This is a genomic window from Thermobifida fusca NBRC 14071 = JCM 3263 (genome assembly GCF_001592045.1).
Lineage (GTDB): Bacteria > Actinomycetota > Actinomycetes > Streptosporangiales > Streptosporangiaceae > Thermobifida > Thermobifida fusca.
Window position 1 is genome coordinate 57,672 of the sequence record NZ_BCWB01000038.1, and the last position, 57,671, is coordinate 115,342.

Below are 57,671 nucleotides of genomic sequence, written 5' to 3' on the forward strand. Positions count from 1 at the left end.
CCTCTACGCTTTCGACGTCCTTGCCCTCGCCGACTTCGAGGATCTCGTAGTCATCCGTGATAATAATTTCCTGCTCGAAGACGGTGTGATTGGACTCTTGAGCAGACGCAGGACTAGCAGTCAGAGCAATCAGGGAGACCGCTGCTACCACTGTTCCTGCGGCTTTGGCAACGAAGGATTTCTCAGAGATTCTTCTTGCCACCAGTGTTCCTATCCGTTTCTTTTTATATATGCAAAACAACTAAGAGGTGATCGCTGATTCGATGTCTCTAAGGAAACAGCCGATGTGTCGGATCAGCTCTCCTAAAAGAGGAAGGAAGTGCCGTTGGAAACCAGGATGGTACTTCCTGGCCAGAGGAGAGTATGGCAAGACAAGAAACGAAAATCCTTATTTTGACCACATTAGGTCTTTTGTTTGTTGTGAGGGCCCGGCAGGGTTGGCAGTTGGGGCTGGTCTTTGTCCAGCTCAGAAACCGAGCGCGGAGGTTCCCGCAACAGCTGCACGAGAGTTACCGCGTGAGAATCCGCCTCTGGTGAGCAACACGCCACAGCGGTATTCGTGGTATAAGGGTGCCCGTTCGCTTTCCACCGGGAGCTTTGAGGAGCAGCAGACGGATTTCTTATGTGAGAACACGGGGCAGGACTCTCATAAATCACGACTGGAAGCATGAAGAAGCGCACCAGGAGGACCCGATAAGGTGCGCTGTTTCCTTCCAGCGTTGACTGCACCCCGCTGGACCATCTGAGGAGACGATGGACCGGCTTCACATCTCCACTTACCTCCGCACTCCTCGGGGGCGCTTCATTGACGTCTTCTCCATGGAAGCCGAGCGGCAGCCGACCAAGGCCTACCTGGAGGGGGCGATTGAGCTGGTGCTCTCCGGGAAGGCGGTGCTCAACCAGAGCCTCTGGGACGATGTCGAGTTCCTTTGGTGGGGCCTGGTCGACATGGTGGTCGAGTTCCGCAAAACGGGAGAGGCGAGCATGGACTTTCCCGACCAGCCGCTCACCGCCACGCTGACCCGGCGGGAAAGAGAGTGGCTCAGGTTTGAGGTGCGGAACTGGCAGGGCGAGCTAGTAACCGCTTCCTCGGTCCAGGAAACGGCGCTATTTGCGCTGCTCAAGCGGGAGGGGCCGAAAACTTTGGCGCGGCTTGCGGAGTTGAATCCCGCTAACGCTGCGTCCCATGAGCGGGCGCTGGCCGCGCTGAGCAGGTGACCTGCCCAGTGTGGCTGTTCCAGCCTTTGGGGACATCGGGCAGCCCTGTGCCGGACAGGGGTTCGTGCTGCACGGTGGGAACAGCACTACGTCCTGCACTCAGTGGCGGGGAGGGGAGCCGTCACGCCGGTGAGCAGCGCAGCCGAGCAGCACTGTTGCGTCAACCAACGCGAGCGTGAGCCGGGTCGTAAGGAAAGCGCCCGCGGAGGACTGCTGCACAGCCAGGCCTTGCCCGAGTGGCCACGGCGGGTGCCCGCCCGTCTTGCCCGACCGTGCCGGAACGGCTTCAAGCGTGCCCGGGAACTCCACACGTCGCCGGGCGGGGAGCCCTTGGACAGGGGTGTGCCCCCGCCATTGTGTGGCGAGGGCACTTCGCACCACTGGTGGTGGCTGGGAGCTCCCGCCGCTGAGATGGGGCAGGGACGTGAGGGGCACCTCGAGCAGCGGGAGCGTGGGAGGGGAGGCCGCCCTGGAGGGGAGGAAACCCCAGGGCGACCTCACCGTGTGGCTGGTCAGTGGGAGACCGCTTTTTCCGCTCCGGCACCGGTGAGGGACCGGACCTCCATCTCGGCGTGCTTCTTGGCGTCGTGCTCGCTGGAGAGCACGGTGCCGAGCCAGCCGAGGAAGAAGGACAGCGGAATGGAGATGATGCCGGGGTTGGACAGCGGGAAGAACGCGAAGTCCAAGTCCGGGAACATCGCTTTCTCCGAACCGGACACGGCCGGGGAGAACACGATCAGCGTGATCGTGGTGATCAGACCGCCGTAGATGCTCCACAGCGCGCCCTGGGTGTTGAACCGCTTCCAGAACAGCGTGTAGAGGATCGTCGGCAGGTTCGCCGAGGCGGCCACAGCGAAGGCCAGCGCGACGAGGAACGCCACGTTCTGCTCCTTGGCGAAGATACCGCCGACGATGGCCACCGCACCGATCACCAGGGAGGTGATTCGGGCCACGCGGACCTCGCTGCCGGGGGCGGTCTTGCCCTTCTTGATCACGTTGGAGTAGATGTCGTGGGCGAACGAGGCCGACGCGGTGATGGTGAGGCCCGCGACCACAGCGAGGATGGTGGCGAAGGCGACTGCGGCGATGAAGCCGAGCAGGACCGGGCCGCCCAGGGCCAGGGCGAGCAGCGGGGCCGCCGAGTTCACGCCGCCGGGGGCCGAGGAAATGTCCTCAGCACCCACCATGGCGCCGGCCGCGTAGCCGAGCACCAGGGTGAACAGGTAGAACAGGCCGATCAGGCCGATGGCCCACACCACCGAGCGGCGAGCTTCCTTGGCGGTGGGGACCGTGTAGAACCGCATCAGCACGTGGGGCAGGCCGGCGGTGCCGAGCACGAGCGCGAGTCCCAGCGACAGGAAGTCGAGCTTGGTGAGCGCGTTGATACCGTACTGGGCGCCGGGGGCGAGCAGCGCTTCACCCTTGCCGCCTTCCATGGACACGGCGTCGGCGAGCACGGCCGAGAAGTTGAAGCCGTACATGCCGAGGACCCACAGGGTCATGCCGCCGGCACCGGCGATGAGCAGGGCGGCTTTGATGATCTGGACCCAGGTGGTGCCGCGCATGCCGCCGATGAGCACGTAGAGGATCATTACAACGCCGACGGTGGCGATGATGGCGTTCTGCGCGGCTTCACCTTCGATACCGAGCAGCAGGTTGACGAGGCCGCCCGCTCCGGCCATTTGGGCCAGCAGGTAGAAGAAGGACACCGCCAGGGTGGAGAGGGCTGCGGCGGCGCGGATGGGCCGCTGCCGCATGCGGAAGGCCAGCACGTCGCCCATGGTGAATTTGGCGGTGTTCCGCATCAGTTCGGCGACGAGCAGCAGCGCTACGAGCCAGGCGACGAGGAATCCGATCGAGTACAGGAATCCGTCGTAGCCGTTGACGGCGATGGCACCGCAGATGCCGAGGAAGGACGCGGCGGACAGGTAGTCGCCGGCGATCGCGAGGCCGTTTTGAGCGCCGCTGAAGGACCGGCCGGCCGCGTAGTAGTCGGCCGCGGTTTTGGAGTTGCGGCTCGCCCGGAACACGATCACCAGGGTGACCAGGACGAACGCGACGAAGACGCTGAAGTTGAGTGCGGGGTTGACGGAGTCGAGGACGTGCGCAAGGTGCATGTCGGTCACTTGTCTTCACCTTCGATGTCGTGGCGGATCTTGTCCGCGATGGGGTCGAGGCGGTTGCCGGCGTAGCGCACGTACAGGCCGGTGATGATGAAGGTCGACACGAACTGGAGCAGGCCGAAGACGAGGCCGACGTTGATGTTGCCGACGAGCTTGATCGCCATGAAGTCGGAGGCGTAGGCGGCGACCAGTACGTAGAGCAGGTACCAGGAGATGAAGAAGGCGGTCATGGGGAACACGAAGACGCGCAGGCGGCGCCGCAGTTCCCCGAATTCAGGGCTTGCCTGTACCGACTCCCAGGCGGGTTCTGTGCCCTGGTGGGTGAGCTTTCCGGACTCGGTTTGGGTCACGGTGGGACCTCCCCAGCAATCGGGATGTGCGGGAGAACACATGTGGCTTGCGCCACAGTAAGTGGGCTGGGGTGGGAGCGATAAGACCCGCAAGATCGAATGACGAGTGTTGCGACGAGTGTTGCGACCAGCGGTCGATGAACGGCATATGAGCGTTCGAGGACCGTCGACCGGGGTGGAGGGCGGCCGAGGGCAGGCGTGGGGCAGGCCGAAAGTCCTCTGGAGGGGTGCGGCCTCCGGTGCTAGGCGGAGGAACGCTTGCCGGCTAGCGGCCTAGCGGGTGTCGCGGGGCGGTTCGTCCAGGTGGAGGCGGAGCATCGCGGTGCGCGACCACGGGGGAGCTTGGCCGCGCAGGGAGACCACCACCATGGTGGCGAAGGCGAGCGGCACGGTCCACGGCGCGGGCTGGGTGATGAGGATCGCCTGCCAGCCTGCGAGCGGGGGGCCGAACAGGGCCACTGCGATCGCACCTAGGGTACTGAACAGGCCGACGAGGACGCCGCTGACGGCTCCCGCTTTCGTCAACCGCGGCCACCAGATCCCCAGGACGAGCAGGGGGCAGAACGTGGACGCGGCCACGGTAAACCCCCAGGTGACGAGCATGCCCGCGGCGAGAGGTGCGGCGGGGAGCGCGAGGAGCACCATGACGGCTGCGGCGAGCAGCACGGTGATCCGCAGGCGGCGCAGTCCGCCGGGCAGCAGGTCGTAGGAGATCGCCCCGGAGATGACGAGCAGCAAGCCCACCGAGGTGGCGAGGAACGCGGCGAACGCGCCCACCGACAGGAGGGTGGTCATGAGGGTGCCTACCCAGTCGTCGGAGACGCGGGACGGGAGGGCGACGACTACGGTGTCGGTGACTCCGGACAGGTAGAGCTCGGGCACGAGTACGCGGCCGAGCGCCCCGTAGATGCCGGGGAACAGGTAGAAGATGCCGAGCAGTGCCACGGTGAACGCGGCGGTGCGGCGCGCGGAGCGTCCGTCAGGGCTGGTGTGGAATCGCATGAGCACGTGCGGGAGGCCCATGGTGCCGAGGGCGGTGGCGGTGAGCACGGCGAGGGTGGCGAGCAGCGGGTGCCCGTAGTCGCTCAGGTTGAGCAGGGGCCGGTGCCATTGTTCGCCGCCGGGGATGCCGCCGCCGTTCACGGTGGGCACGGGGGTGTCTTTGGGGAAGACGAGGGTCTGGTTGGCGTCGACGCGTACTTCACCGGGGCCGAGCACGGTTTCGGTGCCGTCGGGGGTGCGCACGGTGACCGGTTCGGGGAAGGTGAGGGTGGCGTCCACCTGGAATTCGACCGCGGTGTCTTTGGGGAAGTGGGTGAATTCCACGGGGTGGACGGCTTCGTGGCGGACGTGGGGGCCGACGATGACGAGCAGCCACAGCGCGGGGACGATGAACAGCAGGAGCTTGACGAGGAACTGGAAGGCTTGCACGTAGGTGGCGGCGCGCATGCCGCCGAGGGCGAGGGTGGCGCTGACGACGACGCCTGCGATGACGACCCCCACCCAGTAGGGCAGGTCGCTGACCACGCTGAGCACGAGTCCGGCGGTGCGGAGCTGCGGCACGAGGTAGAGGGCGCCGATGACGAGCACGACGACTGCGCTGAGGCGGCGCAGGCCGGGGGAGGCGAGTCGTGCTTCGGCGAAGTCGGGCACGGTGAGCGCGCCGGAGCGGCGCATGGGTGCGGCGACGAGGATGAGCATTGCGATGTATCCGGCGGTGAATCCGACGGGATACCACAGCGCACCCACCCCGTCGCGGACGACGAGCCCGGCGACGCCGAGGAAGGAGGCCGCGGACAGGTATTCCCCGGAGACTGCGGCGGAGTTGAGCAGCGGGGAGACGCGGCGGGACGCTACGAGGAAGTCGGAGGTGGTGCGCATGGCAGCCACCCCGTGCAGTCCGATCAGTAGCGTGACCACCATGACGGTGGCCACCGCGACGAGTGTGGCCATCAGCGCCGCTCGATCCGTTCTGCTTGACGCAACTGCCAGAAGGACAGTGCGGTCAGGGCCGGGTAGGGCAGGACCGCCAGCATCAGCCAGGACACGGGGATGGTCCACGGACGGATGGTGTCGAGGGCTGGCCAGACGGCGAGGACGAGGGGCAGGCCGACGAGGGTGACGACGCCCAGGATGAGGGCGAGGAGTCCTTGGCGGCGTTGGGCGAGGTAGAGGGCGGCCGCACGTTCCGCCTCGTCGGCGTCGAGGCGGGGGACCCGCCACCGGCCGCGGGCTCTGCCGCGCAGGTGGGCGAGCCGGGTTTGCGGGCTGGTGACTGCTACGCGTTTGGGTCGGTGAGGCATCACGCCCCCCGGGTGGGGTCGTCGAACATGCCGGTTTGGGCTGCGTGCAGTAGTTGTTCACGCAGTTCACGGGCGTGGCGGCGGCTGACGGGGACGTCGCCGAGGTCGGTGTGGGCGAGCAGGCCGCCGCTGGAGTCGCTGCGTAGTTCGCGGATGGCGCTCAACGCGACCAGGTAGCCGCGGTGGACGCGCAGGAAGCCGGAATCTGCCCAGTATTCCTCGAGCCGGGAGATCGGCATGCGCACCAGGTGGACGCCTTCCGGGGTGTGGAGGCGCACGTAGTCGCCGTTGGCTTCGACGAATCGGACGTCGCTGCGGCGCACGTACCGGGTGCGGCCTGCGGTTTCGACGGGGAGGACCGCCATCGCGTCGGGGCGGCGCACCCGGTGCGGGGTGACGGGGGCGGTGCCGGCGGACAGCATGCGGACGACTTTGGTCAACGCCATGGCGAGCCGTTCGGCGCGGACGGGTTTGAGCAGGTAGTCGACGGCGCCGATGCCGTAGGCGGTGACAGCGTGTTCTTCGTGTGCGGTGACGAACACGATGACGGGAGGGTCGCTGAGTTTGGACAGGAGGTTGGCGAGTTCGACCCCGTCGAGTCCCGGCATGGAGATGTCCAGGAAGACCGCGTCGAACCGGTCCGCTTGGATGTTGCGGAGTGCGCTGATCGGGTCGTCGGCGGCGACCACCTCACCGACCTCGGGTGCCGCGCGGAGCAGGCGGCACAGTTCGGTCAGTGCTAGGGGAACGTCGTCGACCGCAAGTACGCGTAGGCCGCGGGGGGAAGGCAGCATCACGGCATCACTCCTGGCTGGAATCGGGGGACGCGGACAATCACGCGGGTGCCTGCGTCCACTGCGGTCTCTACGACAAGCCCGTACCAGGGACCGTAGACGTGACGGAGTCGACGGTCTACGTTGGCGAGTCCTACGCTGTCGGATCCGCCCCGGCCCGCGAGGATTTCCCGGGCGCGTTCAGGGTCCATGCCTACGCCGTCGTCTTCGATGCTGATGACGCAGTCGTTCCCTTCGGCTTCCCCGGTGACTTGGATGAGTCCGGCGCCGGCCCGGGGTTCGATGCCGTGGCGTACGGCGTTTTCGACGAGCGGCTGCAGGACCAGGTAGGGGATGGCCACGCCGAGGACTTCGGGGGCGACGCGGACTTGGACGCGCAGCCGGTCGCCGAGGACGGCTCGTTGCAGGGCCAGGTAGGTCTCGATGGCGTGGAATTCGTCGGAGACGGTGGTGTAGTCGCCGCGTCGGGCCAGGCTGTAGCGGGTGTAGTCGGCGAAGTCGAGCATGAGTTCGCTGGCCTGGTCCGGGTCGGATCGCATGAGGGAGGCGATCACGGTGAGCGCGTTGTAGACGAAGTGCGGGGAGATTTCGGCGCGGAGGGCGCGGAGTTCCGCTTGTTCGGCGCGGTCCGCGGAGGCTTCGAGGCGGCCGCGTTCCACGGCGTCGGCGACCCAGGAGGCGGCTTCGCGGAGGGCGGAGCGGCGGATGGGGCCTGCGACGACGAGGACGCCGGCGACGCCGTCGCCAGCGTAGATGGGGGTGGCGGTGAGGGGCGGGAGGTCTTTCGCGGTTTCGCCGCGCAGCACGTGGTCGACGAGGGTGGCGACCGCGTCGGAGTCGGGGGAGTGTCCTGACCACACGAGGTTTCCGGACAGGTCGGCGAGGCCGAGGCCGGGGGTGTTGAGGAGCCGCCGTAGGCGCCGTGCGGCGCGTCGCGCCCCGGGGCCGGAAAGCCCGTCTTTCAGGTCGTTCATGATGGCGCGGGCGACGCGCAGCGTGGGGAGGAGATCGTGGCGTGGGCGGGGCCGCCATAGCCTGGATGGTTTGCGGCGAGGCGGTGTATCGGTCGGGTGGTGGGACGGCCTCAACATGGATGGGACTGACCACTCCCGTGAGGTTGGATACGTGAAGGTAAATACTAGTTTGTGACCTGCCGCACGTGGAGCCCTCAGCGACCGTTCGTCTCATTTCCGAGGCATTCCGTCGCGAGAAGCCGACACTTCGCCGCTTTAACGGTTTCCTATGGCACAGCTCACGTTCTACGGTTGGGTGGCAGTAGCGGGAATCACACCTGTCAGGAGTTGACATGGGCGACGAAGTGCTGGCGAACCTGATGCAGCAGAGCCAGGTCTTCCCTCCCGACGAAGCGTTCGTGGCACAGGCTAACGCCACCGCGGACCTCTACGGTGAAGCGGAAGCTGACCGGGAGGCGTTTTGGGAGAAGCAGGCCGAGCGGCTGCACTGGGAGACCAGGTGGAACCAGGTGTTGGACTGGTCCAATGCACCGTTCGCCAAGTGGTTTGTGGGTGGCAGGCTCAACGTCGCCTACAACTGTGTGGACCGGCATGTAGAGAACGGTTACGGCGATCAAGTCGCCATCCACTGGGTGGGTGAGCCCGGAGACACCCGCGACATCACCTACGCCCAGTTGAAGGACGAGGTGTGCAAGGCCGCCAACGCGCTGTCTTCTTTGGGGCTGAAGCCAGGCGACCGGGTCGCTATCCAGATGCCGATGATCCCCGAGGCGATCGTGTCCATGCTGGCCTGTGCCCGCCTGGGCCTGGTGCACAGCGTGGTCTTCGGGGGTTTTTCGCCTTCCGCGCTGCGTTCCCGGGTGGAGGACGCTGACGCCAAGGTGGTCATCACTACTGACGGCCAGTACCGGCGCGGCAAGGCCCTGCCGATGAAGGCCAACGTGGACGAAGGCATCGAGGGGATCGACGCGGTCCAGAACGTCATCGTGGTCCGCCGCACCGGCATGGACGTTCCGTGGACCGAGGGCCGCGACCTGTGGTGGCACGACCTGGTCGACTCCCAGTCGGCCGAGCACACCCCTGAGGCGTTCGACTCCGAACACCCCCTGTTCATCCTCTACACGTCGGGCACCACGGGGAAGCCGAAGGGCATCCTGCACACCACTGGCGGTTATCTGACCCAGGCGGCGTACACCCACCACGTGGTGTTCGACCACAAGCCGGGCAAGGACGTCTACTGGTGCACCGCCGACATCGGCTGGATCACCGGGCACAGCTACATCGTTTATGGGCCGCTCGCGAACCGCGCCACCCAGGTCGTCTACGAAGGCACCCCGAACACCCCGCACGAGGGGCGCCACTGGGAGATCGTGCAGGAGTACAAGGTCACGATCTACTACACGGCTCCCACGCTGATCCGCACGTTCATGAAGTGGGGGGAGGAGATCCCCGCCCGCTACGACCTGTCGTCGCTGCGGCTGCTGGGCAGTGTCGGCGAGCCGATCAACCCCGAGGCGTGGCTGTGGTACCGCAAGCACATCGGCGGTGACAAGACCCCGATCGTTGACACCTGGTGGCAGACCGAGACCGGCGCGATCATGATTTCGCCGCTGCCTGGCGCGTTGAGCCTCAAGCCGGGGTCGGCGCTGCGGGCGCTGCCGGGGGTGAGCGCGAAGGTGGTCGACGAGAAGGGCAACGAGGTTTCGCACGGTTCGGGCGGCTACCTGGTGCTGGACAAGCCGTGGCCGTCGATGCTCCGCGGGATCTGGGGCGACGAGAAGCGCTACCGCGAAACCTACTGGGCGCGGTTCGCGGACAAGGGCTTCTACTTCGCCGGGGACGGCGCCAAGTACGACGACGACGGCGACATTTGGCTGCTGGGCCGGGTCGACGATGTCATGAACGTCTCCGGGCACCGGATTTCCACCACTGAGGTGGAGTCGGCTCTGGTGGCGCACCCGACGGTGGCGGAGGCCGCTGTGGTGGGTGCGTCCGACCCGACGACGGGCCAGGCGATCGTGGCGTTTGTGATCCCGCGCGCCGGGGTGGCCCAGGACGAGGCGAGCGGCGAGGAGGCCATCAAGACGCTGCGGGAGCACGTGGCGAAGGAGATCGGTCCGATCGCTAAGCCGCGGCAGATCATCGTGGTGCCGGAGCTCCCCAAGACCCGCTCCGGCAAGATCATGCGCCGCCTGCTGCGTGACGTGGCGGAGAACCGGGAGATCGGTGACGTGACCACGCTCGCCGACTCGTCGGTGATGGACCTCATCGCGAAGGGGCTGCGCAGCGGCAAAGACGACTGATCTGCACTGACTGTTCTCGTGGGGCGTGCCGAGCAGGGGCCGGCGCGCCCCACGACTTGTCTCTGCTTTTTGCCGCGGAGCGCAGCAGAGGCGGGGCGCGACCGGTGCTGTGGTCCAGGGTGTGGCTTGTCCTGTCCGTGGGCGGGGGCTGTCTGTCCTCCGGGCTTTGGCCTGCCGGGGTTTCAGGGAGAGGTCAGGGAGAGACCAGGGAATTTCCCCATGGGATAACAGGCTTGGGGCGGGCAGTCTGAAGATATGAGCGAGTACACGACGAAGAAGACCCTGCGACGGAGTAAGAGCAACCGGATACTCACCGGCGTGTGCGGCGGTATCGGTGAGTTCCTCAACGTGGACGCCAACCTCATCCGGCTGGCTTTCGCTGTTTTCACCCTGCTGGGCGGCAGCGGCGTGTTGCTGTACCTCATCGCCTGGCTGGTGATCCCGGAGGAGGACGCGGGCGCTTCCGTGCTGGAGCACATCATCCGCACGTTCCAGGGCAAGGAATCCAAGCTGTGAAGTGGACGCTACGCGCACTGTCCGGGCGGGCCGCTCCGCTGCCCCGGGATTTCTTCTCCCGGAAGGGGGAGGCAGCGGAGACGGCCTCGGACCGGCGGTCGGAACGGGATGTGCGGGACACGCGCGCGGAGCGCCCGCAGGAACGCCGGTGAGCTAGTCGGCGCCGTGCATCATGTCCACGGCGCCGGCAGACAGTCGGGACCAGGGGAAGGCCAGCGCGACTGCGCCGAGTGTGCCGATCAGTCCGGCGAGGGTGACGACGAGGTGGGTTCCGACGTGTTCCACGAGGAAGCTCGCCACTGCGATGCCGATGCCTTGGGCTACTTGGAGGCCGGCGGCGACGAGCCCGAACGCCACCCCGCGTCCGGTGGAGGGCGCACACAGCACGAATGTGGCGTTCGCCACGAACTGGTAGGAAGCCGCCATCCCGGAGACGACGAGAAGCAGCACCATCGCCCACAGCGGTGGTTTGAGGATCCACACGGTCAACGGGAGCGAGGCGAGGATCGCTAGGAGCCCCAGCAGGTGGGTGCGCAGCGGCGGGGGGACGAGCCGGGTGAGCGGGAAACCGCCGATGATCGCGCCGATCGCCGGGGACGCCATGATCATTCCCGCGGTTGCGGGGCCGCCCCCGATTTCTGCGGCCATGGGGGTGGCCACGCCGTAGGGGACGATGTAGCAGCCGGCAAGCCAGGCGAGGAGCGCCAGGGTGCGCAGCCTCGGGTCGGTGAAGACCAGACGGGGGCCTTGCCGGGTGATCTGCCAGAGGGTGGGGCGTTCCGCGTCCTGGGATTCGGGTGCGGGCCGCGGCCGCACGCCGAGCGTGACGATGGTCGCGGACAGCAGGAAGGTGAGCCCGTTGCAGAACACGGTGGGGCGCACGTCGAGCAGGGAGATGACGAGCCCGCCCACGGCAAGCCCGACCAGGGAGCCTACCTGGGATGTGATGTTGATGAGGGTGGATCCGGCGACGAAACGCTCCCCTTGGGTGATCTGCGTGAGGAGCGCAGCGCGGGCCGCGCCGAAGGGGATGGTCGGCATCACCGAGCAGAACAGCAGCAGCCAGATGACGGGGAGCGGCAGCCCGGGAATGCTCATGGCGATGACCAGGACGGCGCGCACGACGTCGCTGACGATCATGACGCGACGGCGGGGGAACAGATCGGCGAGCCCGGACAGGAGGGGGCCTGCCACGAGCGGCGGCAGGAAGGTCAACGCCAGGGTGAGCCCGGTGACCAGGGCGGAGTCGGTGCGCTGGTAGACGAGGACGGCGACCGCGATGTTCAGCAGGTAGTTGCTGGTCATGGAGAGGGCGTGGGAGAGCCACAGGGCGCGGAATTCGCCGTTGCGGAGCACGTCGCGGTAGCCGCTGCGCCAGTCGGTGCGGGGAGGTTCTGGGGCCGCGGGGGGATCGGCGTGGGTGGGCGTGTCAATGGTGGGCAACTGTTCGTGGCGCCCGTCGCTCTGTCGTGGAATGCCGTGGCTGAAGCCGCCTGACCGCGGATTGTGCACTCTTGATTGCCCCCACGTTCAATCACTTTGCGTCGTTGCCTGTTGACATAGCGTCTCTAGAGGGGGCGAGATTGGCAAGCGGTTTGGGGGAATCGCCGGTTCTTGTTTGCGGGCGTCCGCTGCCGGGGTAGGGAGCGTGCGGCGGGGCAGTCCAGTGCCAGGTCAGGTCCAGCCGAGTTCGTGGAGGCGCTCGTCGTCGATTCCGAAGTGGTGGGCGATTTCGTGGATCACGGTGATGCGGACTTCTTCGACGACGTCTTCTTCGGTTTCGCAGATCGCGAGGATTTCCCGCCAGTAGATGAAGATCTGGTCTGGCAGCACTCCGCCGTAGCTGTCGCCCCGTTCGGTGAGCGGCACTCCTTCGTACAGGCCAAGCAGCCCGGGTTCCGGGGGGTCTTCGGCCAGGGTGATGACCACGTTGTCCATGTACGCGGTCAGTTCGGGTGGAATGGAGTCGAGGGCGTCGGCGACGAGCTCTTCGAAGCGGCGGCGGGAGGTTTCGATCACGTCTCGTATTGTGCGCCACGAGGGTAAGGGGAGCGAAAGAGCCCGGGGCAGCGACGTCCGGGAGCACTGGTGACCTGGGGAGGCGACGCTGTGGAGTGGCGAGCGGTCCTGGCCCGGATAGGGCTGGCCTTCCATCCGCGGACGTGGCGCAGGGCTGCGGGGTGGCTGCGGCACCGCCACGCGGTCCGTGTGTGGCGCGTCGGGGCGGTGGTGGCCGCAGGGATCGCCGGGGGATGGGCCGGGCTGGCAGTGGGCGGTCAGGTGCTGACTCCGATCGGCCCTGCCGACGTCGTCTTGGCGGTGGGCCCGTCGTGGCGCGGGGAGACTGTGATCAATATCGCCCCGTTGGGCAAGCTGGCGTTCGACACGCATGCTGCGCCGCTGCGGTTTGAGGCGACGATCGCGGAGATCCGGTTGACCGCGGCCGAGGAGATGGTGCAGAACCCGGAGTCGATCCACCGGCTCGGCGCGAGCATTGTCGCGGACGTGAAGCAGGGCGCGGTCATGTTGGCGTGGCGGGCCGTGCTGGCCTCGGTGGGTACGGCGGCCCTGGTGTGCCTGCTGCTGTTCCGTAGTTGGGTGCGGGCCCTGGTGGGCGCGCTCACCGCCTTGGTGATGCTCGCCACCGCTGGCGGTGTGACGTATTTCACTTTCAATCCGGGGGCGATTGCGGAGCCCCGCTACACCGGTCTGCTCGCCGGCGCCCCCCAGGTGGTGGGCAGCGTGGAGGACGTGATCAACCACTTCTCCGAATACCAGGCGCAGTTGGCTGGCCTGGTGGGCAACGTCTCCCAGCTGTACCAGGTCACTTCGACCCTGCCCGTCTACGAGGAGGACGCCGCTACGATCCGGGTGCTGCACGTGTCGGACCTGCACCTCAACCCGGCCGCGTGGGAGGTCATCAACTCGCTGGTGGAACAGTTCCAGGTGGCCGTGGTGGTGGACTCCGGGGACATCAGCGACCGGGGCAGCGCCGCCGAGGACGTGTTCATGGACCAGATCGCGGACCTGGACGTGCCCTACGTGTGGGTGCGCGGCAACCACGATTCGATGGGCACCCAGCGCGCGGTCGCCGCCCAGCCCAACGCGATCGTGCTCGACGACGACATTGTCGAAGTGGCAGGGCTGCGGTTCTACGGGGCGGGAGACCCCCGGTTCACCGCAGACAAGGCGTTGGACAATCCCACGGACGCAGAGGTCGCCGCGATCGGCGCCCGTCAGGCGCGCAGTATTGCGGACGCGGATCCTCCGGTGGACGTGGCGGTGCTGCACGACCCGCTGCAAGGGGAGGCGTTCAGCGGGGTGGTGCCGCTCGTACTGTGCGGGCACGGCCATGAACGCTGGACCGAGATACGGGAGAGCGGGACCCGGATTTTCGCGCAGGGGTCCACGGGCGGCGCCGGGCTGCGTGGGCTGGAGCACGACGAGCCCACCCCGTACCAGGCGTCGGTGCTGTATTTCGACGCGGAGACCAAGCGGTTGCAGGCGTGGGACGACATCACGCTGGGCGGGCTGGGACTGACGTCGGTGCAGATCGAACGGCACATCGAAAGCGACCCAGACCGGGAGATCACCCCGGTGGAGACGGTTGCGCCGTCGCTGGACACGACCCCGCCTACGCTTCTCCCGCCGGAATCGCCTAACCTAGAGTTGTCTCCTCCCGCTTCCGCGGTACCACGGTGACGTGTTGGGGAAACACTTTGGCACTTGGTCCCAATGTCCCCTATGCTTAAGCCGTCCCCGACGGAAGGACGGGGGAAATGACGACTCGGTCGTCGTCGAGGCCCCCATCGTCTAGTGGCCTAGGACGCCGCCCTTTCAAGGCGGTAACGCGGGTTCGAATCCCGTTGGGGGTACTGGTGGTCTGAAACACTGCCAGAGTCTGGCAGAATAAAGACCGCGCGGAGGACGCGACGAACCTGATAGAATCAGGTAAGAAGCGGACAAAGCAAAAACAAAAAATAATTAAATATCGGGGTCCTGTGGAGCAGTTTGGAGTGCTCGCCACCCTGTCAAGGTGGAGGCCGCGGGTTCAAATCCCGTCAGGACCGCTCACTTCGCAGTACAGTATGTGGCTGGGGCCAGGTAGCTCAGTTGGCAGAGCGTCCGCCTGAAAAGTGGAAGGTCGGCGGTTCGATTCCGCCCCTGGCCACTCACTGCATCGGAGAAAAGCCCGGAACTTTTGTCCCGGGCTTTTTGGTAGTTGTGCCACCGTATTTTTCTTTTGGCGGTTTTTAGCGGACGCGCCGTCGGCTTCACCACGACGGTAGAAATCCGGTTCTGCTCTGCCACGGCAGGTTTCAGCGGACACGGTGCGACAGGATTCCGTGAAGGGCTGACAGAGCCGTGCCGCCGTCCATCCCCAGGGCGGCACGAAGCGCGCCGCAGGGCGGCAGGAAATTCTCCGACTGGGGACTCTCTCGACGCCGCCCTAGCGGGTGCGCTTGGTGGCCCTCCAGCCGAGCAGCGCCCCCACGAGAGCGCCGACAGCGAATCCGAGGAGGATGCTGAGGACGACACCCATCGCGGAGCCGCCGCTGAAGAGAAGTCCGAGCGACAGCACGCAGGCCGCGCCGGCAGCGACCCCCAGGATCACGGCAAGGGTCTGTGTGTTTTTGAGTTTCTGGTTGACCATGGTTGGCCTCCGCGGAGAAAGGATTCTCTGCTTTGACGGAGACGGTGGGCCACTGGTTCTTGCTGTGCAGCCCGAATCTCCGCAAACCGCGGGGCGACAAGGCCGCGCTCGGCGGCCGGAAGCCACGACGAGGGCAGGGCACGAGGCCCCGGCGCGCTCTTTCCTCGCTGAGAGGGCGGCTTACCCGCCTAGGGAAAGGCGTCGCGTGGGGAAGGCAGGGCCTCCGCCGCAGGGAACAGGAGACGGGGTGCGCCCGAGGGGAAGGTGCGACCAGGGCGCACCGGGAGGACACGCGCGGGTCGCTGCGACGCTGGGATGGGGGTCCTGCACGGGTGACGTGGTGGGGAACGTCAATCAGTCTTGACGGGTCCGCTTGGCGTCTCTCCGGTCGAGGAGGAGCCCCACAATGAAGCCGATGAGGCATCCGAGAGGAATCGTGATGAGGGTTCCTGCTCCGAAGTAGTCGCCGAGGAACAGCAGCCCGACAGGAAGACTGAAAGCGCCGCCGATCGCAGCCCCTAAGCCCAGGCCTAGAGCCCATTTGTTGCGGGTTTTCTCAGCCATGACGAGCCTCCACGGGTTCTGACCGTTTCTTGCACCGTGGTTTATTGCCGTGAGAAGCGGCGCACAACCGGTTCCTTCCCTTCGTTCTTGCCGACATGAACATCAGCAAAGGACCGGACCAGAACCCTCAGGGCAGGAACCGCGCCAAGGGCGGGCGTGGAGGCTTCCCCGCGCTCGCCTGCCGGGAGTGACATGGGGCACGAGGCATCGAACCGCGGGAGGCACGCGCAGCCCCGGTTTCCCCGGTGAACGAGCGGGTCTCACGTGTCGGTGCGGCGTCTGCCGTACAGCAGGCCGACAAGGAGCCCGGCCGCGGAGCCGACGACGAAGCCGATACCGATACCCAGCGGGATCGCATCGAACACCAAGCCGACCACGCTGCCGAGCGCAATCCCCATACCGGCTCCGATGCCTAGGCCGAGTGGAATCGATTGTCGCAACTCCATCGTGTTTCTCCCTCCCGCAGCCCCTCCCCCTACCCCTCCGATGCCCGGGTATCGCGGAGAGTTCAGGCTCAACCGCGGAAAGCGGTGGAGAGGGATGTCACGTCTCTCAGGAAGGCGAGTGTCACCCGGTGGTGGCGGTCTGGACGTGGCGCAGGCGGGCTGCCGGACCTCGGCACCACCGGGGCGAGGCCCTCCGCCGCCAGAGCCGGGGCAGGCGAGGAGCGCCGCCTCACCCGCCTCGACCAGGTCTTTTCGGATGAGCCCTCCCATAGTGGAATACCCCTGGGGGGTATATTGGTTGAGGGTAAGGGAGTGTCGGCAACATCGGAGAAACCGGCCATGAGCGTGGTGCGCAGACTCGGAATCTACGGTTTGGTGCTCGTCGCCGTATTCGGGATCGCCTACGGGGTGGGCACGCTCACCCACGCGAACGCGGCGGAAAGCACGCCCGTGGCCGTGCAAGAGCAGGGGGACTGATGGGTGAGGAAGCCACACGGCGCCGCGACGCCGAACGGGTTGAACTCCTCATCGGCGGCATGACCTGCGCGTCGTGCGCCAACCGAGTGGAACGCAAACTCAACAAGCTCGCCGGGGTGCGGGCCAGCGTCAACTACGCCACTGAGAAAGCGTCAGTGGAGTTCGACAGCGGCGTCACCATCGACGACCTGATCACCACGGTCGAGAAAGCAGGCTACACGGCGGCCCTCCCTGCCCCGCCCCGCGCCGCCCAGGACACGGAAGACCAGGCCGCTGACCCGGTGGCAGCGCTGCGCACACGGCTGCTGGTCAGCGCGGTGCTGTCGATTCCGGTCATCGCCATGGCGATGATCCCGGCCCTGCAGTTCACCTACTGGCAGTGGGCGTCCCTCGTCCTGGCCGTTCCGGTGGTGGTGTGGGGTGCGCTGCCCTTCCACATCGCCGCGGTCAAAAACCTGAGGCTGGGGGAGGCCACCATGGACACGCTGGTGTCCATGGGCACGCTGGCGGCTTTCGCCTGGTCGCTGTATGCGCTGTTCTTCGGGGAAGCGGGCATGCCCGGCATGACGCACCCGTTCGAGTTCACCATCAGCCGCACCGACGGTTCTGCCGCCATCTACTTGGAGGTCGCGGCCGGGGTCACCACGTTCATCCTCGCCGGACGCTACTTCGAAGCTCGGGCTAAGCGGCGGGCCGGGGCCGCGCTGCGCGCCCTCCTGGAATTGGGCGCGAAAGAGGTCACGGTGGTGCGCGGCGGCCGGGAGACGCGGATCCCCGTGGAGCAGCTCGCCGTCGGTGACCGGTTCGTGGTGCGTCCCGGGGAGAAGATCGCCACGGACGGGGTTGTGGAGGAGGGCGCCTCCGCCGTGGACGCGAGCATGCTCACCGGTGAGTCCGTGCCCGTCGAAGTCGGGGTCGGCGACGCGGTGGTCGGCGCCACGGTCAACGTCGGCGGCCGGCTCGTGGTGCGCGCAACCCGCGTGGGCGCGGACACCCAGCTCGCGCAGATGGCGAAGCTGGCGGAGGAGGCGCAGAGCGGCAAGGCCGAGGTGCAGCGGCTCGCCGACCGGATTTCCGGGGTGTTCGTGCCCGTGGTGATCGCGCTCGCGGTGGCCACGCTCGGGTTCTGGCTGGGGGCGGGCGGCCCGGTGGAGGCCGCGTTTACCGCTGCTGTCGCGGTGCTCATCATCGCCTGCCCGTGCGCGCTGGGCTTGGCCACTCCCACGGCGCTCCTGGTGGGCACGGGCCGTGGAGCCCAGCTCGGCATCCTCATCAAAGGCCCTGAAGTGTTGGAGAACACGCGCCGCGTGGACACGGTGGTGCTCGACAAGACCGGCACGGTCACCATGGGCACGATGGCGCTCGTCGACGTGGCCGCTGCCGACGGGGAGGACGCCGACGAGGTGCTGCGGCTAGCCGGGGCTGTGGAGCACGCCTCCGAGCACCCTATTGCGCGGGCGATCGCCCGGAGCGCCGCCGACCGGGTCGGGAATGTGCCGCCGGTGACTGATTTCGCTGCCACCGCAGGGCTGGGGGTGCGGGGGGTAGTGGACGGCCGCACGGTCCTCGTGGGGAAGGCCGCCCTGCTCGCCCAGGAAGGCGTGGCCGTGCCGGAGGCGGTGGCGCGGAAGGCCGCACAGGCGGAAGCCGCAGGCCACACCGCGGTCCTGGCCGCCTGGGACGGGAAGGCTCGCGGGGTGCTTGTCGTCGCCGACACGGTGAAGCCCACGAGCGCCGAGGCCGTGGCCCAGTTGCGGCAGCTGGGGCTCACCCCGATTCTGCTCACCGGCGACAACGCGGCCGTGGCCCGCACGGTCGCCGAACAGGTCGGTATTGACGAGGTCATCGCCGAAGTGCTGCCCGCCGACAAGGTGGACGTGGTCAAACGGCTGCAGGACGAAGGCCGCGTGGTGGCGATGGTCGGTGACGGGGTGAACGATGCGGCCGCACTCGCCCAAGCCGATTTGGGGCTGGCGATGGGCACTGGCACGGATGCGGCGATCGAGGCCGCGGACCTCACCCTGGTCCGCGGGGATCTGCGGGTCGCCGCGGACGCGATCCGGCTGTCCCGCCGCACCCTGGCCACGATCAAAGGCAACCTGTTCTGGGCGTTCGCCTACAACGTGGCGGCGCTGCCGCTGGCCGCTGCCGGGCTGCTCAACCCGATGATTGCGGGCGCGGCCATGGCGTTCTCCAGCGTCTTCGTGGTCAGCAACAGTCTGCGGCTGCGGGGCTTCCGCCCCCATGCCGCGCCGTGAGCGCGCCACACGCTGCCGTCTGGGCGGTGCGGGCTGCTGCCCGCGCCGCCCAACTGCTGTTGGGGGCCGTGTGCCCGCCCTCGTCCCGCCCCGGGTCAGGGCGTGGCGGTATGGCTGGTGATCCACTCTTGCACGGCGTGAGCGGTCTCCTCCACCGAGGCGTCGGTGGTGTCGAGCAGGGTCATCGGCGGGGTCATGGTCGCCGCGTTCTCCCGGATCCACGCCGCGTATTCCAGCATTTCCGCGATCCGCGGCTCGTCCCATTCCCGCCACGCCGGGCGGGCCCGCAGCCGGGCAGCGAGCACTTCGGGATCGCACATGAGGGACAGGTAGTGGATTTCGGAGAACAGGGCACGCTCCGGCAGCGGTTCGAACTCCGGGGGCACGACCGTGCCGCACAGCACGACGGGGCGGCCGTTCTGGTGGATCATGGCGGCCATACGCAGCCACGTGGACCGGAACAGCCGGTGGTGGTGGGACGGGTCGCGGAGCCCGTCCACCCACAGCACGTCCTGTTCCACCACCACGTAGCGGTCGGACAGCCGTTCGGTGAGCAGCCGCCCCACCGTGGATTTTCCTGTGCCACTGGGCCCAGTCACCGCGAACAGGGGGAGGCGTCGGAACGGCCGCCGGTGCCCGCACTCGACACAGTGGAGCACCGGCGGGTCTGCTTCCACGACGGGAGTGTCCGTGTACGCGTCGCAGCGCGCACAGATGAGGAGGTTCACGGCTGCGGCCTAGTCGAACAACTCCTCGAGGAAGCTTTTCCGGCGACGCTTGTAGCCATAGGGGCGTGGGGAGTCGGCGTAGTACGGTCGGGGAGAGTCGGGATAGTAGGGGCGCGGCGAGTCCGCATAGCCGTAGGAGTCTGGTCGGGCGTGGTACATGGGTGGTGGCGGTGCCCCGTGCGGTGGAGGCGGCGGGGGCGGGGCCGCGTAGTGACGCTGCTCAGCCGCCACGATTTGCTCCAACTCTCCGGCGTCGAGGAAGATGCCTCTGCACCGTTCACACTGGTCGATGTGGACACCCATACGGTCGAAGGTGCGCATACGGCCTTGGCACTTAGGACAAATCACAGTGCCATCGTATTCGGGGAAGGGTTGCCAGTGTCCCTAGCCGACGAGACACGCGCGGGCCGCCATTGGCCGTGTCGTTTTTCTCCCTAAAAGACCGCAGGTCATTCCGGGTTTCCGAAGGATTTGGACAGACAAGGCGACAGTCCCGCCTGTGGAAGGGGTTCACAAAGGGCTGAGCCTTCTAAAATTCCGGTTGGGGCGCCGCACCGGTAGGCCGCGCCAGCATCAGACCGAGGAAGCCGCCGATGAGCAATGATTCCCCCCAACTCCCCGATTTCCTCCTCGCTGGTCGGTATCGGCTGCACAGACTCATCGGCGCAGGAGGGATGGGACGTGTCTGGGAGGGTGTCGACGAACTCCTTGATCGGCCGGTAGCCATCAAGGAGTTGACGATCAATGAGCATCTGCCGCCGCAGGAGATCGAGATTCTGCGGGCCCGGATGCTGCGGGAGGCGCGTAGCGCCGCTCAGCTCAGCCACCCGTCGATCATCACCGTGTTCGACGTGGTGGAAAAGGACGGTTTTCCGTGGATTGTGATGGAGCTCGTCCACGGCAAGTCCTTGAGCGAGATCATCAAACAGGAGGGGGCGATCAGCCCGGAGCGGGCCGCTAATCTCGGGCTTCAGGTGGCTGCGGCGCTGTCTGTGGCGCACCAGCGCGGGATCGTGCACCGCGACATCAAACCGGGGAACGTGCTTGTGGCCCGGGGGGACCGGGCGGTGCTCACCGACTTCGGTATCGCCTATTTGGAGGGCAGCAGCCGGCTGACTCGGACGGGGAGCCTGCTGGGGTCGCCCAGTTATCTCGCGCCGGAGCAGGCGCGGGGCGAGCCTGCGAGCCCGGCAGCGGACATGTGGGCGCTGGGCACCACGTTGTATGCGGCGCTGCACGGGGCCCCGCCGTTCCAGCGCGCCACGCCGATGGCCACGCTCACCGCGGTGGTGGTGGACGAGGTGCCTCCGCCGGTGAAGGCGGGGCCGTTGCGGCCGCTGCTGGAACAGTTGCTCAACAAGGACCCGCAGAAGCGTCCCACGGTGCACGAGGTCGTGGAGGAGCTGCAGCGGGTGGTGATGAGCTTCCCGCCGCAGAGCAGTTCCGCGTCGTCCACGGGGACGCACACGCTGCAGGAGGAGGCCAGCCCGGCCCCTGCCGAGGTGAGCGTGGCGAAGCCGGCTGCGGACACGAGTGCGCTGCCGCTGTCCTCGCCTGCGGAGCCGGGGAAGCGGAACAGCACGCTGGCGACCGTCGGCCTGGTGGCGTTGGCGCTGTGCGTGGTGGTGGCGGTGATCACCGCCGTGGTGCTGTTCGTCCCTGCGGGCGGGAACAGTCGGGCGGACGGGGAGCAGCCGGCCGCGGAAACCTCGCAGAGCAGCGAGGAGACGGGGCAGGCGGAAGAGCCGGAGCCCACAACCTCCGCGGAGGCCGCCGAGCAGGGCGTCGGAGAAGACGACGAGGACAGCGAGGAGGAAGCGGAGGACGACGACTATTCGGGGCCTCCGCTGGTCCGGCACGAGGATCCCACTGGGTTCTCGTTGGACGTGCCGGAAGGATGGTCGGTGGACCGGCGGGGAAGCAGCGTGTTCTTCCGCAACCCCGAGGGCGGCTATCTGCAGGTGGACCAGACGGATTCGCCGAATCCCGACGCGAAAAAAGACTGGGAGGCCCAAGAGCGGGGCGCGGCTGGACGCTTTTCGAACTACTCCCTGATTGACATCAGATATTCCGACCACCCGTCGATGGAGCGTTATGTGACGGCGTCGGATTGGGAGTTCACCTTCACGATCAACGGCCAGCGGATGCACGCGGTGAACCGGGGATTCCACACCGAGAAGAAGGGGTATGCGCTGTTCTTGGTGTATCCGGCGGACGGCTGGGAGGAGACGGGGGCGCCGCTGCTGGACCGGATGTCGGAGAGTTTCGAGCCTGCCGCGTAGTCGGGGAGTGGAGACACCCGTGAGACGGGTGTGAGAAATGTCCCCAGGCGGGGAAAGAAGAGGAAAAGAAGTGGGGGTCGGGGCGCCCGCACGCACCCCGACCCCAGGTGGCTCAAGTCTCCAGGCGAGCTCTCTTCAGGTGGCGAAGAGCCAGGGCGCCCGCACGCACCCCAACCCTTCCAGGGCTGGCTCAAGCCTTGGAGACGAGCCCTTCGGTGGTAGAGACCCAGGCGCCCGCACGCACCTCGGTCTCTCTGGGAGTGGCTCGAGTGGGGTGAGCCATCATCCAGTGAGGATCCGGTGACCGGTTCGGCCCTCCCGGGTAGGGCCGCCGGTCTGGGGGCTCACAGATCTCTTGCCGGGGGGAGGAACGGTGGCCACCCTGAGGATGGGAGGAGTGGAGGAAGGCAGCCACCGCCCAACAAGGGATCTTCTCCTGACCTTTTGGGAGCGCTCCCAAGCGGTCGATACCTATTATTTGTGGCACTCTTCATAGATGTCAATGGGTTCGGGGCAGGAAAGTTCATTCGTCTCGTTCTGGGGCTAAGAACAGGAAAAACGCTAATTGGACGTTCGCTGATGAAGATCTAAAAACCGGAAAAACTTCGCACTGTCGGTGGTGGTGTCCACGCCAGGAAACCCGCCCCGGCGCCACCCGGCTAAAAAACCATCCCGCGCCTCCCCGCGATGACGGCCCCCGGCCCCGCTGACCACGCCACGGCGGGGTAGACGTGGACCCATGACCACCGTCGCATCCCACGAACACACCCCGCTCGCCCGGACCCTCGCCGTAGCCATCCGCGGCGACGTCGACTTCTCCCCCCTCGCCCGGGCGCTCTACTCCGCTGACGCCTCCATCTACCGCCGCATCCCCCTCGGCGTCGTCTACCCCCGCCACACCGACGACATCGCCGCCACCGTCGAAATCTGCCGGGAAGCCGGAGTCGGCATCACCATGCGCGGCGGCGGCACCTCCTGCGGGGGACAAGCCCTCGGAACCGGCGTGGTCGTGGACACCTCCCGCTACTTCAACCGCATCCTCAGCGTGGACCCGGAAGCCCGCCGCGCCGTCGTCGAACCCGGGGTCGTCCTCGACACACTGCGCACCGCCGTCGCCCAGCACGGGCTCACCTTCGGCCCTGACCCCTCCACCCACAACCGGTGCACCCTCGGCGGCATGATCGGCAACAACGCCTGCGGCTCCCATTCAGTCGCCTGGGGCACCACCGCCGACAACATCACCGCCCTGCACGTGGTCACCGCGGACGGCCGCCACCGCACCGTCACCGCCACCCAGATCACCACCCCCGACGGGCTGCCCGACCACGCCCTCATGGACGGCTTGGACGCGGTCGCCGCTCACGCCCTCGCCCCCATCCGCACCGAACTCGGCCGCTACCGCAGACAAGTCTCCGGATACCCCCTGCAGCACCTGCTTCCGGAACGCCGCGACTACGCCAAAAGCCTCGTCGGCACCGAAGGCGGCTGCGCCATCACCACCTCAGCCACCCTCACCCTCGTGCCCGCCCCCAAAGCACGCGTCCTGCTCCTCGTTGGCTGCGCCGACCGCTACGCCGCCGCGGAAATCGCCCACGAATTCCTCGCCTACCGTCCGCTCACCGTGGAAGGCATGGACACCGAACTGCTCGGCCCGCGGGTAGCCGACCTGCCCGAAGGCGGCGCGTGGCTGTACGTGGAATTCGGTGGAGACACACCCGCCGAAGCCGAAGCCGCAGCCCGCCGCGCGGAACGCGCCTTCGCCGCCCACGTCCGCTCCACCCTCGTCGTCACCGACCCCGCGGACCGGGTCCGGCTGTGGCGGATCCGCGAAGACGCCGCTGGACTCGCCACCCGCCCGCCCAGCGGCGACGAAGCCTGGCCCGGCTGGGAGGACGCCTCCGTGCCCGCGGAAAACCTCGCCGCCTACCTCCGCGACTTCGACGCGCTCTGCCGCGACGAAGGACTGTCCGGCCCCGTCTACGGCCACTTTGGCGAAGGATGCCTGCACGTGCGGCTCAACGCCGACCTGACCAGCCCGGAAGGCGTGGCCCGCTACCGCCGGTTCGTTGAAGCCGCCTGCGACATCGTGGTCCGGCACGGCGGCGTGCCGTCTGGGGAGCACGGCGACGGGCAAGCCCGCTCCGAACTGCTCTCCCGCGTCTACTCGCCCGCCCTACTCAACGCGTTCGCCGACACCAAACACGTGTGGGACCCGCACAACCTGCTCAACCCGGGCGCGGTCGTGCGGCCCCGCCCGCTCGACGCCGACGTGCGGCCGCTCGCCATGGCCGCCCCGGTCCGCCCCGTCCTGCGGCTCGCCGAGGACCGCGACGACTTTGCGCGCGCCGTGCGCCGCTGCGTGGGCGTAGGCAAGTGCCGCGCCCACGCCGGGGCGATGTGCCCCAGCTACCAGGTGACCCGCGAGGAAAAAGACTCCACCCGCGGCCGGGCCCGCGTCCTCGGCGAGATGCTCGCCGGGGAAGTGGTCACCGCCGGCTGGCGGTCCCCCGAAGTGCGCGAAGCCCTCGAACTGTGCCTGTCCTGCAAGGCGTGCGCTCGAGAATGCCCGGTCGGAGTGGACGTAGCCGCCTACAAGTCGGAGTTCCTCTACCACCACTACCGGCACCGGATCCGGCCGCGCGCCCACTACACGCTGGGCTGGCTGCCCGTGTGGCTGAAACCCGCCGGCGTGATGCCGGGCCTGGTCAACACGGTGGCCCGCTCCCCGCTCGCCGGGCTCCTCAAACGCGTCGCGGGAATCGACCGGAGACGCGATCTGCCCGTGTTCGCCACCCGCCGCCAACGTCGCGCCTCCGCCGCGGATCGGACCCCGCTGCGCCGCGGGTTCACCACAGACCAGCCGCGCGCCGTGCTGTGGACCGACAGTTTCACCCTCGCGTTCTTCCCGCAGGTGCTCGCGGACGGCCGCGCCGTGCTGCGGGACGCGGGCTGGGAAGTCGTGGACAGCCCGGCCCGGCTGTGCTGCGGGTTGACGTGGACGTCGACCGGACAACTCGGGGTGGCGCGGAGAGTAGCGGAGCGCACGGTGCGCGCCCTGCTGCCCGCGGTGCGCGCGGGCGCGGTCATCGTGGGCCTGGAACCCAGTTGCACCGAACAGTTGCGCCGCGAACTGCCGCGCCTGCTCGGTACCGACGAGGCCGCTGAAGTCGCTGGCGCGGTCCGCACGCTCGCCCAGGCGCTCACCGAGTTCACCCCCGACTGGGAGCCGCCCCGCATCACCAGCCGGGTGATCGCTCAAGTGCACTGCCACCAGCACGCCGGATCCGGCTGGCACGCGGAACGAGCCCTGCTGGAACGGGCCGGAGCCACAGTGGAGGTGCCGCAGAACTCGTGTTGCGGCCTGGCCGGTGATTTCGGGTTCGTGGACGGCCACTACGAAGTGTCGCTGGCATGCGCGGAACAAGGACTGCTGCCCGCGGTGCGCGCCGCAGGAGCCGGGGACACGGTTCTCACCGAAGGGTTCAGCTGCCGACTGCAAGTCACCCAAGCCCACCCGGAGGCCCGGCCCGTCCACCTGGCGACCCTGCTCCGTAACGGCCGCGGCAGCCAAGCCACGGCCGGGCAGTGACCTGTCGGTGTTCCGGCTTCAGCGGAACACCGCTGCCCGGGCCAGGTCCATGGAATGCTCCCCCAGCCTGGAACCAGGGCGGGGAAACGCAGCGGCCCGCCGGGGATGCCCCGGCGGGCCGCCCCAACCTTTAACTACCTGCCAGTAACTCGTCACTGGACTGACCAGGGCGTGTCACGCACCAGGGTGTGCCGCAGTGGATTGCTATTTCTGGCTCTGGCGGCGCAGTTGGCGCGCCCGCACGAACGCTTTCAGCGCCTTGATGATGCGCCCGGATCCCAACAGAGTCAGCCCCATCCCGGCCCATGCTTCCGCTTCACCCTTGGTGTCTCCGATCTGCTGGAACAGTTCTTGGGCGCGGGTGACAGCCTTGAGGGCTTCTTCAGGCCGATTCGCTTGGCCGAGCGCTGCGGCAAGACCACTCCAGGCCTGCGCTTCACTCTGGATGTCCCCGGCCTGCTGGAACAGTTCTTGGGCGCGGGTGAAAGCCTCGGCAGCGTCCTCACCCCGACCCGCACCAATCAGCGCTGTGCCGAGGCCAGCACACGCTTCCGCTTCACCACGGGCGTCCGTGGTTTGGCGGAACAGCGTGCGGGCGCGAGTGAGCGTGTCGACGGCTTCCGTAAACTCACCTGAAGCAAGCTGGGACATGCCAAGGGCAGCCAGCTCCGGTGCTCCAAGGGCGGCGCCTTCTTCCTGCCCTAGCAAGTCACGGACATGGTCGGCGGCCTTGACGGCTTCTTCCGTCTGTCCTGTTTTCCGCAGTGCCTCCGCGAGGCCAGCCCATGCCTGTGCTTCGCCTTGGGTGTCCTCGGTGCGCTGGAACAGCTCTCGAGCGTGGGTGAAAGCGTCGATAGCCTCCTTCGGCCGGTTCGCTTGGTTGAGCGCTGTGCCGAGGAGCACCCATGTCTGTGCCTCGGCGTGTGCGTCCCCGGTGCGCTGAAACAGCTCTTGGGCGCGGGTGAGCGACTTGATGGCGTGCTCAAACCGGCTCATACCGAGCAGGGTGAGGCCACGGCAGGACAATACTTGCGCTTCCCCGTAAGGGTCTGCGGTCTGCTCGAGCAGAGCATGGGCGCGGTCTAAAGCGTCGAGGGCTTCCTTAAAGCGGCCCATACTCTGGAGCGCGAGACCGACACCGGTGAGCGCCGGCACCCCGCTGCGAGGATCTGTGATACGCCCCAGCAGGTTGGAGGCGTTCGTGAACGCCTCAAGAGCGTCGTCGAGCTGACGCGCTTGCTGCCGTGCTCCACCAAGCCCGGTCAACGCTTCCACTTCGCCAAGGGTGTTCCCGGTTTGGCGGAACAGGTCGCGGGCACGAGTGAACGCTGCGCCGCCCTCCTCGGGGCGGCGCATGCCTACCAAGGCAAGGCCGAGAGCGAGCCATGCCTGCGCTTCTGCGTTCGGGTTGTCGGTGGCGTGCGCAACAGCTTGAGCAGAGCGGGAAACCTGTTCCAACTCCCCGAAACGACGCCTGAGGTCCAGGTACTTGGTCAAGAGCAGGGGGAGAAGAACCGCTGCGTCGGTGTGGTCGAGGGTGGGGGCAGCGAGCGCGGCAGCTACCAGAGTGGCCTGCTCGTTGTCCAGCCAGGCCAGCGCCTCCTCCCGGCGGGCGAACCGGTTGGAAACCTCTTGACTGGGTGGGGCTTTCAAATGGGTGTCCGCAGCGTGAGCCGTGGTCACGTAGTAGTCCAACAGTCGGGTAAGAGCCTGGTCGCGGTCGGCAGGCGGTTGGGGGTGGCTGGCAGCGTAGTCGATGAGCAGGTCATGCGCTCCCCACCGGTCCTCGCTGGCGTGTTGGAGCAGGTGCACGGCCACCAGTTCTTCAAGCACTTCTTCCACGGCGTCTTCGTCAAGGCCGGTGAGTACCGCGGCGGCGGACGTGGAAATAGTCGGGCCTGGGCTGGAAGCCGTAAGAAGGAAAACTCGTGCTTCGTCGTCGGTCAGTTGTGCGAGGGAGGTGTCGAAGACCGCTCGGAGAATCCGTGTTTGACTCGCGTCTCGGCTGAGGTCGTGGATCTTGTCCACTCGCGAGGCCGCTTTTTTGAGCCGTTGCACCAGGCGGGCAGGGGTGAGTTGGGGAGTACGAGCGAGTTGTGCGGCAACGATCTCCAACGCCAACGGCAGATAGCCGCACACCTCAGCTAGTTGCCGCAAGCCCTCAGTGTCGCGGGTGCGCGCATCGTCTTCCTTGAGGATGCTGGCCACCAGTTCCACGGCCGCATCGGCGGTGAGAACGTCCAGGTCAATGTGGTGGGCACCGGTCAAAGAGTGCAGGCTGCTGCGGCTCGTGGCTACCAGCCGGTGATTGCCGGGACCGGGAAGCAGGGGGCGCACCTGCTCGGCGCTCTGAGCGTTATCTACCACCACCAGCACCGGTCGGCCGCGCGGGTCGTTGCGGGACAGTTCCGTCAGAGCTGACCGGTAGAACGCGGCGCGCTCCTCAAGCTCCGCGGGGATCTCCTCGGGGGCGATACCCATTTGGCGCAGCAGCACGTCTAAGGCTGCGCCTGCGGACAGGGGTACGGCGCCGGGGGTGTAGCCGCGTAGGTCCACGAACAGTTCCGCGCAGAACCATTCACGCTGGTGGGCTATCCGTCCTGCGGAGGCGACCAGAGCGGTTTTACCCACTCCTCCCATGCCCGCCAGCGCGGACACCACGACGCTTGAGGACGTTTCGTCCTCCTCCTGGTGAGAAGCGGTGGGGTCAAGCCAGCTCAGCAGAGTGTCCACTTCGTGCTGGCGGCCTACCAGGGCCGGGGGAGGGGCGGGGAGGGAGAACTTCGCGGTGGGGCGGGACCGATGGAGATAAAAGTGAAAATTGTTCTCTTTTGTGATCTGTTGGCCAATAACGTTGTTGCCAGCCTGGGCCTTTATAATTTTGATATGGGCTGGGGTAGAGTTCGGTGTGGACCCGGTGTCGCTCACTTGCGCTCCTTCCGGGACTGAGTGGTCTGCTTTCCGATGACGTCCTTTCCGGCCTCGATGCCGCGCATGTGGATGTAGTCTCCGCCCGGGGAGGTGTCGGGACCGGTTTTGCCTTTCACGGAGCGCCCGGCTTTCACGCTTACGAACTTGATGACATCGCCGTTCCCGCTTTTCTTGCCTTTCCCCTCAGGGGAAGCAGGAGGAGGCCACAAAGCCACCACCAGGCCTGCTACTGCCACCACGAAAGAGGCGATAGCAGAGAATTGGCTGAGCTCGTTGAGCCCGCCTAGGCCAGGCACGAAACGGGCAAGCGCCCACAGTCCGGCCAGTATCACCGCAACAACAACAAGGATTGTCACCCAAAGCCATTTGCGCTTCATACGGAGATGGTTCCCCATCCTCAGCTGACTATGGACATGTCGCCGTAGTTTTTGTGCGCAACTGATACACGGTCGAAATCAGCAGACGAGCACAGTTTGACCCCGCTGTCTTCTACGCAAGGAAAAGGTGGATCAACGGCCGGCAGGGACCCGGCTTCAGGTGCGACCGGAATAGCGGGGCGGCTATCGGCCACTATTCGCAGTACTGGTCTCACCGAAGGTTCCGGCGCGGCCGCACGCCACCCAGACCCGCCTAAGGCCAATCCCGTCCACGTGGCGCCCCTGTTCTCTAAGCGTCGCAGTTGCGCACAGCCACAGGCGGACAAGGACCTGCTCTGTCGTGCACCGCGCGAGGAACCAGAACCGAAGCCGTGAGGCACAAGAAAAGGCGGGGATCCAGAAAAATCCCCGCCACTGCCAATGTACGACACACCCCAGGGCTTGCGGCAAGACCCCGGGTATGCCGCAGAATCGCTGGCCTGGACTGGGACACGCGTTGATGGGGGACGAGCGTCATGATCGATGTGATCATCGTCGGCGGGGGACCGACCGGCACCATGCTGGCCAGCGAGCTGCGGCTGCACGGCGTGCACACGGTCGTGGTGGAGAAGAGGGCCGAACCGACCCGAATCGTCCGCGGACTCGGGTTGCACGTGCGCAGCATCGAAATCATGGACCAGCGCGGCCTGCTGGAACGGTTCCTCGCCCACGGCACAAAACACCCGGTGGGCGGCTACTTCGCCGGGATCATGAAGCCGTGGCCGAAGTCGCTGGACACCGCCCACCCGTACATCCTCGGCATTCCGCAGCCGACCACCGACCGGCTGCTAGAGGAGCGCGCCGCTGAACTGGGCGCCGACATCCGACGCGGCTGGGAACTCGTGGGATTGAGTCAGGACGAGGACGGGGTGACCGCACAACTGGCCGACGGCACCCAGTTGCGGGCCCGCTACCTGGTCGGCTGCGACGGCGGCCGCAGCACCGTGCGCACCCTGCTCGGCGTCGGTTTTCCCGGCGAATCCGCCACCACTGAGTGGCTGCTGGGCGAGGTGAAAGCAACCGCAAGCCCGGAGACGGTCGCTGCCGTCATGGCGAAGGTGCGCCAAACCCAGCTCGGGTTCGCCATGGGCCCTCTCGACGACGGGGTGTACCGGGCCGTGGTTCCCGCAGCGCACGTGTCCGAAGACCGAGCGGCCCCGCCCACCCTGGAAGAGTTCGCGCAACGGCTGCGGGAGGTGACGGGCACCGACTTCGGTGTGCATTCGCCGCGCTGGCTGTCGCGTTTCAACGACGCTACTCGGCAGGCCGAGCGCTACCGGGTGGGGCGGGTCCTGCTCGCTGGCGACGCGGCGCACATCCACGCACCCCTCGGCGGGCAAGGACTCAACCTGGGCATCCAGGACGCGTTTAACCTCGGCTGGAAACTGGCCGCAGCGGTGAACGGCTGGGCGCCGGAAGGACTGCTGGACAGCTACCACACGGAACGGCACCCGGTCGCCGCCGAGGTTTTGGACAACACTTTGGCGCAGTCCGCGTTCATGTCCACCGATCCGCGAGCCCGGGCAGCACACCGACTGCTGTCAGAGCTGATGGACTTCGAAGAAGTGAACCGGCATGTGATGGAGAAGATCACCGCGGTCGGGGTCCGCTACGACTTCGGGGACGGCCATGCCCTGCTCGGCCGTCGGCTGCGGGACGTGCGCCTGGGGCAAGGGCGCTTGTATGAGCGGATGCGGCACGGCCGCGGAGTGCTGCTGGACCGGACTGGGCGGCTTTCCGTGGCGGGCTGGGCGGACCGGGTCGACCATGTCGCCGACAGTGCAGCGGAGATCGACGTTCCTGCGCTGCTGCTGCGCCCGGACGGCCACGTGGCCTGGATCGGGGAGGACCAGGACGACTTGCTCGCCCATCTGCCCCGGTGGTTCGGCGACCCAGCAGCCTGATCCGGAGTGCCGGACGGCCCCGCAGCAAAGCAGTCCTCCAATGCCACGGCAACCGGTTGTCGCGGCAGAGCCAAGGCCGCGCCGGGGACCTGCCGTTCTTCCCCCGGTCGGCGGCTGCCGGAAGGGGGGTCAGAGTTCAGGACCGCGGTCTTTGCTGCGGTGTGGGGTGTCAAGGTTGCGGCGCGGGGCAGGAGCCTGGGACCGGCCGTGTGCGCGTGTCCCAGGCGGGACCATCCCTTGCTGAGCCTGCCGTACCGCTTCGAATGCTTTGGCAATCGTTGGGTTCTGTATTTCGAGCCCTGCTTCGTTGTCGAGGGTGAGGGACTGTCCTGCGCCTTTGCGCTGATAGACGGGCTGTCCGGTTTTGCGGCTGCTGATAGTGAGCGTCCCGTCGGGAAGGGCTTCAATGGTGTTTCCCTTGGTCACCGCCAGGATTCTGCCGTCGGCGGTGTATTCCGTGAAGTCTTCCCTGGGCGGGTACATACGGCCGTCGAACTTCAGGCCGGGGTTGGGGTTTTTGGGGACGCCGCTGTATTCGTCTTCGACTTCTTCCAGGACGGTGTTGAGGCGGTCGAAAGCTTCCTGAGCGGTGGTGGGCGGCGGCATTTGGTCGAGACGCTGGTAGACCAGGGCGAGGCGTTCTTTGAGGGAAAGAGGGCTAGGGGTGTCTTGTTCCGGCATATGCGGTCTCTTTCCTGGAGTGGATTAAGGGGCGAGGAGGGCGTTGCGGGCGATATCGAGCGCTGTGGAGAAGGAGTCGGTGACGGTGTCGTGTCCGGCCATAGCGGTGGCCTCGTCAGGGTCGATGGACACACCCCACTCGCCGCTAGGGGTGCCGTCGATGACTGCGGTACGGCCCTGGGCACGCAGGGTGATGGAGACGGCGCCGGAGCTGAAGGTGTGGACTTGGCGGTCGATGGCAGGGCCAAAAACAGCGGTGATGGAAGCGTGGATGTCGTGGGGGGTTGGCACGGCCATGGCTTTCTCCTCAGACGGTGGTTAAGTGACGTGAATATCGACTTGATGACCAGTCAGGATCGGTAAGGACATGGTGTTCAGGGGAGCGGGGCGGATGGGACGAACTTCCGTTGGTGTGAAAACCGGACCGGATGATACCGGTGTGGCGGTTAGGGGCGTCGAGTAGATTTCGAAGACCGTTCCATTCCCGAGCGCGGCGGCATAGTGCCGGGCTCTCGGCTGTGCGATTCCCCTTGAAAACGCAGTCCTAGGTGCTGTATCAGGCGTGGCATTCCTCCATACGGTCGCTGTCGATCACCACAGGAGTGCACCGCCCAGGGGGTGGTGTCGCCCTACGGACCCGTTCGGGGCCGATGGTGGGCCGGAGCACCAACGTGCCTATCGTTGCTAGTTCTTTTGGAGCGTCGGCCGGTAGGGGTATGGCCGGAACCGGTCAACTTTGACGTCCAGTTTTGTGGCGTTATTTCTGTTTTGTAGTGATATCTGGGCGAGTGTGTGGGTAGGGTGGCGTCGATACGATCCTTTTCCGCACATGTTCGAAAGTGTGCTGGAGAGGCATGCGGGACTGGCGCCACTCGTTGAACGGCGCACCCTCATGCCGAGGCTGGAAGAAAAGGAGTAGAACATGGACCACACATGGAAGGGCAGAAGCGACAAAGAAGTCCTCTACGACGAAGACACTTCTGACGAAGTGATCCGAGATGTCCTTGACCATACTTCTGCAAGGCTGAGTGCAGCCCTGGCGCGCAAAGCGGAAAAGATCGAAGACCCCAAGGCCAGGGAGGAAATTAAAGAGCGCTCAATAGAAGTGTGGCAGATTCAAAACAATCTTGGTCTGAGTCGAGAGCAGATGGTCGAGAAAATTCTGAGGATGCGCGAAGAGCTGGACGAGATTAAGAACGAAGGCTGAGAGCCTGGGGAATGGCTAACGAATTCGACGTCTCTCCGGAAGAACTTCAAAGAATATTTGACGAATTAATACAGCCCCGGCTGTTCAGGAACGCAAAGCCCTATCCGCGGGGTGAGCGCCCGGTCCTGGTCCAGTTGGGCGGCCAGCTAGCAGCGGGAAAATCGCACGCTCTCAACGATATTGTCGTCCGGCACGGCGGGCGCATAGTCCAGCTCAGCCCTGACCAGCTGCGCACGTTCCATCCCCGCTATGAGGAGATCATGCGGGACCGCCCCCACGAGATGGTCCCCTTGACCTCGCAGGCCATGTACGTCTGGTCCGACATGGTTCGCCAATACGCCCACCAGCACGGGTACGGCATCGTCGTCGAGGGCACCTTCCGTTCTCCCGAATACCTGGTGCAATACGCTCAGGAAGCGGCTCAACCGGTCCCGGGTGTCCACGACGGCTTCCTTAACGAGATCGTCGTTGTCGCCACTCCCCGCGAGCAGAGCGCCTTGGACATGGTCGGCCGCTACCTTGCCGATCCCCCGGGAGAGGGCCGGTGGGCTGACATTGGCGGCCATGACGCCACATTCGACCAACTGCCCTTGTCGGTCGAGATATTGGAAAACACCCCGCAGATAGACCGGGTGATCGTCACCGACAGGGCAGGAACGATCCACTACGACAACAGCCGCGGACCTGACGGGGCGTGGCAGCAGCCGGCACGTGCCGCGGAAGCCCTACGCGAAGCGCGCAGCGAAGGAAAAATCCCCTTTAACGCTGAACAAGCGCAGAAATGGCTGAACGCCTACTGGAAGAACTCCGCTGATCTCATCGCTCGAGAGGAGCTGAACCCCACCACAGCCCCGACGATGCTCGCCCTGCACCAGCATGCGGACCGCGTCGCCCACGTCGCCTATGCGGATGATCCTGAGCGGATGGCGCAGCACGAAACGTGGCAGAAAGTGCAGAAGATCGTTTTCCAGGCTGGGGAGCGCGGCGTTCCCAACACGCAGCTTCCGCGCCATCCAGAAGAGTTCATGAACGCCAGCAAGGAGGAGAAGACACGTTTCTATGCGCTGGTAGCGGGGGCGCTAAAAGAAACCTCGCAGGACCTGCCCAAAGACGCTGTGGAAGCAGTGAAACGAGCACAGCAAGGGGTAGCGCCGCCCATGAGGGGCACGTCGACTTCCCCGTCCCCTCAGGCTGCTGCGGACAAGCGTCAAGGACGTGAAAAAGACCCCGGTCTTGAGCGGTAGCGTCCCCCGGTCCGGCCCTTAACCGTCACCACGCCGCTGCGGGAAACATCGACGAAGGCGTTCCCACCTCATCAGGAGCCAGAACGAGAAGCCGCAACCGGTTGCAGTAACACGCGAGGGTGCGCCGCCTCTATGCCTGGGGCAGCCCACCCTCGTGTCAGGATCAGCGTGTTATCGCTCGAGGTTTGTCCAACTGGCGGCTCAGGACACGGCTGCGGGACGTGCTCGAGGAAAGAACACGACGCCGGTCCCGGACAGCGGCCTGCGGTGGCCTGGCGTTCATCCGGTGCACCCGCATGTGGACTTTGATGAGCTCAGAGGAGACACCGCTTTCGCGCATCCGCTGTTCCATCAGCACGCGGCGCTCCGCAGAGTCCCAAGGAGGAAGGGCTGCCTCGCCTTTTTCCCCGGCGGTGGGCTCCGGCACCAGCGGCCCTGCTCCATCGAAGTCGTATTCGGCGCTGGCGTGAGCCGACCGGTCCTCGCGCGGGGCCTCGTATACGGGAGCCTCGTGAACCTGTTCGGAGGAGATGACGCTCATCTCGTAGCGTTCCAACGTTCTGCGGTAGACCACGTCAATACGCGCGGCTTCCGTCTCGTGTTCCCGCCAGGCGGTCACGACCTCGTGGACTTCCGCGATCTCCACGACAGTGGCCTGCCTCCACCACTGCGGGTTGTCCACTACGGCGAGCTTCTCCCGGGCCTTGTCCCACACCGCCTGGTAGCGGGCTTGGGCCGCAGCACGGCGTGCAGCTTCCTCCCGCTCCCGTTCAGCGATCTCACGGATCTTCCCGATGACACTGGCCCACTGGCGTCCGAGCTGTTCCGCTACGTGGAGCGCTTCGCGCAGGTTCTCATAGAGCGCTTCCTCAATGCCGTCAGACTCGTTCATTTAGCCTCCAGGTCAGCGCCCCTCGCGGACGTCAGGGAACAGTCCCGGCGGGGCGGGGTGTAGGGCAGGGGAGCACCGGGTTTGTTCTCGTCTTCGCTGCGTCCGAACGGTCCGTCGGGAGGAAACAGGATGTTCATGTGGTAGTCAGCGTGGTCGCGCCACCAGGTGCTCATTCCCAAGGCGCCGTCCAACCGGAGGTGCTCCCAGGCCCGCCACAGGGCATCCAAACGAGACACGGCCTCTGCCGAGCGCCACCATTCAGCAGACCAGCGGCGAGAGCTGCGGGGACCAACTTTGCGCTGGTACATGGGCAGAATGACCTCGCGCACGAACTCGTCCACCGAGCCGTAGAACAGTTCGGCGTGGTCTTCCCCCTCGGCTTCTTCTGTAGAGAGAGCCGCCCCACCATCCGGCCCTGTCCTAAGAACCCGCGGTGGTCCTGCCCCGCGCCCGGGACAGGACCACCAGTGCTTCCCCTCGCTGTGCGGTCACTCCGACGACAACCGTTGCGCGGCGCGGTCGATGGCCTGCTCTACCGCACCCACCCGGTCGGCGAGCAGTCCCACCGCGCCCACCGCCCGGTTGATGGGGGAATCCTCGGCACCGCCCAAGGCTTGGGCGCGTTGGAACGCCGCCTTCACCTCGGCCCACCGCGCCCGCTGCTCCTCCGTCATGCGGCCGCGCAGCTCAGCCAGCTTCAACAAGTTCGCTTCCGCGCCCGAGGCGAGCGCCTGCGCCTCACCCCGATAGTGGTCGTCGATGAGCGCCTCCACCTCGGCGTCGTTCATTACCGGAACGATTCGTTCCGCAATCGCGTTCATGTTCCGGTACGAGCCTTGAAGCAGGAACGGCGGCTCGGTGCGTGCCGCATCCGACTGGGCGGCCGAAGCGATATAAGCCCGGTTCACCGCCAACACCACCTCCTGCACCCGCAGCAAGGTGCGCAGCACCGACAGGATCTGCTCCAACTCCACCTTCGAATAAGGGTGGGACAACTGGTCGGGGCGGACACCTTCCTCGCCGCGAGCCAGCCGCACCAGCAAGCGCACATCCCCGCGGTCCCGCGTCGACAGCGGGGCCAGCACCGGGTTCGACGTCAACGCGTTCTCCACGTAGCTCAACGCGAACACGTCATCCCGGCCGCTGAGCACGTCTCCCAGATTCCACACGTCAGCGCGGTTCGCGAGCATGTCCGGGACCCGGAACCGTTTCCCGTCCTCCGTGTACGGGTTGCCGGCCATGCACACGGCGAAGCGTTTGCCGCGCAGGTCATAAGTGCGGGTGCGGCCCTGCCATACACCCTCCATGCGCCGCTGGCCGTCGCACAGCGACACGAACTTCTGCAACAGCTCCGGGGACGTGTGCTGGATGTCGTCCACATACAGCAGCACGTTGGTGCCCGCCTCCAACGCGAACGAGATCTTCTCCACCTCTTGGCGGGCCGTGGCGTTCGGCGCCTCAGCCGGGTCCAGCGACGTGACCGCGTGCCCCAAGGACGGGCCGTTCACCTTCACAAACAGCAGACCCAACCGGTCGGCCACGTACTCCATGAGCGTGGTCTTGCCGTAGCCGGGCGGGGAGATCAGCAACAGCAGCCCCATCTGGTCGGTGCGTTTGCCGGAGCCCGCCGCCCCCAACTGCTTCGCGAGGTTGTCGCCGATCAACGGCAGGTACACCTCGTCCACCAGCTGGTTGCGGACAAACGAGCTGAGCACGCGAGGCTGGTATTCGCTCAACCGCAGCCGGGCACGTTCCGCGGCAACCAGTTCGTTGCGACGGCGCAGATAGGCGCGGTAGGCGGGCACGCGTTCCGTGCGGAAGCGGCGCAACCGGTCCAGGAACTCGTCCAACCGCACCTCCAGGCGGCGTTCCTGGATCCGCGGGTGCACGCCCAGCAAGCCGTCCACTGCTGCGGTGAGCGCCCCCTCCGCTGGGTAGCGGGGAAGAGTGTCGGCGAGCAGCAGCGCGACCGCTTCAGGAAGGTCGGCGGTGTCCACGTCCTCCCGGGTTGCGGCGAACGCGGACAGCCACGCGTGCACCACGCGGAAGCGGGCCGCCACCTTCGAACCGAGGGCAGCAAGCTCTGCCGTGAAGTCCTGGTCTGGGCCGAGCGCGTCACGGAACCGGTCCACCAGCGACCGCGCCCCCGGGCTGGTCACAAACCCCTCCGGGCTGGCAGCGAGTTCTTCCACCAGGTAGCCGCCCGCGCCCGCAGCCCAGTCGCGGTAGGCGTCCAATCCCGTGGTGGTGAGGAACACGGTGACCTGTTCTTCAAGTTCTGCGGCGAGCTCGGCGAGCGCGTCCGCGGTACCCGAGCCGAACAAGGACCGGGCCCGCACCAGGGACCGGGCTCGCGCCGCCCACTCCTGCCGGTCCGGGGCCGCGGTGCCGTACGCCCACCACACTTGGGCTGCGGCCCGGCACCGGCCCGGATAGCGCAGCAGGCCCGCCCGGTCCACGAGGCGCACCAGCACGGCCAGGATCGCGGCAGCATCGTGGTCGTGGACGCCGCGCTCATACCCTTCGTCATAGCGGGACTCTGCTTCCCGGCGGACCACGGCGAGCAGCGCGTCCCGATCCTCCGCGGCCTTCCGCAGCGCGGACAGGGACAGGCCGTTCCGTCCGGCCTCGGCTGCGGCGAGCAGTTCTGCCGCTAAATATTCGGCCCGGTACACGTCCGGGGATTCCGACACTAAAGGCTGGTCCCAGAACGGGCGGGTCTTCTCAAAGTCCGGGTCGGTCACCCAGGACCGGTAGTCGGTGCCGGTGATGACGTAGGCCATGCGCCCCTCGTGGGGCACCATGGTCAATTCCAGCGGCTGGGTGTTGACAGCGAACCGGTGGCGGCCCAACTGGATGGTGGTGCCGTCGTCGGCGAACAGGTCCTGCCGGTCCCGCAGCGCCCGTCCCGCCTCCTGCCGGGCCGCTGCGACCTGGCCGTCAACCTCTTCAGCGCGCACCTGGTCGCCGAGTTCCCGCAGCTCCTCGGCCAGGGAGCGGAGTTTGGCGACCATGGGGTCGGAAGTGAAGAACGTGGTGACCTCGTCCAGCGAGCCGAACGTGGCGGCGCGGCGTCGCACACTCGCCAGGATGCGTTCCGCGGACTCCACCAGCCGGTCGGCGCGGCGCATCCGCTCATCCACTAAGGCTTGTTTGCGGGCGTGCAACGCCTCGTAGATGTCGTCGCGTTTCGTTTCCAGTTGGGCGAGGAAGTCGCTGAACTCCGCGAACCGCGACGTTAAACCGTCCACCCGCAGCAGCAGCCGTCCCAACTGCTCGTCGCAGGCCTCCGGCGTGTCGGCGGCGGCGAGCGCACCGGCCACCGACTGTTCCAGCAGCGCGAATTCGGCGGCGAACTCGGCTTTCCGCTCCGCGGACAGCAGTTCGCGGCGGCGCGCGTCCACGATTGCGCGGGCCCGGTTGATCGTGGCCAGCACTTCCGCGGCCTGTTCCAGGATGCGGGTGCGCACCGTCGCGTCGGCGGCCTCCAACGAGCCGACCACTTCGGTGACGGTTTCCAACCCGTCGGTCTGCTCGGCGAGCCTGCGCTGTACTGGTTCAGCGTCCGCGACCGTGGCGATCGTCTCCGCCTCGGCGGCCAGGGCGGCGACCGCGGAATGGTAGTCGGCGAACGCGTCCGCGCCGCTGAGGAACTCCACGGCGCGGCGTCCCGCATCCGCGGTCGCTGACTCGAGTGTGTCGATGAGCGCGTCCAAGCGTGCAGTGTCCACGTAGCGGAGGTCACGCAGGGTTTCTGCGCGGCCGCGGGCCCGGCGCATCTCCGCGAGGCTGCGCACCCACTCGTCCGCGGAAGTCGGCACCTCGGCGCGGATCAGGCGCACGAGCGCGGTGATGTCCGCTTCCGTCTCGTCGAGAGCACGCCTGGCCTGCGCGGTGAGCTCCTGGACTTTCGCGAACTCGTCCACCACCTGTTCGGCGGTGGCCCGCACCTGGGTGAGCGGCTCCGCCAGGTTCTCCAACTCCGGGTCGGACAGCCAGTAGTGCTGGTCGAGGATGCGCGTGCACGCGGCGATCAGCCCGTCGAACACCGGCCCGGACGGGGCCATCTCCCGCACCATGCGGGTCACCGCCAAAGCGTCGGAGATCCCGCGCACCAGGTCGGCGTTGCCGACCCGTTCCAACGGCCCGGTTCCCGTGGGTTGGCGGGCCGCGTACGTGTCGGACTGGAACGGGGTCCGCCACACCTGCAAGGGGTGCACCCGGGTGGGTTCGTCGTCCAAGGCGCGGAACACCACCATGGTGCCGTCGTCGAAGACCGCGTGCCCGTGGCAGGAGATCGGGGTGGCGACCTCTTTGCGGATCGTGTTGTAGGGCAGCAGCAGGCTGCGGCCCTCGGCGCGGGAGTGGAAGACGTAGAGGACGTCTTCGCCGTTGGGGGAGCGGACCAGGGAGAGGAACTCCAGGCCGGACACGTCGGTGTCGAACGTTTTGACGGCTCCGGTGGCCAGGTAGTAGCCGCCGGGGAAGATGATCCCCTGGTCGTCGGGGAGCCGCTGGCAGGCCTGCCCGATCCCGTCGAGGCGGACCACAGTTTTGGTGCGCGTGTTGAACACCAGGTGCCGGTGCTCGGTCTCCTTGTACGGGAGGATGCGCAGCAGGAGGAGAGATCCGATGCGGGCGTAGGAGACGTCGGCGTCGGCGAGGCTCTGCAACCGTTCCGCGACCGGTTCGCTGTAGATGCCGTCCCGGGTCTCCGTGTCGTTGTCGACCTTGACGGTCAGGGTGCCGCCGACTGTTGACACGAACACTTCGCCGTCGACGGAAATATGCGGGTGGCGGCCGAGCACGTGGTCGTCGCGGGTGGTTTGCACCCAGGTGACGTCCTGCTGCGGCGGGAGAACATGGTCCCGTTCCCCCTTGTTGTCCACGTAGGTGACAGAGCCGTCGGCCCCGATCCGCCAGCGCAGCACCCGGACGTCGGAGACCGTGGGACCGGTTTGGAACACGGCGAGCAGCAGGCCTTCCACGCGCCGCAACTGCAGGAGCCGCGTGTTTCGGAAGTACCGGTACATTTCCGCAAAATCGCGGCGGAATCGGGTGTCGTCTACGAGGCCCGGCAGGTCGCCGGGCGCTGCCGTGACGAGGGAAGGCGTGCCGTCACCGGACGAGAAGCGGTGCAGGGAGAACACGTCGGAGACGCGGGTCTCCGACCCTAGTCCGCGGGCCGGGTTGGCGCCAAACAGCAGGAAAGAGCCGAGGGGGACGATGTCCCGCGGCACGCAGGCGGCGGCGGTGTGGATGCGTTCGGTGCCGAGCAGCGCCAGCTCGGCACCCCCGAAAACTTTCAGCCGGGCAGCGTTGAGAGTTTCGGCGCGGCGCGCCAGCTCCTCGGCCTGCTCGCCCAGCCGGGCTCGGAGCACCTCGTAGGTGCCCATGTCGAGCCCGGCACGGGTGTCGTCGGAAGCGGGTGTGACAAGGTCAGTCACGAAACCCTCACTTCTCCGGTACAGGGCTGGTGAGGTCGGCGAGCGGCAGGTCAGCCACCCCCAGTTTCCGGGCGGACTCCAGCAGGGCGGACAGTTGCTTCGCCTGCGGACCGCCCGCGTTGATCAGCGTGAGGAGCAGTGCCGACAAGGACAGGTTCTTCACGTCCTCCGAACCGATCCCGCTCAACACGCGGGTCAGATCGGCGGGCAGGTCCCGGGAGCCGTCCAGCCACGGACCGGCCAGGGTGCGCGCGGTCGCTGAATGGTCCATGAAGCTGTCCACGGCCTTGCCTGCGCTGACCGCGTTGATGACCCGGTCGAAGAACGCGCCGTCGCCGCCGACAATGTCGATGTCGGCGTTCTCCAAGCCCTTGCCGAGCACCGTGGCCTGGGCTTCGGCAATCTGCCGCTGCGCGTCGATCCCGGCGAGCCGGACTTCCTTCTCGGCTTCCAGCCGCAGGCGGTACTCCTCGTGTTCCCGGGTTGCTTCGTTGAGCGCGGCCATCGCTTCGGCCTTGTCGTGGATCCCTTCGGCTTCCGCCTTGAGCTTCTCACGGACCCCTTCGGCATCGGCCTTGAGCTTCTCCCGGGCCCCTTCGGCCGCGGCGAGGGCTTTCTGGCGGTCGGCAGTGGCCTCGGCCTGGCCGATCTGTTCGATCTTTTCGGCGTGGGCCAGGGCTTTCTGGCGGTCCGCAGTGGCCTCGGCTTGGGCGACCTTTTCGATTTCTTCGGCGCGAGCGAGGGCTTTCTGCCGGTCGGCAGCGGCTTCGGCCTGGGCGATCCGCTCGATCTCTTCGGCCCGGGCCAGCGCCTTTTCGCGGGCCACCGCAGCCTCGGCCCGGCCCAGCTTCTCCAACGCTTCGGCTTCGCGCTCGCTCACCTGCACCTGGGCCAACCCTTCGGCCGCGGCCTGAGCCTGGGTGCCTTCCGCCAGGCGGATCGTGGCGTCAGCCTCCAGCTCCGCGGTCCGCTGGCGGGCCTCTGCGAGAGTGAGCTGCTTGCGCGCCGTGTGCTCAGCGGCTTGCGCCGCGGCCTCCGCGGCCTTGATGTCCTTGACGAGCTTCTCCTGGGCCTCGCTCTCAGCGAGAATGACCGCGGTCTGCCGGTGGCGCTCCGCCTCCTCAACCGCGCGCAGCCGCTTGATGCTCTCCTCTTGTTCGGCGACGGTCCTCTCTACGGCGACGCGTTCGCGGACGACTTCGGCGATCTGGCGCCGTTCGACTTCCAGCTCCTTGTCCTTGGCGTAGCGGGACAGTTCGGTTTCGCGTTCCCGGGCAATGACTTCCAGGAGCCGGTCCTTTTCGATGCGTTCCGTTTCGATAGCGAGGACCCGTTCGCGGTTCTTCGCGGCGACCGCGATCTCCCGCTCCCGGTTTTCCCGCTGGACACCGAGCTCCTGTTCGGTGCGGATCCGCGCCATCTCGGCGCGCAGCAACTCCTCGGCCCGCACGATCTCGGTTTCGGCTTCGGCCTGGGCGCGCATCGTCTCGATTTCGCGCTTCTGCCTGGTCTCAGCCTCCGTGCGGCGGCGTCCCAGTTCGAGGATGGCTTCGCGCGCCTCGACGTTCTGGCGCTCGATTTCCTTCTCCTCGTTGCGGCGGTGCTCGTTGGTGCGGATGTTCTGCTCGGTGGTCAGCTCGGTGATCTTGCGGATGCCTTGTGCGTCGAGGATGTTGTGGGGATCGAGCTGGGACAGGGGAGTCTGCTCCAGGTGGTCGATCGCCACATCCTCGAGGATGTAGCCGTTGAGGTCGGTGCCGATCACGCTGATGATCCGGTCACGGAACTCGGCGCGCTTGGTGTAGAGGTCCTCGAAGTCCAAGTGCTTGCCCACGGTCTTCAAGGCCTCGGAGAACTTGGCGTTGAACAGTTCCTGCAGCGTGGCCTGGTCGCTGGCGCGTTCCGCGCCGATCGCTTGGGCGACCTTGATGACGTCTTCGACGGTCTTGTTGACCCGCACGAAGAACGTGATGCGGATATCAGCGCGGATGTTGTCCCGGCAGATCAGGCCGTCTTTCCCCATGCGGGAGATCTCGATGGTCTTCACCGAGATGTCCATCACCTCGGCTTTGTGCAGCACGGGGAGCACGATGGCGCCGGTGAAGGTGACGTCGACCTTGCGGACCTTGGAGATGATCAGGGCCTTGCCCTGTTCCACTTTGCGGAACAGGCGGCTGACGATGATGACCAGTCCGAGGAGGACGAGGAGGAGGACAGCGATCAGTACACCGGCCCCCGTGGCAATAGTGTCCATGGGTGGTGGTCCCTCACAGCTCGTGGTTGGTGGGTGGGCGATGGTGTGGGGGAGTTAGGAGCGGTGCGGGTCGAGTTCTGCGTGGTAGGCGGTGACCCAGAAGAAGGAGCCTTCCGGGTCGTAGTCGACGATCAGGGCGGTGCTGCCTGCGGTGAGGGATTCCTCACCGGTCTGCCGTACTTGGATGAGCGCGGTGGATCCGTCAGCGGCGGTGACTTCGGCTTGGCCGAAGTCCCGGTCGACGCGGCCGGTGCGGACGACGCAGACCCGGCCGATGAAGTCGTGGCGGGAGGGTTCCTTGTGGTCGGGGAGGAAGCGGCGTACTGCTAGGGCGAGGGCGCTGGTCACGGCCCACGCGCAGACGAGGGCGATGGCGAGGAGGAGGATCCCCAGCGCGATCGTGAGGGGATCGGACAGGTCGAAGCGGTCGAGGAGGACGGTCCCGCTCAGCGAGACGAACCATGCGACGGCGATCATGGTGGAGAGCGACACGGTGACCGGGACTCCGTGCAGGCCGAGGGCGGACATGGCTGCGGTGAGGCCGCCGAGTTCGGTGGTGCCGTCGACGTCAGGGTCGAGCGTGTCGACCCCGAGGGCGCCGATGATGACGAGACACCAGTAGCAGGCGACCACGACCAAGGCGAAGCTGAACAGCGCGGTAGGGAAGGCGAGGGCGGCCGTCACGAAGTCGCTCACTGCTCTGCCGCACCCCTCTCTACGTTTTTGTCTCTCTGGGGCCCGGTTGGTCCGACGCGGTGCACTGCGGTGCCGTCTGTGTACGGGCAGTGGCGCGGTTCCCCAGCCGGTTCACCGTCCGGTCCAGTCGGAAGTCCGGACCGGACGGATTGCGCGCCCGCGATCGCCACCACGGTGCTGTGCGGTGGCGGTCTTGTGTCTGGTGGGACGCCGCGCGAGGAGGGTTAGGTTCCGAAGTTCGGCAAAAAAATTCTGCAGCCGGGGGCGCTCCCGTCCCGGCGGTCCGGGCCGCAGAGCGGTGGGAACTGCGGTGATCAGCGATTTTCCCCGGGGCGGTAGGGAGAAAACGCGCATATCTGACTAGGATGATCTTTGGGGTGAACAACCGTTCACCCCGGTTGTCCTCTCCACCGAGGCCGAAGGGAGCCCCGTGACCGACGCTTCCGCCAATCCCCCACGCCACCCCCGCCTCCTCCTCGTCGCCATGGCCTTCGCCGGCGTGGTCACCGCGGTCATGCAAACCCTCGCCGTCCCGCTGCTGCCCACCCTCATCACCGCGTTCAACACCACTCACGAAGCCGTGAGCTGGGTCGTCACCGCCTCCCTCATCGCCGGCGCAGTCTCCACCCCGGTCCTCGGCCGCCTCGGCGACATGTACGGCAGACGCGAAGTCATGCTGGGCGCGCTCCTCAGCCTCGTCGCAGGCTCCCTGCTCGCCGCGCTCAGCACCCACATCCCGCTCCTCATCGTGGGGCGGACCCTCCAAGGCATCGCGCTCGCCGTCGTCCCCTTAGGGATCGGTATCCTCCGCGACGTGCTCCCCCCGGAACGGGTCGCCTCCTCATCCGGGCTGATGAGCACCACCATGGGCGTGGGCGCAGCCGTCGGCGTCCCACTGACCTCGCTGATCGCCCGCTACGCCGACTGGCATGCCGTGTTCTGGATGAGCGGCGGATTCGGGCTCGTCGCCCTCCTCCTCGTGCTCGCATTCGTGCCCCGCACCCGCACCCGGCTCGGCGGACGCTTCGACGCCGTGGGCACCCTCGGCCTCACCGTCGTCCTCGTCTGCTTCCTCGTCGCCGTCTCCCGCGGCAGCGAATGGGGGTGGACCTCCCCGCTCGTGCTCGGCCTCTTCGCCGCGGCCCTCCTCGTCGGCGTCGGCTGGGCCTACTACGAGACGCGCATCCCCTCACCCGTCGTGGAACTCCGCAGCATGGCCAACCGCGGCGTCCTGTTGAGCAACCTCGCCACCCTGCTCGTCGGGTTCTCCTTCTTCGTCAACTCCCTCGTCACCTCCCAGCTCGTGCAAGAACCCCCGGAAACCGGCTACGGGCTGGGATACTCCGTGATCGTGGGAGGCCTGTGCATGCTCCCCGCCTCGCTGACCATGCTGCTGTTCGCGCCGATCGCAGCCCGCATCGCCGCCGTCCGCGGCCCCAAAACCACGGTCATGTTCGGCCTCGTCCTCATGGCCGTCGGCTACCTGCTGCGGCTGTTCACCAGCGAGCACCTCGTCACCATCATCGTGGGAGCCACGATCGTGGGCCTCGGCACCGCCTTCCCCTACTCCACGCTGCCCGCCCTGCTCATGCAGCACGTGCCCCGGGAACAGACCGGTGCCGCCAACGGCGTCAACGTCCTCATGCGCGCCGTGGGACAAGCGGTGTGCAGCGCCGTCGTCGCCGCGGTCTTCGGCAGCATGACCATGGAAACCACCGGCGGCACCGCACCCACCTTCGAGGCCTACCTCACCACTTTCTTCCTCGCGGCCTGCTTCGCGGTGGCGGCCCTCGTGGTCACGCTTCCCGTCCGCGAACGCCGTTCCGGTATACAGAAGAACCCCCAACCGTCCGCACCAGGAGCCACGGGTGAACCACAGTCACGGTGAGCGCACCGCAGAATCCAGCCGGCCAGCGATCCTGCTGGCCGCGCGACGCGCCTTCGCGCTCCACCCCTACGCCGACGTCACAATCCGCTCCATCGCCGCCGACGCGGGAGTCAGCGCCGCCCTCGTCATCAAACATTTCGGCACCAAAGAGCAACTGCTGCGCGCCTCAGCGGACTTCACGAAAGCCGTGGAACTCCTCCTGGACGCCCCCCTCGACCGGCTCGGCGAACACATGGTCCGCACCCTCATCTCCCTGCGGGAACGCAACGGCGCCGACCCGCTGCTGCGCGTCGTGTTCTCCACCTCCGCCCAAGACGAGCGGGCCGTCGTGCGGGAATACTTCACCACCCAGGTCACCGAGGCGATGGCGGACCGCCTCACCGGCCCCGATGCCCGGCTGCGCGCCGAACTGGTGATCGCCCACCTGCTCGGCCTGGGCGCCACCCTCAACATCCACTACCGGGCCACCGGCCGCACCCCCGACACCGAGCGGATCGTGGCCCTGTACGCCCCGGGGATCCAGCAGCTCATCACCGGACCATGAGGGATCCCGCCCCGCGGGGGCGGTCCGCAGGGCGGGACCCGTCCGACACTCACACCGTCACAGAGGCGAGGTCAGCAAGCCGGATCTCCGGAATCCGCAATGCGGCTGCCTCGGCTGCATGCTCGGGCGTGCCATACCCCCACCTGGCCCACAGCGACCGCGCCCCCGTGGCGGCAACCCGGCGCACATTGGTGAGGTTGTCGTCGATGAAAACCGCCGCGGAGGGAGGAATCCCGGCCTGCTCGCACAGCTCCCGGACCGCCCCGGCCTTGTCGCTGCACTCGCCCACCACCGCGGCGACCGTGTGCCCCAGGCCGTGGAAGTCCAGGATCGCCCGAACCGAAAGGGTGTCCTTGGCGGTGACGATCGCCGTGCGGCCCGCATGGCGGACCAGCAGTTCGGCGATCCCCGGATACAGGGTGTGCATGCCCAGCCAGAACTGGGCGTCCCGCTCCCGCAGCAGGTCGCGTGCTGCCGAAGCGCGCCGCACGAAGGTGGCCACCTCGTCCGCGGGGATCGACGCGAACAGCGCGTCGAACTCCGCCTGGCTGCGGACCGTGGACGCGCCGGGCAGGTGCGCCACCATGAAGTGGTCAAGGAGCCGCGCATAGTCCCGCACGTGGCGGAACACGGAGCGGAACTCCGGGGGAAGCCGTTTCAAGCTCGCCTGCCCCGTCGCCTCCGGTTCGTTGCCTGGCTTGCCCAACCAGGTGACGAGGGCGCACTCGTCGAGCGCGTCGCAGACGACGCCGTCGAAGTCGAGAATCAGCACGGCGCTCTCCTTCCTGCTCCCGTGCTCGGACATGAGGAGAGGGGCGGCGGCACCGCCGCCCCCAGCCCGGTCACTGGTCGAGCTTCTCCACGGTTTCGAAGACCGCGCGCATGAACGCGCCCACGTAGGCGTAGTAGGAGCAGGTGATGATGTTTCCGTCGACGATGACGTCGCTGTCCACCACCTCGGCGCCCGCGTTGATCACGTCGTCCCGCAGCCCGATGTAGGCGCAGGCCCGACGGCCCTTGAGCACACCCGCGCTGACCATGATCCACGGCCCGTGGCACAGGCCCGCGACGACCTTGCCCGCGTCAGCCATCGCGGCGACGAACGCCAGCACCTGCTGGTCCTGGCGGACCCGGTCGGGAGCCTCGTGCCCGCCGGTGAGGATCACCGCGTCGTAGTTGTTGACGTCCAGGTCGGAGAAGGAGATGAGCGGGGCCGCGGTCTTGTCCATAGGGAGCGGGACCCCGTACTTGCCGGTGACGGGCGCGGCCTCCTTGGTAGCGACGTCGACGTGCCAGCCCTCTTCGAGCAGGCGGTAGTAGGTGTAGACCACGTCGTGGTCCTGGAATCCGGGGCCGGTGATGATCACTGCGCTGCGGGACATTCCTGTTCTCCTCTCGTGTGGCTTCCGGTCAGTTCGCCCTGCTGACGCACAGGTAGTTCTTGTCCGGTTCCGGACGGCTGTTTTCGGAAGAATTGGCCAGGATTCGGATATCGGAGTAGACGACGCCTGAGACGCAGAGGGGAATGTAGAAAATGTCTTCTGGGCGGCGCCGGTAGAAGACATCCATTCCGGTTCTGATTTCGAAATGGAATTTCCCGTCGGGAGATCCGGAGCGGACTTTTGCGTTGGGGAGGCGACGGGTCGGTTTCAGAGGAAACTTCTCCTCCACCAACGACGTCGATTCATACGATTTCCCGGCCCGGTTGTAGTCGTCGCGCAACCGCATCAGGTCGTATTTGTTCCTCGGAACCTCGACCTCGATGAGTTCCAGCGCTTCCGACCCGGTGTTCCGGGTGGAGTGGAACGCCCCCGGGGCGATGCGCACAATGCTCCCAGGCTTCACCGGGAACTCCCGCTCGAGCCCTGCAGTGACCCCTTCGCCCGACAAGCACAGCAGGTAGGTGAGCTTGCGCGGGTGCGCGTGGGTCGACGTGCTGTGGGATACGTCGATGTGCAGCGACCACAGGTCGAAGAAGTCGTCGACGTAGGCGCGGTACTCGTACCCCCACGGTTTGGGGATGATCTCGTTCAAGTGCGAATCGTCGTCGAACTGCTCATTGAGTGCGCGCGCCCCGCCGCGGGTCAGCCTTTTCAATTCGGCAATATCGGCCGGGCCCGCGTCGATGTGCAGCGACGTTGCGGACCGGTTTTCTTCGAGAATTGGTACAGCAGACAAAGGCCCATTTCCTCCGGGTGTGAGACGGGCGTTCTGGCGGGCGTTTTCGCCAGCCGTGTGCAATCTTGGGGCGCGTCCTCCGGGTGAGGCAAAGGTTTTTCTCCGACTTTGTCATTTTCTGTTCTGGGAGTGTGATCCTCGTCCTATTGCACGGGGAAGGGAAGGCTTTCCATATGCCATTAACGAGGGGCTATTAATATGCCTATCCGCCCCCCTTGAGATATCTATTGGCACGGCGGGGGAGCGGGTGCTTATCGTCTGGTGGGCGTAGGACCGCGGAAGTCCGTTGAGGACGAGGAAAGGGAAAGAGATGCCGAACCTTCCGAAGCGTGTGCTGCTCGCGCTCACCAGCCACGGCAGCCTCGGCGACACCGGAAAGCCCACCGGCTACTACGTTCCGGAAGCCGCGCACCCCTGGGAGGTCTTCCGCAAGGCGGGCTACGAAGTCTCCTTCGTCTCCGTCAAGGGCGGGCAGCCCCCGGCGACCGGATACAACGCCGAAGACGAGGTCCAGAGGGAGTTCCTCGAGGACCCCGAGGTGAAGAAGGCGCTGGCCGACACGCCGACCGCCGACTCCCTCAACCCGGCCGACTACGCGGCGGTGTACTTCGTCGGCGGCCACGGCACCATGTGGGACTTCCCCGACGCGGCCGACCTGGCTGCTCTGGCTCGGGACATCTACGAGGCCGGCGGCGTCGTCGCGGCGGTGTGCCACGGCCCGGCCGGTCTCGTCAACCTCAAACTGTCGGACGGCCGCTACCTGGTCGAGGGCAAGGAGTTCGCCTCCTTCACCAATGAGGAGGAGGACGCGGTCAACCTGTCGGGTGTGGTGCCGTTCCTGCTCCAGAGCAAGCTGGAGGAGCGCGGCGGCATCCACGTGAAGAAGCCGAAGTTCGAATCGTGCGTTGTGGTCAGCGAGCGCCTGGTCACCGGGCAGAACCCGGCTTCGGCCTCCGGTGTGGCCGAGGAGACCGTCAAGCTGCTGGCTGACTGACGAGCAGGCGGGTGGCGCTGAGGGGACGCCACCCGCCCGGAACCACCCTTCTCACCAGCTCCTGGCTTCGGTCAGGAGCTTTTGATGTACGAGCGCAATGCGCTGCTGGGCGAGCGACCCTGCCCGGACCACCAGGTAGATGGTGTTGATCGGGGAGAGCTCGGGCTGGTGCAGGACGGTCAGCTCGCCCTGTTCCAGAGCATTGGCGGCAAGGTAGCGGGGGAGGACTGTGATTCCCGCCCCGGCAACAACAGTCGCCAAGACGCCGCGCAGGTCCGGCACGACGACCGCTGCCCGCATGGGCGGGCGGCGTCCGAACACGGTCAGCCAGTAGCGGCGGATGATCGGCAGCTCCTCGGCGTAGGCGACGACGGGCACGCTGTCCAGTGCTTTTCCGGCATCCGCCGCGACGTCGGCAGGGAGCCGGTCCTTCCAGTCGGGGTGGGCGACGAGCAGGAACTCCTCGTCCATCAGGGGGGTGCTGGAGATACCGCGGCGTCGAGGCGGGGCAGTCGACACGACGAGGTCGTGGCGGCCCGCGAGCAGCCCGTCGAGGAGTTCGTCCGGCATGCCGGTCACCGTCCGCAACTGAAGCCCTTCCGCCACCAGCTCGGCGAGAGCAGGGAGGACGCGCACGGTAAGCAGTTCGGTAGGGCCGCCGATATGCAGGGGCTGTTCGAAGGGGACCCGCTGGAGCACTTCGGTTTCGATCACTGCTTCCAGCGCGTCCAGGTGCGGGGCCAGGCGCCGGGCAAGCTGGTCGGCGGGACCGGTAGGCCGGACCCCGTCGGGTCTGCGGATGAAGAGCTGCCGGCCGAGTTCCTTCTCAAGGGTGCGGATCTGCGCGGTCACTGTCGGCTGGGACATCCCCAGGTGGGAGGCTGCCCTGGTGAGTGACCCCGCTCGGTGGACGGCCAAGAACGTTCTGAGGAGCTCGAGGTTCACGTTTCCTCCGTGGCCGGATCCGGCCTTTTATTTTTCTATTTCAGGGAACCGTTCGGAAGGCCAGTGCGTCGTTTTATGAACGTAGTCGAGAGCGGGGGATATTTGTGCAGGTAGAAATTTGGTTGTGAAATATCACGGTCGCCTTTCAGGCCTTCTTGCTCCGGGTCTATCGACGGCGACTACGCAGGGTGATTGTCTATATATAACACTATATTTGCGATTTGTCGACTTTTGCTGTGTAATGAACAGTGTTCCGCTGGCGATGGCGTATACCGCAGTGCGGTGAGGAGTGGGGGAGAAGCGGAACCTGCCACGGAAATAAACGCTGGCCTGCTGTGATAAGGAGGGGGTTTGAACGGCAGCAGCCAGAGAGCAGCAAGAGTCCGTCATCCATCCGACAAGCTGGTAGAACACGTCTGCGAAACGGCCTTCTCCCCGTTCCGGAGAAGACGGCAGCGTGAATGGGGGGAAGTGTATGTCAAAGGCCTTCTCACTACTGCGGGAAGGAAATCCATGCGCAGTATCGCCAGCAGTGCGGGGATGTCTTCCGCAGAGCAGAATCTGCACCATTTCATTACCAATTCGACGTGGGACTGGAAAGAGGTAAGAAGAGAACTCGCCCGGTACGCGGATAATGCGGTAGCACCCGTCGCATGGGTCGTCGACCCGCTCGTCATCCAGAAGGCAGGCGAACATTCCGTCGGAGTCCGGAGGACATTCGTCCCCGGATTGGGAAAAACCGTGCAACGCCAATATGTCCTCGGGGTCTGGATCGCTTCCGAGAAAGCAAGCGTGCCCGTGGAATGGCATATGGTCCTGCCCGACAAGTGGACCAGCAGCGAATCCCGCCGCAAAGTCGGCACACCCGGCAAAGCCTGCCCGTCGCGCAGCGACTGCCTGCGGGAAGCGATCGAAGAACTCTCCCGGTGGGGGCTGCGGCAGCGTCCCGTGGTCATGGACGCCCGGGAAGTCGACCCGCTGCCGCTCATCGGGAAACTCGCCGCCAGCTCCGTCCCCTTCCTGCTGCGCATCAGGGAAGACACCCGGCTCGCCGACCTCGAATCCGGACGGTTGATGGCCGCCGCGCAGCTCGCTGAACTGCACAAGGGGGCGAGCCGGCCACTGCTCCCCGCCGGATCCGGTGCCCCCAGGACCCCGGTGTGCGGGCTGGGCCTGCGTGTCGGGGCCGCCGGACCCGTGCGCACCGGACCGCTCCTCATGGCGGCGCAGTGGACCGCCGACCCCCGGGCAGCCACGATGATCTGGCTGACCAACATGGTTGACACGCCCATCCCCATGCTCCTGGGACTCGGCAGGGCCCTCCACTGGGTCCGCGCTGACAGGGAAACGTGCAGCCGGGTCGGCATGCGCGACTTCGAAGGACGTTCCTTCCCCGGATGGCACCGCCACATGACCCTGGTCTCTGTGGCGCACACCATCGCCGTGCTCACCCGTACCGGGCAGCAGCGCCAGCAGTGGACCCGGCGCACGGAGGCCCGCCTCGGGCAACTGGTGCACTAAACGCGGCTGCCCAAGCCGGACAGGACGACACCAGCGGGACCGGGGACGCGCAGGTCAACGCCTGACCGCGGACCCGGACCCGTTACCCCCGCCCTTCGACCCGCCGCCCTGCACCCGGCCACCCGTGCAGCGGGGAGACCTTGCCTCCAGGGCAAGATCACTCTGTCCAAAGTGCGAGACGCCTGGACGGGATGCTGAGACAGCGGTTAACCTCGTGAGCATGGTTGAGCTGGTCTCGCGCCGACACATCGACTACGCCCGTGTGAGCAGCATGCTCTGTCGCGGCATGCGCTGCATGTTCTGATCAACCGACGCTCTTCTCCCGCACTGCGTCTGCCATACCGGCGTGCTGCCAACCATTCCACCCTTCCCACCGACCGATCCTGGCTGGGGTCAGCCGTTTCCAGTGCCTGTTTCCCGTTGTGGCACTGCGTCCTGACAGGAGCATCATGACCGCTGAAGACACCACGCCTGAATCCACCGCGGCCGACAAGTGGTCGTTCGAAACCAAGCAGATCCACGCCGGAGCGGCCCCCGATCCGGCCACCAACGCACGGGCCACCCCCATCTACCAGACCACGTCGTACGTCTTCCGGGACACGCAGCACGGGGCCGACCTGTTCTCGCTCGCAGAGCCGGGCAACATCTACACGCGGATCATGAACCCCACCCAGGACGTGCTGGAAAAGCGGGTCGCGGCTCTGGAAGGCGGGGTCGCCGCGGTCGCGTTCGCGTCCGGGTCAGCTGCCATCACCGCTGCCGTCCTCAACCTGGCGGGTGCGGGTGACCACATCGTGTCCAGCCCGTCCCTGTACGGCGGCACCTACAACCTGTTCCGCTACACCCTGCCCAAGCTCGGCATCGAGGTCACCTTCATCAAAGACCAGGACGACCTCGACGAGTGGCGTGCCGCGGCCCGCGACAACACCAAGCTGTTCTTCGCGGAAACCCTGCCCAACCCGGCGAACAACGTGCTCGACGTGCGCGCGGTGGCGGACGTCGCCCACGAGGTCGGTGTGCCGCTCATGGTCGACAACACCGTGCCCACCCCCTACCTGCAGCGGCCCATCGACCACGGCGCGGACATCGTGGTGCACTCGGCCACCAAGTTCCTCGGCGGCCACGGCACCACGATCGCGGGCATCGTGGTGGACGCCGGCACCTTCGACTTCGGCGCCCACGGCGACCGGTTCCCCGGCTTCGTCGAACCCGACCCCAGCTACCATGGCCTGAAGTACTGGGAGGCGCTGGGACCGGGTGCCTACGCTGCCAAGCTGCGGGTGCAACTGCTCCGCGACACGGGCGCGGCCATCTCGCCGTTCAACAGCTTCCTGATCCTCCAGGGGATCGAAACGCTGTCGCTGCGCATGGAACGGCACGTCGCCAACGCCCAGGCGCTCGCCGAGTGGCTGGAATCCCGCGACGAGGTGGCGAAGGTCTACTACCCGGGCCTGCCTTCCAGCCCCTACTACGAGGCTGCAAAGAAGTACCTGCCCAAGGGGGCGGGTGCGATCGTCTCCTTTGAGCTGCACGGCGGTATCGAGGCCGGACGCGCCTTCGTGGACGGCACCGAACTGTTCAGCCAGCTCGTCAACATCGGTGACGTGCGCAGCCTCATCGTCCACCCGGCCAGCACCACGCACAGCCAGCTCACCCCCGAAGAGCAGCTCGCCAGCGGGGTCACTCCCGGCCTCGTGCGGCTGTCCGTGGGCTTGGAACACGTTGACGACCTTCGCGCAGACTTGGAGGCCGGGCTGCGCGCAGCCAAGGCATACCAGTGAGTCACGACACCACCCCTCCCCTTCCCGCGACCGGCGCGTGGCGGGAAGGGGACCCTCCGGGCGACCGGCGCTGGGTCGAACTGTCCGAACCTCTGCAGCTGGAGACCGGGGGTGAACTTCCCGGGGTCCGCCTGGCCTACGAGACGTGGGGCAGTCTCAACGAGGACCGCTCCAACGCGGTCCTCGTGCTGCACGCCCTCACCGGCGACAGCCACGTCGTAGGCCCGGAAGGCCCCGGGCACCCCAGCCCAGGCTGGTGGGAAGGCATCATCGGCCCCGGGCTGGCACTCGACACCGACCGGTACTTCGTGGTCGCCCCCAACGTGCTGGGCGGCTGCCAAGGCAGCACCGGGCCGTCGTCGACCGCGCCCGACGGCAGGCCGTGGGGGTCCCGGTTCCCGAGGATCACCATCCGCGACACGGTGCGCGCCGAGTTCGCCCTGCTGCGCGAATTCGGCATCCACTCGTGGGCCGCGGTCCTCGGCGGGTCCATGGGCGGGATGCGTGCCCTCGAATGGGCGGCCACCTACCCGGAGCGGGTGCGTCGCCTCCTGCTGCTGGCCAGCCCTGCGGCCAGCTCCGCACAGCAGATCGCCTGGGCCGCCCCCCAGTTGCACGCCATCCGGTCTGATCCGTACTGGCACGGTGGCGACTACTACGACCGTCCCGGTCCGGGACCGGTCACCGGCATGGGAATCGCCCGCCGTATCGCGCACATCACCTACCGGGGTGCCACCGAGTTCGACGAACGGTTCGGCCGCAACCCCCAAGACGGGGAAGACCCGATGGCCGGGGGCCGGTTCGCTGTCGAGTCGTACCTGGACCACCACGCGGTCAAACTCGCCCGCCGGTTCGACGCGGGCAGCTACGTCGTGCTCACCCAAGCCATGAACACCCACGACGTGGGTCGGGGCCGCGGCGGGGTGGCGCAGGCGCTGCGCCGGGTCACCGCCCGCACCATGGTGGCCGGGGTGAGCAGCGACTTCCTGTACCCCCTCGCCCAGCAGCAGGAGCTCGCCGACGGTATTCCCGGGGCCGACGAAGTCCGCGTCATCGAATCAGCCTCGGGCCACGACGGGTTCCTCACCGAGATCGACCAAGTGTCGGTCCTCATCAAAGAACTGCTGGCGCAGTAAGCGGCTCGGCCGTGCCGCCGTACCCGGACCACAAGCAGACGGGGAAAGGCGGCACGGTCACCCTGGGGCCTGGGACGGCCGGACCACCTTGTGGATCGTGTCCGCGGCCAGCAGCGCAGGCACCACGCACACCACCCCCGGCCAGACGAAGCCGGGCGGCACCGTGCTCCCCAGCCATCCGGCCAGCGGGGGTGCGGTGAAGAACAGCCACAGCAGGAGAAGCTGTGCGCCGAGCCCGCGGGGCAGCGGGTCGCTGCGCCACGGCACCGCATCAAACGGCCGGGTCTCACTGCGGCACGCCAAAGCAGCCGCGACCTGACCCAGCACGATGGTGGCGAACGCCGCCCCGGAAGCCTGGGCGAGCAGCAGCGGCGCAGGCGACTGCCCCCACTGCCAGCCGTTGACCCACAGCACCACGCCAAACGTGAACAGTGCCGTGACCGCCTCCACCGGGCCCAGCACGCCGCCCACCCGGACAGCGAGCCGCCGGTCCACCAAGAACTCCCCGTCCGGCGGTGGATCACGCAGGGCACGCCACCCGCGCGGCCCCACCCCCAACGCCAGAGCGGGAAGCAGGTCCACGCCCACCCCGATCGCGAGCACCTGGCCGAGCGTCAACGCGGGCGGCACCGCGCCCCCGGTCACCGCCCAGACCAGGAAAGGGGTAGCCATCGCCACCACCCCCGTCAACCGGTAGGTGAGGGCCCGGCGCAGCGTGACGCGGATCGCGCGGCCCGCACCCAGCGCGGCCGCCACCGTGGCGATGCCGCTGTCGAGCAGCACAAGGTCGGCGGAGTCCCGCGCCGTGTCCGCCCCCGCATACCCCGGGGCTATGCCCACGTCGGCGCGGCGCAGCGCCGCATCGTCGGCGGCCCCGCCCGCCGTGGTCGCCACCGTGTACCCGCGGTGCTGGAGAGCGACTGTCACCCGCCGCCGGTCCTCGGGCGTGACCCGGCTGACGACAGCCCCGTCGCTGTCCAACAGCTCCCCGATCTCCCGCAGGTCGTCAGGAAGCTCCGCGCCGTGGAGGACCGGGGCGCCCGGCCTAGCCAGCCCGGTGGCGCGGGCCACGGCCAGCGCGGTGCGCGGATCCTCCCCGGTCACCAGCGCCAGCCGGATGCCTAACCTGCGGCAGCGGGTCACCGCGGTGCGCGCGTCCGACCGCGGCGGGTCCGCCAACCCGATCAGCCCCAGCAGGGTGAGGTCGCGTTCCGCGTCCTCGGCCTGCTCCGGCGGGGCGGCAAGGTCGCGGCGCGCGACCGCCAGCACGCGCAGCCCGCGGTCCGCCATCGCAGCGGAAGCGTCCGCGGCGCCCGCCACAGCCCGGCAGCGCGGCAGCACCGCGTCGGGAGCGCCTTTGACGTGCACGGATCCTTTCGCGAACGCGGAAGCCCGCCTGCGGTGGGGGTCGAAAGGATAGCGGCGCTCCACCGCGGCGAGCGAAACATCCACCCCGGCCCGGGCAGCCAGCACGTGACAGGCCGCTTCAACCGGATCCCCCACGGGCCGCCACTGGCCGTCAGTGAAGAAGTAGCCGTCACTGGAGCACAAGGCCGCGCTCAACGCCAGGTCGTGGGCGGCAGCCACCGCGGCCGCGTCCCCCACCAGCGCGCCCTCCGGGGCATAACCGGTACCGGTGACCTGCACGGTGCCTTCCGGAGTCCACACTTCCACGGCCACAGGCTCGCCCCGGGTGAGGACCCCGGCCGCGGGAATGCACAGGAACGTGACCGTGCCCAACTGCTGCACAGCCGCGGAATGCCGGACGAGGGCGTGCGCGTCAGCCATCCGCTGCGCCGCCCACGCCAGACACAAGTGGACGATGGACCGCAGTCCCAGCGGTACCAGCGCCACTGCCAGGCCGACCGCGGGCAGAAACCCTTCCGCGGGCGGAACTCCCACCAGCAGGGTGAGCAGGAACACGACGAGAGCGGTCCCGGTGGCGGCTGCCGCGGCGGCCGCCGTCAGGTCGCGCAGGTTCTCCACCAGCGGCCCGGACGGGCGGCGGGCGTGCCGCAGCAGCGGAGAGTCCTGGCCGAGCCGCGTCCACATGCCGGTGGTGACCACTACCCCTTCGGCTTCCCCCGCGGCCACGTGCGTGCCGGCGAACACGGTGGTGCCTTCGTCGCAGCGCAGCATTTCCCGCATCCCGGTCACCCCGACCTCCACCACTACGAAGTCGTGGACTTCCGTAAGGCGGATGTCCGCGGGCACCCGGTCGCCGGCGCGCAGCAGCACCACATCGTTGACGACGAGCTCGTCAGCGTTGACTCGGGCCTGCCGTCCGTCACGGATGACGCGCACGGCGGCGGGCGCGCGGCGGCGAAGCCGCTGCCCGATCCGGTCGGACCAGTAGTCCAACACGAAACCGACCAGGCCGCTCACCACGATCACGGTGACCACAGCCCAGGCCGCTTCCGGCAGGCCGCCGATGAAGGCAAGCGCCGCGGCAGCCCACAGCAGCAGCGCGAAAGAGTGGGTGAACGAGCTCGCCAACAGCAGGAAAGGCAGGGTGCGCTGCGGCGGAGGCACGAGGTTGCGGCCGTCGTGGCCGAGCCGCCGGGCAGCGTCGGGGCCGGTGAGGCCGCTGCGGACGGGAACCGGCCGCCCTTGCAGGGGGTCAGCCTGCGGCTCGCGTGTCATCACCATCGCGGTGCCTGCCCGCCGGGCCGCCGAGTCGGGGACCGTGTCCCAGCAGTGTCATCCCAGACCTCCCTGCCGACCACACTCCAGGGTGCTGCCCGCGGTGGGCCGCGGGAGGGTCCTACTACCCGGATCAACGGCAGCTATCCGGTTTTCTCCGCCCGTGCCGGGCAGGAAAAGCGTCGGACGCGCCGGTGCACCGGCAAGGAGAAGGGGGTGCGCACCTGCTGCCGCGGGAACCGCTCAGCCCACCCGCGGCAGGCCCAGGCCAGCGGACACCGCCCTGCCGGGGCCGCTGGCCTGGGAGAAGATCACTCGTTGTCGCGGTGGATGGTCACCGACTCCAAGACCACGTCCTCGGTGGGACGGTCGTTGGCATCCGTCGGCACTTGGGAGATCGCCACGGCCACTTCGAGGCTCTCCTCGTCAGCGACCTCGCCGAAAATGGTGTGCATGCCGTCCAGCCACGGGGTCGGCACCGTGGTGATGAAGAACTGGGACCCGTTCGTGTTCGGGCCCGAGTTGGCCATGGCGAGCTTGCCGGGCTCGTCGAAGATCAGATCAGGGTGGATCTCGTCGTCGAAGGTGTAGCCGGGGCCGCCGCGGCCGGTGCCTTCCGGGTCGCCGCCTTGGATCATGAAGTCCTTGATGACCCGGTGGAAGATCGTGCCGTCGTAGAACCGGTCGTCCCCGGTCGTCGGGTTCGTGGCTTTGTCGCCCTCCGCCAGTCCCACAAAGTTCGCGACAGTCTCTGGGGCTTTGTCCGGGAACAGCACCACTTCGATGTCGC

The 57,671-nt window shown here is 67.1% G+C and carries 46 protein-coding genes and 3 tRNA genes (2 of these 49 cut by a window edge); 20 read left to right on the forward strand and 29 right to left on the reverse strand.

What is annotated here, in order from left to right; genetic code table 11:
- On the reverse strand, nucleotides 1-202 hold the 5' portion of the coding sequence (locus TF1_RS08940) for a hypothetical protein (protein ID WP_011293287.1). The gene continues 368 nt to the left of window position 1, outside the view; only the first 202 of its 570 coding nucleotides appear in the window; it begins with the start codon at nucleotides 200-202; its stop codon lies beyond the left edge, outside the window.
- 551 nt (nucleotides 203-753) lie between these two features.
- Here TF1_RS08940 and TF1_RS08945 point away from each other — a divergent pair.
- Nucleotides 754-1,218: a hypothetical protein gene (locus TF1_RS08945; RefSeq protein WP_011293286.1), complete on the forward strand. Its 465-nt coding sequence runs from the start codon at nucleotides 754-756 to the stop codon at nucleotides 1,216-1,218.
- Nucleotides 1,219-1,730: 512 nt separating this feature from the next.
- On the opposite strand, the gene TF1_RS08950 is transcribed toward TF1_RS08945, so the two are convergent.
- The 6 genes from TF1_RS08950 to TF1_RS08975 all read right to left on the reverse strand — a co-directional run bounded on the left by TF1_RS08950 (nucleotide 1,731) and on the right by TF1_RS08975 (nucleotide 7,762).
- Nucleotides 1,731-3,335, reverse strand: coding sequence for a solute symporter family protein (locus TF1_RS08950; RefSeq protein ID WP_174522689.1), 1,605 nt, complete (start codon nucleotides 3,333-3,335; stop codon nucleotides 1,731-1,733).
- 5 nt (nucleotides 3,336-3,340) lie between these two features.
- Nucleotides 3,341-3,691 carry a DUF485 domain-containing protein gene (locus TF1_RS08955; RefSeq protein ID WP_011293284.1) on the reverse strand — a complete coding sequence of 117 codons (351 nt, stop codon included), beginning with the start codon at nucleotides 3,689-3,691 and terminating at the stop codon, nucleotides 3,341-3,343.
- A gap of 273 nt (nucleotides 3,692-3,964) precedes the next feature.
- Nucleotides 3,965-5,644: a sodium/solute symporter gene (locus tag TF1_RS08960; RefSeq protein WP_061783805.1), complete on the reverse strand. Its 1,680-nt coding sequence runs from the start codon at nucleotides 5,642-5,644 to the stop codon at nucleotides 3,965-3,967.
- Nucleotides 5,644-5,994, reverse strand: a complete 351-nt coding sequence (locus TF1_RS08965; RefSeq protein ID WP_061783806.1) for a hypothetical protein — start codon at nucleotides 5,992-5,994, stop codon at nucleotides 5,644-5,646. Before TF1_RS08965 ends, TF1_RS08960 begins: the two co-directional genes overlap by 1 nt.
- Complete coding sequence (locus tag TF1_RS08970; protein WP_011293281.1) at nucleotides 5,994-6,788, reverse strand: LytR/AlgR family response regulator transcription factor; 795 nt, start codon at nucleotides 6,786-6,788, stop codon at nucleotides 5,994-5,996. Before TF1_RS08970 ends, TF1_RS08965 begins: the two co-directional genes overlap by 1 nt.
- The gene (locus TF1_RS08975; RefSeq protein ID WP_227480940.1) at nucleotides 6,788-7,762 is read right to left on the reverse strand and encodes a sensor histidine kinase; all 975 of its coding nucleotides are present in this window, start codon (nucleotides 7,760-7,762) and stop codon (nucleotides 6,788-6,790) included. The genes TF1_RS08970 and TF1_RS08975 overlap by 1 nt, the downstream gene beginning before the upstream one ends.
- 332 nt (nucleotides 7,763-8,094) lie before the next feature.
- Between TF1_RS08975 and acs the strand changes: the two genes are divergently transcribed.
- Together acs and TF1_RS08985 are read left to right on the forward strand one after the other, a co-directional pair.
- Nucleotides 8,095-10,065, forward strand: coding sequence for an acetate--CoA ligase (gene acs, locus TF1_RS08980; RefSeq protein WP_011293279.1), 1,971 nt, complete (start codon nucleotides 8,095-8,097; stop codon nucleotides 10,063-10,065).
- Nucleotides 10,066-10,320: 255 nt separating this feature from the next.
- A complete protein-coding gene (locus TF1_RS08985) occupies nucleotides 10,321-10,581 on the forward strand; it encodes a PspC domain-containing protein (RefSeq protein WP_011293278.1) in 261 nt (86 codons plus the stop codon).
- 153 nt (nucleotides 10,582-10,734) lie between these two features.
- On the opposite strand, the gene TF1_RS08990 is transcribed toward TF1_RS08985, so the two are convergent.
- On the reverse strand, nucleotides 10,735-12,093 hold the full coding sequence (locus TF1_RS08990; protein WP_016189344.1) for an MFS transporter: 1,359 nt from the start codon (nucleotides 12,091-12,093) through the stop codon (nucleotides 10,735-10,737).
- A 162-nt stretch (nucleotides 12,094-12,255) separates the two neighbouring features.
- On the reverse strand, nucleotides 12,256-12,600 hold the full coding sequence (locus TF1_RS08995) for a metallopeptidase family protein (protein ID WP_011293276.1): 345 nt from the start codon (nucleotides 12,598-12,600) through the stop codon (nucleotides 12,256-12,258).
- Between the two features lie 69 nt (nucleotides 12,601-12,669).
- On the opposite strand from TF1_RS08995, the gene TF1_RS09000 reads away from it, so the two are divergent.
- The 4 genes from TF1_RS09000 (at nucleotide 12,670) to TF1_RS09015 (ending at nucleotide 14,752) form a co-directional block, all read left to right on the forward strand.
- On the forward strand, nucleotides 12,670-14,283 hold the full coding sequence (locus TF1_RS09000; RefSeq protein WP_016189343.1) for a metallophosphoesterase family protein: 1,614 nt from the start codon (nucleotides 12,670-12,672) through the stop codon (nucleotides 14,281-14,283).
- A gap of 100 nt (nucleotides 14,284-14,383) precedes the next feature.
- Nucleotides 14,384-14,456, forward strand: a tRNA-Glu gene (locus TF1_RS09005).
- 120 nt (nucleotides 14,457-14,576) lie between these two features.
- Nucleotides 14,577-14,651 (forward strand) — tRNA-Asp (locus TF1_RS09010).
- A 28-nt stretch (nucleotides 14,652-14,679) separates the two neighbouring features.
- Nucleotides 14,680-14,752: transfer RNA gene (locus tag TF1_RS09015), tRNA-Phe, on the forward strand.
- Between the two features lie 279 nt (nucleotides 14,753-15,031).
- Here the strand turns inward: TF1_RS09015 and TF1_RS09020 are convergent.
- The 3 genes from TF1_RS09020 to TF1_RS09030 form a co-directional block, all read right to left on the reverse strand.
- Nucleotides 15,032-15,235, reverse strand: a complete 204-nt coding sequence (locus TF1_RS09020) for a hypothetical protein (RefSeq protein WP_016189342.1) — start codon at nucleotides 15,233-15,235, stop codon at nucleotides 15,032-15,034.
- Between the two features lie 354 nt (nucleotides 15,236-15,589).
- A complete protein-coding gene (locus TF1_RS09025; RefSeq protein WP_011293273.1) occupies nucleotides 15,590-15,799 on the reverse strand; it encodes a hypothetical protein in 210 nt (69 codons plus the stop codon).
- 260 nt (nucleotides 15,800-16,059) lie between these two features.
- A complete protein-coding gene (locus TF1_RS09030; protein WP_011293272.1) occupies nucleotides 16,060-16,245 on the reverse strand; it encodes a hypothetical protein in 186 nt (61 codons plus the stop codon).
- A gap of 312 nt (nucleotides 16,246-16,557) precedes the next feature.
- Here TF1_RS09030 and TF1_RS16145 point away from each other — a divergent pair, with 312 nt between their 5' ends.
- Entirely contained in the window at nucleotides 16,558-16,722 is a 165-nt protein-coding gene (locus tag TF1_RS16145) for a hypothetical protein (protein WP_155983554.1), read from the forward strand.
- The gene (locus tag TF1_RS09035) at nucleotides 16,722-18,980 is read left to right on the forward strand and encodes a heavy metal translocating P-type ATPase (protein WP_061783807.1); all 2,259 of its coding nucleotides are present in this window, start codon (nucleotides 16,722-16,724) and stop codon (nucleotides 18,978-18,980) included. Before TF1_RS16145 ends, TF1_RS09035 begins: the two co-directional genes overlap by 1 nt.
- 95 nt (nucleotides 18,981-19,075) lie before the next feature.
- Here TF1_RS09035 and TF1_RS09040 read toward each other — a convergent pair whose 3' ends face one another.
- Complete coding sequence (locus tag TF1_RS09040) at nucleotides 19,076-19,708, reverse strand: AAA family ATPase (RefSeq protein ID WP_016189340.1); 633 nt, start codon at nucleotides 19,706-19,708, stop codon at nucleotides 19,076-19,078.
- Nucleotides 19,709-19,717: 9 nt separating this feature from the next.
- A complete protein-coding gene (locus tag TF1_RS15855; protein ID WP_081430436.1) occupies nucleotides 19,718-20,056 on the reverse strand; it encodes a TFIIB-type zinc ribbon-containing protein in 339 nt (112 codons plus the stop codon).
- A 245-nt stretch (nucleotides 20,057-20,301) separates the two neighbouring features.
- Here TF1_RS15855 and TF1_RS09045 point away from each other — a divergent pair, with 245 nt between their 5' ends.
- The gene (locus TF1_RS09045) at nucleotides 20,302-21,990 is read left to right on the forward strand and encodes a serine/threonine-protein kinase (protein WP_011293268.1); all 1,689 of its coding nucleotides are present in this window, start codon (nucleotides 20,302-20,304) and stop codon (nucleotides 21,988-21,990) included.
- 739 nt (nucleotides 21,991-22,729) lie between these two features.
- Nucleotides 22,730-25,579 carry an FAD-binding and (Fe-S)-binding domain-containing protein gene (locus TF1_RS09050; protein WP_016189338.1) on the forward strand — a complete coding sequence of 950 codons (2,850 nt, stop codon included), beginning with the start codon at nucleotides 22,730-22,732 and terminating at the stop codon, nucleotides 25,577-25,579.
- A 204-nt stretch (nucleotides 25,580-25,783) separates the two neighbouring features.
- Here the strand turns inward: TF1_RS09050 and TF1_RS09055 are convergent, their stop codons facing one another.
- Nucleotides 25,784-28,507: a tetratricopeptide repeat protein gene (locus TF1_RS09055; protein ID WP_082797709.1), complete on the reverse strand. Its 2,724-nt coding sequence runs from the start codon at nucleotides 28,505-28,507 to the stop codon at nucleotides 25,784-25,786.
- A complete protein-coding gene (locus tag TF1_RS09060; protein WP_038044181.1) occupies nucleotides 28,504-28,887 on the reverse strand; it encodes a hypothetical protein in 384 nt (127 codons plus the stop codon). The genes TF1_RS09055 and TF1_RS09060 overlap by 4 nt, the downstream gene beginning before the upstream one ends.
- Before the next feature lie 515 nt (nucleotides 28,888-29,402).
- Between TF1_RS09060 and rox the strand changes: the two genes are divergently transcribed.
- A complete protein-coding gene (rox, locus tag TF1_RS09065; protein ID WP_016189335.1) occupies nucleotides 29,403-30,830 on the forward strand; it encodes a rifampin monooxygenase in 1,428 nt (475 codons plus the stop codon).
- A gap of 129 nt (nucleotides 30,831-30,959) precedes the next feature.
- On the opposite strand, the gene TF1_RS09070 is transcribed toward rox, so the two are convergent.
- On the reverse strand, nucleotides 30,960-31,511 hold the full coding sequence (locus TF1_RS09070) for a hypothetical protein (protein WP_011293263.1): 552 nt from the start codon (nucleotides 31,509-31,511) through the stop codon (nucleotides 30,960-30,962).
- A 24-nt stretch (nucleotides 31,512-31,535) separates the two neighbouring features.
- Nucleotides 31,536-31,808 (reverse strand): hypothetical protein, encoded by a 273-nt coding sequence (locus tag TF1_RS09075; protein ID WP_011293262.1) that lies wholly within the window; start codon nucleotides 31,806-31,808, stop codon nucleotides 31,536-31,538.
- A gap of 625 nt (nucleotides 31,809-32,433) precedes the next feature.
- Here TF1_RS09075 and TF1_RS09080 point away from each other — a divergent pair.
- Together TF1_RS09080 and TF1_RS09085 are read left to right on the forward strand one after the other, a co-directional pair.
- Nucleotides 32,434-32,718, forward strand: coding sequence for a hypothetical protein (locus TF1_RS09080; RefSeq protein WP_011293261.1), 285 nt, complete (start codon nucleotides 32,434-32,436; stop codon nucleotides 32,716-32,718).
- 11 nt (nucleotides 32,719-32,729) lie between these two features.
- Nucleotides 32,730-33,962, forward strand: a complete 1,233-nt coding sequence (locus tag TF1_RS09085; protein WP_011293260.1) for a zeta toxin family protein — start codon at nucleotides 32,730-32,732, stop codon at nucleotides 33,960-33,962.
- A gap of 163 nt (nucleotides 33,963-34,125) precedes the next feature.
- On the opposite strand, the gene TF1_RS09090 is transcribed toward TF1_RS09085, so the two are convergent.
- The 5 genes from TF1_RS09090 to TF1_RS09110 form a co-directional block, all read right to left on the reverse strand.
- On the reverse strand, nucleotides 34,126-34,854 hold the full coding sequence (locus TF1_RS09090) for a hypothetical protein (RefSeq protein ID WP_011293259.1): 729 nt from the start codon (nucleotides 34,852-34,854) through the stop codon (nucleotides 34,126-34,128).
- Complete coding sequence (locus tag TF1_RS09095; protein ID WP_016189333.1) at nucleotides 34,851-35,195, reverse strand: DUF4913 domain-containing protein; 345 nt, start codon at nucleotides 35,193-35,195, stop codon at nucleotides 34,851-34,853. The genes TF1_RS09090 and TF1_RS09095 overlap by 4 nt, the downstream gene beginning before the upstream one ends.
- Before the next feature lie 147 nt (nucleotides 35,196-35,342).
- Complete coding sequence (locus TF1_RS09100; RefSeq protein WP_061783809.1) at nucleotides 35,343-40,301, reverse strand: DNA repair ATPase; 4,959 nt, start codon at nucleotides 40,299-40,301, stop codon at nucleotides 35,343-35,345.
- A 7-nt stretch (nucleotides 40,302-40,308) separates the two neighbouring features.
- Nucleotides 40,309-42,555, reverse strand: a complete 2,247-nt coding sequence (locus TF1_RS09105; RefSeq protein ID WP_061783810.1) for a flotillin family protein — start codon at nucleotides 42,553-42,555, stop codon at nucleotides 40,309-40,311.
- Nucleotides 42,556-42,609: 54 nt separating this feature from the next.
- A complete protein-coding gene (locus tag TF1_RS09110) occupies nucleotides 42,610-43,251 on the reverse strand; it encodes an OB-fold-containig protein (protein ID WP_061783811.1) in 642 nt (213 codons plus the stop codon).
- Between the two features lie 430 nt (nucleotides 43,252-43,681).
- On the opposite strand from TF1_RS09110, the gene TF1_RS09115 reads away from it, so the two are divergent.
- Both TF1_RS09115 and TF1_RS09120 read left to right on the forward strand, forming a co-directional pair.
- Nucleotides 43,682-45,139: an MFS transporter gene (locus tag TF1_RS09115; RefSeq protein ID WP_061783812.1), complete on the forward strand. Its 1,458-nt coding sequence runs from the start codon at nucleotides 43,682-43,684 to the stop codon at nucleotides 45,137-45,139.
- Entirely contained in the window at nucleotides 45,120-45,683 is a 564-nt protein-coding gene (locus tag TF1_RS09120; RefSeq protein ID WP_011293253.1) for a TetR/AcrR family transcriptional regulator, read from the forward strand. The genes TF1_RS09115 and TF1_RS09120 overlap by 20 nt, the downstream gene beginning before the upstream one ends.
- Nucleotides 45,684-45,732: 49 nt before the next feature.
- Here the strand turns inward: TF1_RS09120 and TF1_RS09125 are convergent, their stop codons facing one another.
- From TF1_RS09125 to TF1_RS09135, 3 genes are all read right to left on the reverse strand, one after another.
- Nucleotides 45,733-46,455 (reverse strand): HAD family hydrolase, encoded by a 723-nt coding sequence (locus TF1_RS09125; RefSeq protein ID WP_227480939.1) that lies wholly within the window; start codon nucleotides 46,453-46,455, stop codon nucleotides 45,733-45,735.
- 70 nt (nucleotides 46,456-46,525) lie between these two features.
- Nucleotides 46,526-47,065, reverse strand: coding sequence for a type 1 glutamine amidotransferase domain-containing protein (locus tag TF1_RS09130; RefSeq protein ID WP_011293251.1), 540 nt, complete (start codon nucleotides 47,063-47,065; stop codon nucleotides 46,526-46,528).
- 28 nt (nucleotides 47,066-47,093) lie between these two features.
- Nucleotides 47,094-47,861: a cupin domain-containing protein gene (locus TF1_RS09135; RefSeq protein WP_011293250.1), complete on the reverse strand. Its 768-nt coding sequence runs from the start codon at nucleotides 47,859-47,861 to the stop codon at nucleotides 47,094-47,096.
- Nucleotides 47,862-48,171: 310 nt separating this feature from the next.
- On the opposite strand from TF1_RS09135, the gene TF1_RS09140 reads away from it, so the two are divergent.
- Nucleotides 48,172-48,855, forward strand: coding sequence for a type 1 glutamine amidotransferase domain-containing protein (locus TF1_RS09140; protein ID WP_011293249.1), 684 nt, complete (start codon nucleotides 48,172-48,174; stop codon nucleotides 48,853-48,855).
- 51 nt (nucleotides 48,856-48,906) lie between these two features.
- On the opposite strand, the gene TF1_RS09145 is transcribed toward TF1_RS09140, so the two are convergent.
- Nucleotides 48,907-49,800: a LysR family transcriptional regulator gene (locus TF1_RS09145; protein ID WP_016189327.1), complete on the reverse strand. Its 894-nt coding sequence runs from the start codon at nucleotides 49,798-49,800 to the stop codon at nucleotides 48,907-48,909.
- Between the two features lie 351 nt (nucleotides 49,801-50,151).
- Between TF1_RS09145 and TF1_RS09150 the strand changes: the two genes are divergently transcribed.
- The 3 genes from TF1_RS09150 to metX all read left to right on the forward strand — a co-directional run bounded on the left by TF1_RS09150 (nucleotide 50,152) and on the right by metX (nucleotide 54,238).
- Nucleotides 50,152-51,321 carry an IS701 family transposase gene (locus TF1_RS09150; RefSeq protein ID WP_255266159.1) on the forward strand — a complete coding sequence of 390 codons (1,170 nt, stop codon included), beginning with the start codon at nucleotides 50,152-50,154 and terminating at the stop codon, nucleotides 51,319-51,321.
- A gap of 449 nt (nucleotides 51,322-51,770) precedes the next feature.
- Nucleotides 51,771-53,102 (forward strand): bifunctional o-acetylhomoserine/o-acetylserine sulfhydrylase, encoded by a 1,332-nt coding sequence (locus tag TF1_RS09155; protein ID WP_011293246.1) that lies wholly within the window; start codon nucleotides 51,771-51,773, stop codon nucleotides 53,100-53,102.
- A complete protein-coding gene (metX, locus tag TF1_RS09160) occupies nucleotides 53,099-54,238 on the forward strand; it encodes a homoserine O-acetyltransferase MetX (RefSeq protein WP_061783814.1) in 1,140 nt (379 codons plus the stop codon). The genes TF1_RS09155 and metX overlap by 4 nt, the downstream gene beginning before the upstream one ends.
- Before the next feature lie 57 nt (nucleotides 54,239-54,295).
- On the opposite strand, the gene TF1_RS09165 is transcribed toward metX, so the two are convergent.
- Nucleotides 54,296-56,887: a cation-translocating P-type ATPase gene (locus TF1_RS09165; protein ID WP_011293244.1), complete on the reverse strand. Its 2,592-nt coding sequence runs from the start codon at nucleotides 56,885-56,887 to the stop codon at nucleotides 54,296-54,298.
- Between the two features lie 305 nt (nucleotides 56,888-57,192).
- On the reverse strand, nucleotides 57,193-57,671 hold the 3' portion of the coding sequence (locus TF1_RS09170) for a peptidylprolyl isomerase (RefSeq protein ID WP_011293243.1). 142 nt of this gene lie beyond the right edge of the window; only the last 479 of its 621 coding nucleotides appear in the window; its start codon lies beyond the right edge, outside the window; it ends in the stop codon at nucleotides 57,193-57,195.

Coding starts and splice junctions, on each gene's coding strand:
- TF1_RS08945 (WP_011293286.1), top strand. CDS start 754: ATGGACCGGCTTCACATCTCCACTTACCTCCGCACTCCTCGGGGGCGC.
- TF1_RS08950 (WP_174522689.1), bottom strand. CDS start 3,335: ATGCACCTTGCGCACGTCCTCGACTCCGTCAACCCCGCACTCAACTTC.
- TF1_RS08960 (WP_061783805.1), bottom strand. CDS start 5,644: ATGGCCACACTCGTCGCGGTGGCCACCGTCATGGTGGTCACGCTACTG.
- TF1_RS08965 (WP_061783806.1), bottom strand. CDS start 5,994: ATGCCTCACCGACCCAAACGCGTAGCAGTCACCAGCCCGCAAACCCGG.
- TF1_RS08970 (WP_011293281.1), bottom strand. CDS start 6,788: ATGCTGCCTTCCCCCCGCGGCCTACGCGTACTTGCGGTCGACGACGTT.
- TF1_RS08975 (WP_227480940.1), bottom strand. CDS start 7,762: ATGAACGACCTGAAAGACGGGCTTTCCGGCCCCGGGGCGCGACGCGCC.
- acs (WP_011293279.1), top strand. CDS start 8,095: ATGGGCGACGAAGTGCTGGCGAACCTGATGCAGCAGAGCCAGGTCTTC.
- TF1_RS08985 (WP_011293278.1), top strand. CDS start 10,321: ATGAGCGAGTACACGACGAAGAAGACCCTGCGACGGAGTAAGAGCAAC.
- TF1_RS09020 (WP_016189342.1), bottom strand. CDS start 15,235: ATGGTCAACCAGAAACTCAAAAACACACAGACCCTTGCCGTGATCCTG.
- TF1_RS09025 (WP_011293273.1), bottom strand. CDS start 15,799: ATGGCTGAGAAAACCCGCAACAAATGGGCTCTAGGCCTGGGCTTAGGG.
- TF1_RS09030 (WP_011293272.1), bottom strand. CDS start 16,245: ATGGAGTTGCGACAATCGATTCCACTCGGCCTAGGCATCGGAGCCGGT.
- TF1_RS09035 (WP_061783807.1), top strand. CDS start 16,722: ATGGGTGAGGAAGCCACACGGCGCCGCGACGCCGAACGGGTTGAACTC.
- TF1_RS09045 (WP_011293268.1), top strand. CDS start 20,302: ATGAGCAATGATTCCCCCCAACTCCCCGATTTCCTCCTCGCTGGTCGG.
- TF1_RS09050 (WP_016189338.1), top strand. CDS start 22,730: ATGACCACCGTCGCATCCCACGAACACACCCCGCTCGCCCGGACCCTC.
- TF1_RS09060 (WP_038044181.1), bottom strand. CDS start 28,887: ATGAAGCGCAAATGGCTTTGGGTGACAATCCTTGTTGTTGTTGCGGTG.
- rox (WP_016189335.1), top strand. CDS start 29,403: ATGATCGATGTGATCATCGTCGGCGGGGGACCGACCGGCACCATGCTG.
- TF1_RS09070 (WP_011293263.1), bottom strand. CDS start 31,511: ATGCCGGAACAAGACACCCCTAGCCCTCTTTCCCTCAAAGAACGCCTC.
- TF1_RS09075 (WP_011293262.1), bottom strand. CDS start 31,808: ATGGCCGTGCCAACCCCCCACGACATCCACGCTTCCATCACCGCTGTT.
- TF1_RS09080 (WP_011293261.1), top strand. CDS start 32,434: ATGGACCACACATGGAAGGGCAGAAGCGACAAAGAAGTCCTCTACGAC.
- TF1_RS09085 (WP_011293260.1), top strand. CDS start 32,730: ATGGCTAACGAATTCGACGTCTCTCCGGAAGAACTTCAAAGAATATTT.
- TF1_RS09090 (WP_011293259.1), bottom strand. CDS start 34,854: ATGAACGAGTCTGACGGCATTGAGGAAGCGCTCTATGAGAACCTGCGC.
- TF1_RS09105 (WP_061783810.1), bottom strand. CDS start 42,555: ATGGACACTATTGCCACGGGGGCCGGTGTACTGATCGCTGTCCTCCTC.
- TF1_RS09130 (WP_011293251.1), bottom strand. CDS start 47,065: ATGTCCCGCAGCGCAGTGATCATCACCGGCCCCGGATTCCAGGACCAC.
- TF1_RS09140 (WP_011293249.1), top strand. CDS start 48,172: ATGCCGAACCTTCCGAAGCGTGTGCTGCTCGCGCTCACCAGCCACGGC.
- TF1_RS09155 (WP_011293246.1), top strand. CDS start 51,771: ATGACCGCTGAAGACACCACGCCTGAATCCACCGCGGCCGACAAGTGG.
- TF1_RS09165 (WP_011293244.1), bottom strand. CDS start 56,887: ATGGTGATGACACGCGAGCCGCAGGCTGACCCCCTGCAAGGGCGGCCG.